The following is a 55,639-nucleotide window of genomic DNA, read 5'->3' on the forward strand; positions in this document are numbered from 1 at the left end:
GAGGACAGGCCGGAGGTGTTCTTCTGCCAGCCGAGGACGCAGCCCTCGAACGTCCCCGCAGGAGCCCCGTTCCATTCGCTGGAAGGAACTCCCTTTTGACCTTGCTCCGGGTGGGGTTTACCTAGCTGCCCAGGTCACCCTGGGCACTGGTGGTCTCTTACACCACCGTTTCACCCTTACCGAGGACCGAGGTCCCCGGCGGTCTGTTTTCTGTGGCACTGTCCCGCGAGTCACCTCGGGTGGCCGTTAGCCACCACCCTGCCCTGTGGAGCCCGGACGTTCCTCGGGAAGCCCCCTAGGGGGACTCCACGCGGCCGTCCGCCCGGCTCGTCTGCCGTGTCGACCATGGTACCGGGCGACCCGCACGGGCCGGACCAGATGCCGGACCAGAGACCATCCCCGACGCCGGACCATCTGCCACCCCCGACGCCGAACCAGAGGCCGTCCCCGTCCTCGCGTCTTCGCCCCCCGCCCCCGCCCCCGTAGCCAGCACCGACCCCGCCAGGATCAGCGCGAACGCCGCCCCCACCCCCGCCGTCAGTTCCTCCCCCAGGAACACCGCCCCCGCCGCCACCGCGACCGCCGGATTGACGTAGGTGAAGACGGTTGCCCGGGTGGGGCCGATCTCCTTGATCAGTTCCAGGAAGGCCACGAAGGCGAGGGCCGTGCAGATGACGCCCAGGACTGCCAGCGCCCCGAGCACCGACGCCGACGGCCACTGCGAGGGCCGGGCCAGCGTCGCCGCCGGCGCGTACACCAGCGCTGCCAGCGTCAGGCACGGCGCTGTCAGCTGCAGGGTTCCCACGTCCTTGAGCCAGCGGGTCGCGATCAGCGGTGCCGTCGCGTAGCCGATCACCGTCAGCAGTACCTCGCCCAGTGAGCGTGCGTCGCCGCCCGTCAGGTGCGGGATCGTCAGGACCGCTACGCCCGCCAGACCCAGCCCCAGGCCTGTCGCCCGCCGTACCGCCAGCCTCTCCGTGTTCCCGAAGAAGCGCGCCAGCACAACCCCCACGATCGGCACCCCCGCGATCAGCAGGCCCGCCGTCGAGCTCGACAGATGCCGTTCCGCGTCCGTCAGCGTGAACCACGGGCCGATGATCTCTATGCACGCGAACGCCAGCATCGGGAGCCAGTGTCGGCGGACGGTCCGGAGCAGGCCACCCTGCCGTATCGCGAAGGGGAGCAGCAGGGCCGCGCCCAGGGCACAGCGCGTGAACACCACCACCGACGGGGACAGCGGGGCGTCCACCGCCACCTTGATCATCAGATAGGGGATGCCCCACACCACTCCCATCAGGGAGAACAGGAACCAGCCGCGTGCAGTCATACGGCCATCCAAGGGCCACGGCCCGTCAGACGTCTTGAACGCTGTTGCGGTACGCCGCCGGGGTCACCCCCACCACCCGGCGGAACCAGCGGGTCAGATGCGCCTGGTCCGCGAAGCCGACCAGGGTCGCCGCCTCGGCCGGGCGCAGGCCCGACGCCAGCAGGGAGCGCGCCCGGTTCACCCGGTACTGGGCCAGCCAGGCGTACGGCGGTATGCCCATCGTCGTACGGAACGCCCGCAGGAGCTGGTAGCGGGACAGGCCCAGGTCTTCCGCCAGGTCGGAGAGCGACGGCGGGTCCAGGAGTTCGTCCGCCAGACGGTCTCGTACGACTACCGCTATGCGGTCCGCTCCGGGGATCGCGTCCGGCGTCGGGCGTGCCGTCGAGTGGCGGCGTGCCAGGGCCGTCAGCAGCCAGGGGAGGCGGGACTCGGCCTCCAGGGGGTCGGGGCAGGCGTGCAGCTCGGTGTGGGCGAGGCGGAGGGCCCGCGCCAGTTCGGGGTCGTCTATCAGGGGTTCCGGGAAGTGCGGGAGGCCGCCGAGCGTGCCGTCCGTGAGGAGGTCGGGGGTGGGGTACAGGGCGCGGTAGGCGTAGCCGTCGGTGGTGGTGGCCGGGCCGCCCGTGTGCATGTCGCCGGGGGCCAGTACGACGATCGAGCCGGGTCCGGGGCGCACATGGCCGCCTCGGTAGGCGATGACCTCGGAGCCGGCGACACAGATGCCGACCGAGTACTCGTCGTGGGTGTGAGGCGCGTACACATGCTTCACGAAGCGGGCCGCCAGGAGGTCGAGGGGTGGGCCGCCGCGGCCCAGGCGGGCCCTGGCCCATGTCGCCCGTTCGGTCATACGGCACCTCCTCGTCCACGCCCGCATCCAGGTCCGCGGCCGCGTCCATATCCACCGCCGCGTCCATATCCACCGCCGCGTCCATATCCACCGCCGCGTACACGTCCGCGTACACGTCCACCCGGTGCAACGCCCCCGAGCCCTCAGAACATCCGCTCCAGCGCGTCGAAAGCCGCCCCCACCCTCGCCCGGTGTTCCTCCGCCACCGCCTCCACCCGCTCCCCCTCCATCAGCCGCCGTGCCGTGCTCATGTACACCGAGCGGTACGCGGCGATCGTCAGCGCCGCGAGCAGGTCGGGGTCGGGCACTTCCGGGGCCGTCTCGCGCAGGGTCTGCGCCAGTGCCGACTCCACCTCCTCCACGCCTTCCCGGGCACGGGCGCGCAGGGCCGGTGAGTCGACGACCACCTGCCAGAAGGTGGGGAAGTCCGCGCCGACCGCCGACAACGGGCGCCCCTGGTCGGGGAGTTGGAGCACCAGGCGGCGCAGGGCGGTGAGCGGGGGTTCGCCGGGGGCGCGGTGCCGTACCGCTCCCTCGAACATCTCGACGGCCTCCGGGATGCGGTCGAGGAACAGGTCCTCCTTGCGCGGGAAGTAGTTGAAGACCGTCATCGCCGAGACCTCCGCGGCGCGGGCGACCTCCGCGACGGTCACCTGGTCGAAACCGCGCTTTCTCCTGGTGACAGCGCCGTGACAGGCGTGTGGCAGGGAGCGTGTCAGGGCGGTGACAGGGCCGTGTCAGCGCCGGCCGGGACCGTGGGGGCATGAAGAGTTCGGCGATCGCAGTTTCCGGGCTGCGCAAGGCATATGGGGACAAGGTCGTGCTCGACGGCATCGACCTCGAAGTCGCGGCGGGGACGGTCTTCTCCCTGCTCGGGCCCAACGGGGCCGGCAAGACGACGGCGGTGAACGTGCTGGCGACACTGCTGAGGCCCGACGCGGGCACGGTGTACGTCGGCGGGCACGACGTGGTGACGGCGACCAGGGAGGTGCGTGCGGTCATCGGTGTGACCGGGCAGTTCGCGGCGGTGGACGAGTTGCTGTCCGGGCGGGAGAACCTGCGGATGATGGCCGATCTGAGGCGGGTGCGGGACGGTGGCCGGGTGGTCGCCGGGCTGCTGGAGCGGTTCCAACTGGTGGAGTCCGCCGACAAGTTGGTGTCGACGTACTCCGGCGGTATGCGCCGGAAGCTGGACCTGGCGATGACGCTGGTCGGCAGGCCGCGGATCATCTTCCTGGACGAGCCGACGACCGGTCTCGACCCGCGTAGCCGGCGCACCATGTGGGAGATCGTCCGTGAGCTGGTGGCCGACGGCACCACCATCTTCCTGACCACGCAGTACCTCGACGAGGCAGACCAGCTCGCCGACCGGATCGCGGTGCTCGACCGGGGCCGGCTGGTGGCCGAGGGCACCCCGGAGGAGCTCAAGCGCCAGGTGCCGGGCGGGCATGTCCGCCTTCAGTTCAACGACGTCAGGCAGTTGGACGCCGCCGAGCACCGTCTCGCGCTCAGCACGGTGACCCGCGACGACGAGGCGCTCGTCCTGCAGATCCCGAGCGACGGCAGCATTCCCGCGCTCCGAGCCGTGCTCGACGTACTCGAAGGCTCCGGCATCCAGGCCGAGGCGCTGACGATGCACACCCCCGACCTGGACGACGTCTTCCTCGCGCTCACCGGGCGCACCGACGCGGAGGTGATCTCCAAGTGAGCAGTGTGTCCACGGCGTTGGGCGACTCGGCGATCATGCTGCGCCGCAACTTCAAGCACTCGGTGCGCAATTCGGTGACGCTGTTCAACTCGGTGCTGTTTCCGGTCGTGTTGATGGTCATGTTCGTCTATGTCTTCGGCGGCGCCTTCAAGGTCCGGGGCAAGTACGTCGACTACGCGCTGCCGGGCCTGCTCGTGATGACCATCAGCTACGGGCTGGGCGCGACCGCCGCGTCCGTGAACGACGACATGACGAAGGGCGTGATCAACCGGTTCAAGACCATGGACGTCTCCCGGGGCGCCGTGCTGACCGGCCATGTCGTCGCGACGACGGTGCGCTGTCTGATCGGCGACGCGGTCGTCATCGGCGTCGGGTTCGCGATGGGATTCCGCTCGGACGCCGGCCTCCTCGACTGGCTCGGCGCGATCGGCGTCCTGCTGCTGCTCGCCTTCGGGGCGAGTTGGCTCACGGTCGCCCTCGGGCTGGCCGCGAAGAGTGTGGAGTCGGCGAGCTTCGGCGTGATCCCGCTGATCATGCTGCCGTTCCTGAGCAGCGCGTTCGTGCCCGCGGACACCATGGGGACCGGGGTGCGGCAGTTCGCGGAGTACCAGCCCTTCACCCCGATCATCGAGACCCTGCGCGGGCTGCTGTCGGACGGCCATCCGTCCACCGGCCATCTGATCGCGGCCTTCGCCTGGAGCGCCGGGTTCGCGGTCGTCGGGTACGTGTGGGCGGTCACGACCTTCAAGAAGCGGGCGTGACCCTCAACTCTCAGTAAGCGAGCGTGACTTCGACCAGCTGGGTCCAGCTGGTCCGCGCGCCCTCCGCAGCCGCCTCCGCGAACCGCGTGTCGCCGAGGCGGCCGCGTGCCGTCCGCTCGATGCGGGCCGCGTCCGGATGGGAGCGGTCCTCCAGGCCCCGTACGGCCGCGCTCGCGGCGAGCAGGCGTGCGGCCTGCTCGAACTCCTGCTGCCGCAGGGCCAGTTCGGCGACCCCGACGAGCACCTGGGCGATCGCCAGCGGGTATCCCGACTCGACCGCCGCGTCACAGGCCGCCGCACGGTGCGCCCGGGCCTCGTCGAGGTCGTCGGTGAGATAGCCGAGCAGGTCGTGGCGGATCGCGCGCATATGGGCGAACTCCGCTTCCTCGCCCAACAGGGCCATCGCGGCGTCGAGTTGCTCGCGCGCCTCCTCTGCGTCGCCGTCCCGGCGGGCGAGTGCGGCGCGCACGAAGGCCAGTTCGGCCAGCGCGTCCGGCCAGGTGACCCGCCCCGCGTACCGCTCCGCCTCGGCCAGTGCGGTGGCGCAGGCGTCGTCGTCGCCCAACAGCCGGTACAGCCAGGCCTGTTGCGACCGCAGCCGGATGACGTCCTCGGTGGCGCCGATCTCGGTGACGACCGCGACCGCCTCCTCGTAGTACGCGCACGCCTCCGCGAACTCGCCGCGCACGGCTGTCCGGGCCGCCAGCTCGCTCAGCGCGAACATGATCCCGAACCGCTCGCCGATCGCCCGGAACTCGGCGAGCGCCTTCTCCAGATGCGCGTCCGCGTCCCGCCCGCCGTGGCCCAGCACGATCCGCATCTTGCCCAGCTGCAGCTGGGCCAGGGCGCGCACCCAGGGGTCCTCGCTGTCGAGGAGCGGTTCGAACGCGGCCGGGCCGGGTTGCCTCAGCAGCTGCTCCATCGCGTCCACGAGCCCGAACAACGGCGGCCGGTGCCGGACCCGCCTGCTGAACCGGTACGTCTCACGGATCCACTCCGCGGCCTGCTGTTCACCGCCCCGCCCATCCGTCACGAACAGCACGATCAGCGCGTACACCATGGCCCGGACCTCGTCGGTCACCTCGCCCGGCACCCTGGAGGCCGCGGTGAGCAGTTCGAAGCCCTCGGCCCGGTGTCCGCCGAGCCACCAGTACGTGCCGGCGCCCGCCGCGAGCCGCATCGCCGCCTGCGCCTCCCCGGCAGCGAGCGCGCCGCGCAGCGCGGCACCGATGTTGTCGTGCTCGGCCGCGAGCACGGCCAGCCACTCCAGCTGCTCGGCCCGGCGCAGATGCGGCTCGGCCGCCTCGGCGAGCCCGGTGAAGTGGGCCAGGTGCGCGTGGCGCGCCGACTCCGTCTCCCCCGCCTCCGCGAGCCGTTGCCCGGCGTACTCCTTGAGGGTGCCGAGCATGCGGTAGCGCGGGGCGCCGGTGCCCTCGGCGACCAGCAGTGACTTCTCGGTCAGCGCGGTGAGCAGTTCGAGGATCTGCTCCGGCTCGGCCTCGGGGCCCGCGCAGACCCGTTCCGCCGCCTCCAGGCTCGCCCCGCCGGTGAACACCGAGAGCCTGCGCAGCACGGTCCGCTCCGCGTCGGTGAGCAGCTCCCAGCTCCAGTCGACGACCGCGCGCAGCGTCCGGTGGCGGGGCAGCGCGGTGCGGCTGCCACCGGTCAGCAGGTGGAAACGGTCGTCGAGCCGGGCCGCGAGCTGGTCCACGGACATGGTGCGCAGGCGGGCCGCGGCCAGCTCGATCGCCAGCGGCATCCCGTCCAGCGCCCGGCAGACACGCCCCATCGTCGCGAGGGTGCGGGGGTCGGCGGCGAGATCGCGGCGTACGGCCCCGGCCCGGTCCCGCAGCAGCCGTACGGCCGGTGCGGACCCGATCTCGTCCGGGTCCGCGTCCGGTTCCGGCAGGGCGAGCGGCTCGATCTGCCAGAGCGCCTCGCCGGTGATGCCGAGCGGTTCCCGGCTCGTCGCCAGGATGCGCAGCCGCCGGCACTCGCCGAGGACCCGGTGGGCGAAGACGGCCGCGGGCTCGATCAGATGTTCGCAGTTGTCGAGGATCAGCAGCGCCTCCCGGTCCCGGATCGCCGCGACGAGACGGTCCACCGGCCCGGCGTTCGGGGCCCCGCCGAGGAGGGCGTCCCGCAGCCCCAGCGCGGCGAACGCCGCCTGGGCGACATCGCCGTCCGCGTCGATGGCCGCCAGCTCCACCAGCCAGGATCCGTCGGGCAGTTCGGCGGCCATCGTGCGCGCGGTCTCGGTGGCCAGCCGGGTCTTCCCCGCACCTCCCGGCCCGATGACGGTGGTCAGCCGATGCGCGGCGAGGAGCTCGCGCACCGCGGTGACATCACCGTCCCGGCCGACGAAACTGCTCAGCTCCGCACGGAGGTTGGTCTTGCGGCCCTCCTCGCGTCGTCCCAACTCACCGCGCAGCACGGCGACATGGAGGGAGGCCAGCTCCGGCGAGGGGTCGACGCCCAACGCGTCGGCGAGCGCCGCGCGTGTGCGCTCGTACACCAGGAGCGCCTCGCTGTCCCGGCCCGCCGCGGCCAGGGCGCGGATCAGCGCGGCGACGAGCCGTTCCCGCAGCGGGTGTTCGGCGACGAGATCGGTCAGCTCGGTGATCAGCTCCGCACCGCGGCCGACGGCGACCTCCGCGTCGGCCCGCTCCTCGACGGCGGTCAGCCGCAGCGCGTCGAGCCGTGCGGCCGCGGCGTCCAACGCGGCGCTGTCCTGCAGCCCGACGTCCTGGAAGGCGGCCCCACGCCACAGTCCGAGAGCCTCACCCAGCAGCCGCACCCGCCCCGAGACGTCCTCGGCACCGGTACCGGCCCGCGCCGCACCGACAAGACGTTCGAACCGCACCGCATCGACGCCCTCGGCCTCCACCACCAGCCGATAACCGTCCGCCCGCCCCTCGATCTCGCCCGCCGGCAGCGCCTTGCGCAGCCGGGATACCAGGCGCTGCAAGGCGTTCGTCGCGTCGGCGGGCGGCTGCTCACCCCAGATCCAGTCGACGAGCGAGGCCCTCGGGACCACCTGACCGGGCTTGAGCGCGAGGGCGATCAGCAGGCCGCGCAACCGCGCACCCGGGATCTCGAGCGGGCGACCGTCGTCCGAGCGCACCTCCAACGGACCCAGCATCCCGATCTGCACGGACCGATTTTGTCATGCGCGTGGTGCGTCTCGTCATGCGCGTGGTGCGTCCCGCCGGGCGCGTGCCGCGGACTTGCGGCCCCGTACGCTGTCGGGGAGCTCAACCGAAGGAGATCACCCGTGCTCGTCCTGCTGCCTCCCTCAGAAGGCAAGGCGTCCTCCGGCCGTGGCGCCCCCCTGAAGCCGGAGTCCCTGTCCCTGCCCGGACTGGCCACCGCCCGCGCGGCCGTACTCGACGAACTGGTCGAACTCTGCGCCGCGGACGAGGACAAGGCACGCGAGGTGCTCGGACTGAGCGAGGGCCTGCGCGGCGAGATCGCCAAGAACGCCGAACTGCGCACCGCGGGAACCCGCCCCGCCGGGGAGATCTACACCGGTGTCCTCTACGACGCCCTCGACCTCGCCTCCCTGGACGCGCCGGCGAAGCGGCGGGCGGCCCGCTCGCTCCTCGTCTTCTCCGGTCTGTGGGGCGCGGTCGCGATCACCGACCGCATCCCCTCCTACCGCTGCTCGATGGGCGTGAAGCTGCCCGGACTCGGGGCGTTGGGCGCGCACTGGCGGGCTCCGATGGCCGAGGTCCTGCCCGAGGCGGCCGGCAAGGGCCTCGTCCTCGACCTGCGGTCCTCCGCCTACGCGGCCGCCTGGAAGCCGAAGGGCGAGCTCGCGGGGCGCACGGCGAGCGTACGGGTGCTGCACGCGCCGACCCGCAAGGTCGTCAGCCACTTCAACAAGGCCACGAAGGGCCGGATCGTACGAAGCCTGCTGGCCTCCGGGACCGCCCCGCAGGGTCCGGCAGAGCTGGTGGAGGCGCTGCGGGAGCTGGGGTACGTGGTGGAGGTGGAGGCGCCCGAGGGGGCGGGGAAGGTGTGGACGCTGGATGTACTGGTGGACGAGGTCCACGGGTGAGCCGGGCGTGAGGCCCCGAGGGAGCGAGGCACCGTCGCGGCGAAAGCCGTCCGCGGGACGCCCGCCCGTAACCCTGATCTTCATCCGGGTGCCCGAGGGCAAGACCGTCAAGAACCGGCTTCACCTCGACGTGGGCCAGGGCCCGGACCGGAACTGGTGGTCATGGCCGACCCCGAGGGCAACGAGTTCGACGTGGTGCGGACCTTGGCACCGCAGGACCAGGTCCTCCTTCCCCAGCGCGCCATTGCACATGTCGCAACGCTCTTTGCGCACAGTGCACTGCTCGGCGAGGATGGCGGCATGCCCTCCTCGCCGCCCTCCGTGCTGGATCTCGCCCCCGTCGTCCCGGTCGTCGTCATCGAGGACGTCGCCGATGCCGTGCCGCTCGCTCGGGCGCTGGTCGGCGGTGGGCTGCCCGCGATCGAGGTGACGCTGCGGACGGCCGCCGCGCTCGGTTCGATCCGGGCGATCGCCGCCGAGGTGCCGGGGGCCGTGGTCGGTGCCGGGACCGTCATCACGCCGGACCAGGTGAAGGAGACGGTGGCGGCCGGGGCGCGCTTCCTGGTCAGCCCGGGGTGGACGGACGTACTCCTCGGGGCCATGCGGGCGTCCGGGGTGCCGTTCCTGCCGGGGGTGTCGACCGCGTCGGAGGTCGTGGCGCTGCTGGAGCGCGGGGTGCGGGAGATGAAGTTCTTCCCGGCGGAGGCGGCGGGCGGTACGGCGTATCTGAGGTCCCTTGCCGGGCCGTTGCCGCAGGCGCGGTTCTGTCCGACCGGGGGGATCGGTCCCGGCAACGCGGCCGGGTATCTGGCTCTCCCCAACGTCGGCTGTGTGGGCGGGACCTGGATGCTGCCCGCCGATGCGATCGCCGCGCGGGACTGGGACCGGGTGGAGTCGCTGGCCCGCGCGGCGGCCGGGCTACGGCCTCAGGTGTGAGGTGTCGTTGAAGAGTCGTACGCTCGCGTTGCCGTCCGCGTAGTAGGCCACGGCGGAGAGGGAGGCCGCCGAGAGTTCCATGCGGAACAGGGACTCGGGGGGTGCGCCCAGGGCCAGCCGTACGAAGGTCTTGATCGGTGTGACGTGGGAGACCAGCAGGACCGTGCGGCCCGCGTACGCCGCCACCAGCTTGTCGCGGGCCGCGGCGATGCGGGTCGCGGTCGCCGCGAAGCTCTCGCCGCCGCCGGAGGGACGGGCCTCGGGGTCGGCGAGCCAGGCGTTCATGTCGTCCGGGTAGCGCTCGCGGACCTCGCCGAAGGTCAGGCCCTCCCAGGCGCCGAAGTCGGTCTCCCGGATCCCGTCGTCGACGCTCACCTCCAGGCCGAGGTGGCGGGCGACGATGCCCGCGGTCTCGCGGGTCCGGGCGAGGGGCGAGGCGACGATCGCCTCGATGGTGCCGCGGCGGGCGAGGGCGGCTCCGGCGCGCTCGGCCTGGTCCCGGCCGACGTCGGACAGGGAGGGGTTGGTGCCGCCGCTCCCGGAGAACCGTTTCTGGGGCGTCAGCGGAGTCTCACCGTGCCGCAGCAGCACGAAGGTCGCGGGGGCGCCCATGTCGGCCGGAGCCCACCCGGGAGACGCGATCGCGGTGGCGGCCCGGACATCGGCGTCGGCCTTGGCGACGGCGACCCGGGCGGCACCCGCGGCGCCGCCTTGCCCGGCGCTCGCCGCGGAGGCCGGCGCGGAAGCCGCGGACCCGGCGGTGTTCAGTTCGGCTGTCGAAGCCGACGCGGACCACTGTTCGCCCCGGCCGCCGGCGTCCATCGCCTCGTTGGCGAGGCGGTCGGCGTGCTTGTTGCGCTCGCGGGGGATCCACTCGTACGTCACCCGGTCCGCCGGGAAGACCCGCGCCGCCTCCATCGCCAGCGGCTTCATGTCCGGGTGCTTGATCTTCCAGCGGCCCGACATCTGCTCGACGACCAGCTTGGAGTCCATCCGGACATGGACCGTGGCGGCGGGGTCGAGCCGATGGGCGGCCCGCAGGCCGGCCAGCAGGCCCCGGTACTCGGCGACGTTGTTCGTGGCGACGCCGATGTACTCGGCCGCCTCCACCAGGGTCTCCCCCGTCACCGCGTCCAGCACGACCGCTCCGTAGCCGGCCGGCCCCGGGTTGCCCCGCGACCCGCCGTCCGCCTCGACGATGAACTCCCGCACAGCACAGGCCCCTTACGGCTCTTACAGACCGGACTCGGCCGTGCGCACCAGGATGCGGCGGCAGTTCTCGCAGCGCACCACGGTGTCGGGGGCGGCCGCGCGGACGTCGTTGAAGTCGGTGATGGACAGCTCCTGGCGGCAGCCCTGGCAGGTGCGCTGGTACAGCTTGGCCGCGCCGATGCCGCCCTGCTGCTCGCGCAGCTTGTCGTAGAGCTTCAGGAGGTCGCCCGGGATGGTCCCGGCGATCACCTCGCGCTCCTTGGTGACCGTGGCGACCTCGCCGTCGATCTCCTCGAAGGCCGCGTCCCGGCGCGCGGTCGCGTCGTCGATCTTCGACTGCACGGAGGAGACCCGCTCGGTCAGCTCGCGCAGTCGCTCCTGCACGGACTCGATGCGCTCCATGACCTCCAGGACGACGTCCTCGAGGTCGCCCTGCCGCTTGGCGAGGGAGGCGATCTCGCGCTGGAGGTTCTCCAGGTCCTTCGGGGAGGTGACCGCGCCGGAGTCGAGGCGCTGCTGGTCGCGGGCGGCGCGCTGGCGCACCTGGTCCACGTCCTGCTCGGCCTTGGCCTGCTCGCGGGCGGTGTCGCTCTCCTCGGTCTGCGCGGCCACGAGCAGGTCGCGCAGCTGGGTGTGGTCCTTGGTCAGCGACTCGATCTCGGCGTGCTCGGGCAGCGACTTCCGCTTGTGTGCGAGCTGCTGCAGGCGTACGTCGAGTCCCTGGACGTCGAGGAGTCGGATCTGGTCGGCGGGCGCGGCGTTCAGTTGGGGGCTCCTGCGGTCGGGTCGGAGGAGGCCGCGTGGGCCGTCCAGGGGTCGGTGACCGTCTTGGACACGTGGACGCGCAGGTCCCATCCATGCCGGTCGGAGATCTCGTCGAGCTGGGTGGCGGCCAGCTCGCACCAGGGCCACTCGGTGGCCCAGTGCGCCGCGTCGAGCAGCGCGAGGGGGCTGTGGGCCACCGCCTCGGAGGCGGGGTGGTGGCGCAGGTCCGCGGTGAGGAAGGCGTCGACGCCGGCCGCGCGGACCTGGTCGAAGAGGCTGTCGCCGGAGCCGCCGCTGACGGCGACGGTGCGGATCGCCGCCCCGGGGTCGCCGGCGACGCGGATGCCCTGCGCGGTGGCGGGGAGCCGTGCGGCGGCCCGGGCCGCGAACTCGCGGAGGGTGAGCGGGTGGTCGAGCTCGCAGACACGGCCGAGGCCCCGGCGCCCCCGCGGGTCGGCCGGGTCGGGCACGAGGGGTCGTACGACGCGAAGGTCCAGGGCGCCGGCCAGCGCGTCGCTCACGCCCGGGTCGGCGGTGTCGGCGTTGGTGTGGGCGACGTGGAGCGCGATGTCGTTCTTGATGAGGGTGTGGACGACGCGGCCCTTGAAGTGGGTGGCCGCGACCGTCGTCGTACCGCGGAGGTAGAGGGGGTGGTGGGTGACCAGCAGGTCGGCGTCCAGCTTCACGGCCTCGTCGACGATCTCCTGGACCGGGTCGACGGCGAACAGGACCCGGGAGACCTCCTGGTCGGGGTCGCCCACGACGGTGCCGACCGCGTCCCAGGACTCGGCCCGCTCGGCGGGCCACAGGGTCTCCAGCGCGGCGATGACTTCAGACAGACGGGGCACGGATGAAAGGCTACCTGGCTGATCCGGGCGGCTGAACCGTAGCCGACGGGTACCGGCGAGCGAGGCTGATGTGGAGGGGTCGGCCGGGGCGGTGGGGAGGGGTCGGTCGGGCCGGTGGGGAGGGAGGGCATGTCGGCCCCGGGCGGGCTCGCCCAGCACACCCGCCCCCGTTCCCTCAGGCGAATCGTTCCGCTGCCACCCTTATGTGTGAAGCAGGAGCCTCGTGGTGCCACGTGTGTGCGTGCGAAAACTAGCGTCGTGGCCGGAGGTGACCAGACGATGACGGCCTGTGCGATGGAGCCCGAGACCGCCCCCGAGGACGGTGTCCCGCGGGCAGGCTGCACCATCACCGCGGACGGTGCCTATGCCGCCCGCCTGACGCTGGACGGCGACTCCTGGTACCCGGAGCGCTGGACGCTGGACGGCCCGGAGCCGTACGCCGTCCCGCTGCCCGGCAACCAGCCCGAGGAGCCCGGCACCGAGGTGCAGCCGATGAGCGACGGACGGGTGCTGATCCGGCGGACGACGGAGGGACGGCATGTCTTCTCCCTTCTCTACCCGACCGGTCCCGGCACCGGCGAAGTACTGATCGGCGCGGTCGAGTGCCCGGACGAGGGCACCCGTCTGTCGCTGCTGTCCCCCGCGCCGTGCGGCGAGAAGGCGTACGCCCTCGCGGTCGGCCGGCGTTCCAGCACGCTGTGGCTGGTGGCGGGCGGGGCGTTCGGTCCCGAGCAGCTGACGGAGATCCCCGGCCGCTGCTCGGGCGGGGTGTGGCTGGACCACACTGGCCGGATGCTCGCCCTGGACCGGGAGGTCGGCGGGCGGACCAAGACGATCGTGGTCGATCTGGAGCGGGGTTGCGAGGTCTCCCCGTTCCTCCAGATCGCCGACGGCAGTGACGACCGGCTGCTGCTGGCCGACCCGGACAGCGGTCTGCTCCTCATCCGCTCCGACGCGCCGTCACCGGGCGAGGACCGGCTGGGCTGGGGTGTGCTGGGCAGCACCCTGCCGGTCCGCTTCCCCGAGTGCCTGCGGGTGCCGGACTGCGCGGTCACGCCGTTCGCGATCCAGCCGGGCCTGGTGCTGATGCCGGAGAGCTGTGCGGTGGCGCTCCGGGTGGACGGCCCGATGGGCTGCTGGGTGGGGCTGTGGCGGCCGGACCGCCGGCAGGTGCTCCATCTCCCGGCGCCGGAGGGGTGGTTGGCGGGCGCGGGGCTGTGGACCAGTGACGGGGTGCTGCATCTGCCGTACGCGACGGCCGAGGTGCCGTGCGGCGTGGCGCGGATGGCTGCGCCTTCGGGGGAAAGCGGGGGGCCGGGGGGAGCAGGGGGGCCGGGGGGATCGGGGGAAACGGGGGGATCGGGGGACGGGGGGCCGGAGGATCCGGTGGGTGTCGATACGGCCGGCACAGCCGATACGGCCGTACGGGCGGCGTCGGGGGCGACGTCCGAGTCGGCATCATCGCAACCGGATCCTCCGGAGCCCGCCGCACCCCGTCCGGTGCCCTTGCGAGAGGCCCCTCTGGCCCGTCTTGTAACGAACTAGTGCCGATGGGCGTGCCCGCCTGGATTCGGGTACACGTGTGCTGGTTACACTCGCCGGGCTGTAAGAAAGATCATGTTGACGGGGTGAATCCTTCCGATGAGCGACGTAAGCACCATGCAGCCGCTGTCCGCCGACGCCCAGGAGGACGCCGGTCACGGCCGTCACCGGGGCCAGGGTTCGGTCCAGGACGGTGACGCGGCCCCTCGTGGCCGCCACCGCAAGCCGACCGAGGACACCGAGGCAGCTGCCTGAGGTACACACGTGGGGCCCGCACATCACCGACGATGTGCGGGCCCTTCCGTGCGCCCGCCCGTTGCCCGTTGCCTGTTGCGCGTTGCCGCGTGCCTAGGTCCGCTTGAGGCCGAGGACCTCGGCCGCCGCGAACGTCTCCCCCTCCGGCCGCTGCGCGTAGTGCGGACCGAGTACGGCGTCCAACTCGTCGTAGGTGAAGGTGTCCTGCTTGCTGTCGAACTTGGCCCGCACCCTCGGCCGGTCCACCACCGCCACCATGCCGCCGTGCACCACGAACAGCTGGCCGTTGGCGCGGGAGGCGGCGGGCGAGGCCAGATAGCCGACGAGCGGGGCGACATGCTCGGGGGCGAGCGGGTCGAGGCCCTCGACCGGCTGCTCAAAGCCAGCGAAGACGTCCTCGGTCATCCGGGTCCGGGCGCGCGGGCAGATGGCGTTGGCGGTGACGCCGTACTTGGCGAGGGCGAGGGCGGTGGAGGTGGTCAGGCCGACGATCCCGCCTTTCGCGGCCGCGTAGTTGGGCTGCCCCGCCGAGCCCGCCAGGAAGGCCTCGGACGAGGTGTTGACGATACGGCCGTACACCGGACCGCCCGCCGCCTTGGACCGCTCCCTCCAGTGCGCGGCCGCGAAGTGGGTCGTGTTGAAGTGGCCCTTGAGGTGGACCCGGATCACCGAGTCCCATTCGCCCTCGGTCATGGAGAAGACCATGCGGTCGCGCAGGATGCCGGCGTTGTTGACGAGGATGTCCAGCTTGCCGAACTCCGCCACCGCCAACTCGACCAATTCACGGGCCTGTTGGAAGTCGGCGACGTCCCCGGTGTGGGCGACGGCGCGGCCGCCGGCCTCGCGGATCGCGGCGGCGACCTCCTCGGCGGGGCCGGTGGAGGCCTCACCGGAGCCGTCCCGGCCGGGCTGACCGTAGTCGTTGACGACGACGGCCGCGCCGAGCCGGGCGAGTTCGAGCGCCTCGGCCCGGCCCAGGCCCCGGCCCGCGCCGGTGACGACGGCCGACAGTCCTTCGAGGGGCAGTGTCATCGAGAACCTTTCTCGGAGCGGGGGTGCGGACCTCGGGGAGCGCTCAGATCTCGATGCACGTCCGCAGCGCCGAGCCCGTCCGCATCTGGTCCAGGGCCTCGTTGATCTCGCTCAGTGGCACCCGGTGCGTGATCAGGCCCTCCAGGTCGACGCGGCCTGCCCGCCACAGGGCGATGGTGCGTTCGTAGGAGCGCAGCACGTCGCCGCCGCCGTACATCGACGGCAGGATCCGCTTCTCGTCGAAGAACAGCTCGAACATGTTGAGCTGGAGGAAGTCGTCCATGGCGCCCGCGCCGACGACGACGAGGGTGCCGCCGCGCCGGGTGTTCTCGTAGGCCGTGCGGGCGGTGGCCGACCTGCCGACGACCTCGAAGACGTAGTCGAAGCCCTCGCCACCGGTGACCTCCTGTTTGGCGCCGGGCAGGTCGTCCGGCGAAACGGCCCTCGTCGCGCCGAACTTGAGCGCGGACTCCCGGCGCGAGGCGACCGGGTCGACGGCGACGATCTCCGCCGCGCCCTTGAGCCGCGCACCCTGGATCGCGGAGATGCCCACGCCCCCGCACCCGATGACGGCGACCGACGAACCGGCCTCCACATCGGCGGTGTTGAGGGCGGCGCCGAGCCCGGTGGTCACGCCGCAGCCGATCAACGCGGCGATGTCGAAGGGCACGTCGTCGGGTATCGGCACCGCGCACCCGGCGTCGACGACGACCTCCTCGGCGAAGGTGCCGGTCCCGGCGAAGCCGAACACGTCGGAACCGGCGCCGGAGCGGCGGAAGTTGGGGGTACCGGCGTTCATGAATCCGGCCAGGCACAGCTCGGTCTGGCCGCGCTTGCAGGCGGGACACACGCCGCAGGCCGGCAGCCAGCACACGACGACCCGGTCCCCCGGCTTCAAGTGGCCGACGCCTTCGCCGACTTCGAGGATCTCGCCCGCGCCCTCGTGGCCGGGCACGAACGGCGCCGGCTGGGGCAGCACTCCGCTCATCGCGGACAGGTCCGAGTGGCACAGCCCCGTGGCCCGCACCCGTATCCGCACCCGCCCGGGCCCGAAGCCCACCGCCTCGACGTCGTCGAGGACCTCCAGCTTGTCCTGCCCGATCTCGTTCAGTACGGCTGCTCGCATGGTGCGGCTCCCCTCGGGACGGCGTGTGGGATCAAGGCCTTTACGGCTCAGGAGTGTTCGACGACCGTGTCGGCGAGGACGGGCGCGTCGTCCCGTTCGACCGCGCTCACCCCGACCCGGGTGACCTCCGGCCCGTGCCACATCCGGATGCGCAGCGTCTCCCCCGGATACACGACCCCCGCGAACCGGGTGCCGTAGGACCGCACCCGGCTGACGTCCCCGCCGAGCAGGGTGTCGACGACGGCCTTGAGCGTCATGCCGTAGGTGCACAGCCCGTGCAGGATGGGCCGTTCGAAGCCGGCGCGCTTGGCGAAGTCGGGGTCGGCGTGCAGCGGGTTCCAGTCGCCGGAGAGGCGGTAGAGCAGGGCCTGGTCCTCGCGGACGGCGCGTTCGACCGTCCGGTCGGGCTGGCCGGCGGGCGGTTCGAGGCCGGTGGATGGGCCACGGTCGCCGCCCCAGCCGCCTTCTCCGCGTACGAAGATCTGGGCGTCGTTGGTCCACAGCGGGCCGTCCGCGTCGGCGACCTCGGTGCGCATGACCAGGACGGCCGCCTTGCCCTTGTCGTACACGGCGGCGATCCGGCCGGTCGCGGTCGCGGTGCCCTCGACCGGGATGGGGCGGTGCAGGGTGAGCGACTGGCCGCCGTGCAGGACCTTCGCGAGGTCGACGTCGATGCCCGGCATGGCCAGGCCGCTGATCACTCCGGGCGAGCCGGATCCCGCGACGGTGGCGAAGCTCGGCAGGACGTGCAGCCGGGACTCCAGGGTGTAGCGCAGCTCGTCGGGGTCGGTCGCCGGGCGGCCCGCGCCGACGCCGAGGTGGTAGAGCTGGACGTCCTTGCGGTCCCAGGTGATCTCGCCGGACCGGGGCTCGGCGGCGAGGGCCTTGGCTGCGTCGATGGGCATACGGCTCCTGGTGGTTCGGATGGCTCAAGACCCCGGCGCGGCCGTCCGCACCGTCGGCCGCACCGAGGTCGTCACGATGGCCGGTCTAGAACGCGTTCCAGTCCGGCGCCCTCTGTATAGCCCAGTGGTCCGTACTTGTGAAGGCTCCTGACGCCGTGTCAGTTCCGCCGCTTCGGGTCACCCGTGACATTTGTCCTGCCCGAGTCCGTACAAGCGCATCTGCCGGTCCGGGCGCGGGCTTCGTAGCGTCGTAGACATGACGAAGACGACGGGGACGACGGGGACGACGGGGACAACGAGGACGGCGAGGACGGCGGCGGGGATCGCGACGGGGGCGACGCCGGCCGTGTCCTTCGCGGGGGCGGTCAAGAGTTTCGGTGCCGTGCGTGCCCTCCGGGGCGTGGATCTGCGTATCTCGCGGGGCGAGACGGTGGCTCTGCTCGGCCGCAACGGCGCCGGGAAGTCCACCACGATCTCGCTGCTGCTGGGGCTGACCGAACCCGACGAGGGCCGTGTCGAGCTGTTCGGCGGTCCGCCGTTCGCCTCGGTGCGGGCGGGGCGGGTCGGCGCAATGCTCCAGGAGGGCCGTGCGGTGCCCCGGGTGACCGTGCGGGAGCTGGTCACCTTCGTGGCCGGCCGCTATCCGGCGCCGATGCCGGTCGCGCGGGCCCTGGAGCTGGCCGGGATCGCCGATCTCGCGGGGCGCCGGGTGGACCGGCTGTCCGGCGGCCAGACGCAGCGGGTCCGGTTCGCCGTCGCCCTCGCCGGGAACCCCGCGCTGATCGTGCTGGACGAGCCGACGGCCGCGCTGGACGTGGAGGCGCGGCACGCCTTCTGGGCGTCGATGCGGTCCTACGCCCGCCTCGGCCACACGGTGCTGTTCTCCACCCACCACCTGGAGGAGGCCGACGCGTACGCCGACCGCATCCTCGTCATCGACGGCGGCCAGATCGTCGCCGACGGTACGGGAGAACAGCTGAAGCGGGCGGTCGGCGGCAGCCTGGTCGCCCTCGACCTGGCGGGGCGCGGGGCCGAGGGGCTGGAACTGCTGCCGGGCGTACGGTCGGTGGAAGTGCGCGGCGACCGGGCGCGGCTGCGGACCGACGACCCGGACGCGACGGTGATCGCCCTGGCCGGGCTGGGGGCGATTCGGGGTCTGGAGGTCGCGCCGGCGTCCCTGGACGAGGCGTTCCTGGCGCTGACGGCACGCGAGGGGCGGGCGGCCTGATGCTGGACTATCTGCGGCTCGAGGTGCGCCGGACCCTCCGTGACGCCGGCTTTGTCGTCGGCGGGATCGCGATGCCCGTGCTGATGTATCTCCTGTTCACCAACCTGGGTGCGGACGACGGGAGTTGGAAGACCGGGGCGATGGTCGGGATGGCCGGGTACGGTGCCGTCGGCTCCGCGCTGAACACCGGCGGCGGGGTCGCCGAGGACCGGGCGATCGGATGGCTGCGGCAGCTGAGGGTGACCCCGATGACACCGCGGCAGGTGGTGATCGGGCGGACGCTGACCGGGTCGGTGACCGTGCTGCCGGCGATCGTGGCCGTGCTGGCCGCCGGCGGGCTGCTCAACGGCGTACGGCTGGACGCCTGGCAGTGGGCGGCGATCGCGGTGCTGCTGTGGCTGGGCTCGGTACCGTTCACCCTGTTGGGCCTGGGCAACGGCTACCGGCTGACCGGGCAGACCACCGGCGTGGCGAACATGGCCTGCAACCTCGGACTGGCCGTCCTGGGCGGCCTGTGGTTCCCCGTCACCCTCTTCCCCGACTGGCTGCGCACCCTCTCCGGATACACGCCGACCTACCGCTTCGCCCAACTGGGCACGTCGGTCGCGGCCGGCCACGCCCCCGCCCTCGGCGCGCTCGCGGTACTGACCCTGTGGCTCCTGGCCTTCGGTTCGTACGCTGTGCTGTCGTATCGGCGCAGCACGGAGAACCCCTGAGCGAGGAACAAGAACACCCGACCGAGGAACATCCGACCGAGGAATGTCTGACCGGGGGACATGAGATGGACTGTGACATCACATGGCGGCGGAGGGTGCTGGACCAGCTGGTGGTCTGGCAGGCGTCACGGGCGCTGTGGAAGAACGACATGGAGCGCTTCAAACAGCAGCAGAAGACGGCCCGCAAGGGCGGGAAGGTGCCCGACAGCATGGGTCCGCCGCCCACCGGCTTCGCCCTGCTGCCCTGGCTGCTGATGGGGATGGGCTCCTTCTCCAACCTGCTCCAGGGCAAGACCCCCAGCCCGTGGATCGGCGGCATCGGCCTGTTGGCCTTCAACTCCCTGTACATCTATGTCACGTTCCGCTCCTTCGTGAAGGAGAAGCGCGAGGAGAGGTCCACCCGCGTCGCCCTGTTGCTGATGGCTCTGCTGACCACCGGTCTGGCCATCGGCTACGGGGGCAACTGGCTGATGTTCTTCCCGCTGCTCGGCCTCGCCACCGGCGCCGTCCTGCGTGGACCGTGGCTCGGCAGGACGGGGCTCGCGCTGGCCGCCTTCGCCGCCGGCGTCGCCGTCCTGCGCGACGGGGCGGACGCGGTGACCATCGGTTACGGCACCTTCCTGTCGACCATGGTGACCGCCGCGATCCTCTCCCTGTCCGAGGCCGTACGGGAACTGCAGGCCGCCCGCGAGAAGCTGGCCCTGCAGGCGGTCGAGAAGGAGCGGCTGCGGTTCTCCCGCGATCTGCACGACCTGCTCGGGCACACCATGTCGGTGATCGTGGTGAAGTCGGAGGCGGCCCGCCGCCTGGCGACCCGGGACCTGGACGCGGCGCTCGCCCAGATCACCGACATCGAGTCCGTCGGCCGTCAGGCGCTCACCGAGATCCGCGAGGCGGTCACCGGTTACCGCGAGGGCAGCCTCGGCACCGAACTCGACCGGGCCCGCTCGGCACTGGACGCGGCCGGCGTGGAGCCGACGGTGCGCCGCTCGGGCGCGCCCCTCGCCCCGCAGACCGAGGCGCTGCTCGCCTGGGTGGTGCGGGAGGCGGTCACCAACGTCGTACGGCACGCCGACGCGACCCGCTGCGAGATCACCGTGACCAGCGCCCACGAACGCGTCCGCCTCACCATCACCGACAACGGCCCGGCCGGCGGCGACCTTGGCGGCGGCGGCATCGGCACCGCCAACCCCCCGGACGGCGGTCCGGCCAACGGTCACGGCGAGGGCGAGTCGTCGTCCCCCTCGCTTCCGGGCATCGGCGGCACCGGTCTGAAGGGTCTGACGGAGCGCCTCGCGGCGGCCGGGGGCTCCTTGCGGGCCGGTCCGTCGCCGCGCGGCGGTTTCGCGGTCACCGCCGAACTCCCGCTGGAACCCGGCGATGCCGTGCTCGACCCCGAGCCGGTCGCGGCGCCCGGGCCACGCTGACCGCCCAGCGCACGTCGTCCGTCCACGAGGTGGCGTTGTCCCCCAGGAGGTGACGCCGTCCCGGGCGTCGGAGCCGCCGCCATGGGGGCCCGGCCCACCCGCGCCCTACCCTTGGGCCGTGGACGAGATGCCCCGGGACCATCGCCCGGCGAAGAGCGTGCGGGTTCTGCTCGCCGAGGACCAGGGAATGATGCGGGGCGCGCTCGCCCTGCTGCTCGGTCTGGAGGAGGACCTGGAGGTCGTCGCCCAGGTCGCGGCGGGCGACGCCATCGTGGACGCGGCCCTCACCCACCGCCCTGACGTCGCCCTGCTCGACATCGAACTGCCGGGCATGAGCGGTCTGGACGCGGCGGCGGAGCTGCGCGAGCAGGCGCCCGACTGCCGGGTGCTGATCCTGACCACCTTCGGGCGGCCCGGCTATCTGCGCCGTGCCATGGAGGCCGGGGCCGCCGGCTTCCTGGTGAAGGACGGTCCCGTGGAGGAGCTGGCCGCGGCGATCCGCCGGGTGCTGACCGGGGAGACCGTGATCGACCCCGCGCTGGCGGCCGCCGCGCTCAGCGCCGGGCCGAACCCGCTGACCGCCCGCGAGTGCGATGTCCTCAAGGCGTCCGTGGACGGCGCGACGGTCGCCGACATCGCGGCCCGGCTGCATCTGTCCGAGTCCACGGTCCGCAACTACCTCTCCTCCGCGATCGGCAAGACCGGCACCCGCAACCGCATGGAGGCGATGCGGGAGGCCCGGCAGCAGGGCTGGCTCTGACGCCGCTTCACCCGGCCGCCGGGACTGCCCACCTGGTCGCCCCCGCCCGCTCAGTCGCCCCCGCCCGCTCAGTCGCACCCGCCTACCTGGTCGCGCCCGCCTACCTGGTCACCTCCACCGACTTGTAGGCGGTGTCCTTCGGCGCGAGGCAGACGAACCAGTTGACCGGGCTGCCGTCGGCCGGCCGGATGGTCATGTCCCCCATGTTGACGGAGCCGGGGTCGGTGGTGAGGCGGACGACCGTGCTGGTGCCGTCCTTCCACCGGCAGGTGACCTCGCGGGCCGTCTTCGCGACCTGGCCGATGACAAGGCGCTGCGGTCCGGTGTTGCCCGTCAGCGGGACCGCCCCGGCCTCGATGTCCTTGCCCGCCATGGCGTCCCAGTGCCTGACCGTGTCGAACAGGACCGTCTTCGGTTTGTCCGCGTCCCCGTAGATGCGGCTGACGAAGTACGAGGTCCTGCCGATCAGGTCGGACGCCTGGGAGGCGTCGGCCGGCGACAGCCCGAACAGCGCCATCGCCGCGTACTGGGCCTCGGCCTCCGTCCTGTTGCGGGGGGCGTCCCACACCTGGAGGTCGACCTCCCACTGCTTGTCGTGTTCGGTGCCGAGGGCGAGGGTGCTGGTCCACGGCTGGTTCACATGGCGTGGCTTGGGCGCCGGGGGCCGGGTCGCCACCTGTGCCGGGCCGCGCCCGTCGCCGTGTGTCAGGCCCGCCGCGGCCAGGGTCCCCGTCGACCCGGCGAGAGCCAGCGCCACGGCCGCGCCGATCGCCCACCGCCGCGTCCGGCGCCTACGGCCGCCCCGGATCACCGCCTGCGTGGGGGCTATACCGATCTCCACCCCGTCCGCCGCCTCGGCCAGCAGGAGGGCGATGTCCCTGTCCGTCATGTCGTGGCTCGCTTCCCGGTCCGCGCTCATCACTTACGCCCTCCCTGCGTCACCATGTCGGGCAGTCCCGGTATGGCGCGGAGTTTCGCGATGCCCTTGGCCGCGTTGCTCTTCACCGCGCCGACGGAGCAGCCCATCGCCTCCGCCGCCTGGGTCTCCGTCAGGTCCTCCCAGTAGCGCAGGACCACGGCCTGCCGCTGCCTGGGCGGCAGTTGGGCCAGCGCCTTCAGCAGGACGCCCCGGTCTTCCGCCTGCGCGATGCGGTCGCCGGTGTCGGCGATCTCGCGGACCAGGCCCGAGTCGTCCTTCGGCGCCAGGAACTCCCGCAGTCTTCTGCGGTGTTTGCGCGCGTGGGCGTTGATCATCACACGCCGTACGTACGCCTCCGGGTCGTCCGCCGAGCCGACCCGGCGCCAGGCCACGAAGACCTGCTCGAGTGTCGACTGGACCAGGTCCTCAGCGGCGTGCTGCTCCCCCGTGAGGAGAAATGCCGTCCTCATCAGCCGCGGCCAGCGGCCGATGACAAAGCTCTGGAACTCCTTGTCCCGAGCCTCCCTGCGATCCCCCATGGGCACCTCCTAGATGTCTGAAGGAGTCCATGAGCCGCCCGGACCGTTGCCTCCCCCGAGCAAGAATCTTCCCCGCCGCACGGGGGCACCGCCGACAGCCCCGCGTCGCGGCCCCCTCACCGCCGGACGGCCCCTCACCGCCGGACGGCCCCTCACCGCCGGACGGCCTCACCGCCCGGACGGCCTCCGCGGCAGCCACACCAGCATCAGCGCGACCCCCGCCAGCAGCACCCCCGTCCCCGTCCGGAACACCAGCGCGTACCCCTCGGTCAGGGCCGCCGGGCCGTCTCTGCCCGCCGTCCGGGCCGCCGCGATCGTCGACATCACCGCGAGCCCGAGTGAACCGCCCATCGTCCGCGAGGTGTTGACCAGCCCCGACACCAGCCCGGCCTCCCCGGGCGCCGCGCCGGAGGTGGCGAGGGACGCGAGCGGGGTCGCCGTGAGGCCCGCCCCCAGCATCATCAGGATCCCCGGGAACATGATCTCGGTCAGATAGTTCCCCTCGGTCGTCATCAGCGACTGCCAGCCGAAGCCGGCCGCCGCGACGACCGTCCCGAGCGCGGCCACGTTGCGCGCGCCCAGCAGCGGCATGAAGCGGGGCGCGGACTTCGAGCCCACGAGCACCGCCAGCGAGCTGGGCACCAGCGCCAGACCGGCGTCCAGCGGCGAGTAGCCGAGCACGTTCTGGGCGTACAGCGTCATGAAGTACCACATGCAGAACATCGCGGACCCGCTGAGGAACATCGCCGCGTTCGCCGAGGACACCGCCCGCGCCCGGAACAGCCCCAGCGGCATCAGCGGAGCCGCCGTACGCGCCTCGACCAGCAGGAACGAGGCCATCAGCGCCGCTCCCACGGCCAGCGGCACCAGCGTCGCGGCGGCCGTCCACCCCTCGGCCTCGGTCTGTGAGATGCCGTAGGCGAGCGTCCCGAGCCCCGCCGTCACCAGTACCGCGCCCGGGAGGTCGAGCCGCCGCCCGTCGCCGTTGCGACTCTCCGCCAGCCACTTCACGGACGCGGCCAGTACGACCGCCCCGATCGGCACGTTGATCAGCAGCACCCATCGCCACGACAGCCAGTCCACCAGCGCCCCGCCGACCAGACCGCCGGCCGCGCCACCCCCGGCGCCCACCGCCGTCCAGGTCGCGATGGCACGCGCCCGCGCCGCCCCCTCCGGCACGGCGGACGTGAGAATCGTCAGCGTCGAGGGCGCGAGCACCGCCGCCCCCAGTCCCTGCACGGCCCGTGCGACCAGCAGCTGGCCGCCCTCATGCGCGAGTCCGCCGCCCAGCGAGGCGAGGGTGAACAGCCCCAGCCCGACCAGGAACATCCGCTTGCGCCCGTACAGGTCCCCGGCCCGCCCGCCGAGCAGCATGAACCCGGCGAAGGCGATCGCGTACGCGTTGACCACCCATTGCAGCCCCTGCGCGCTCAGGCCCAGGTCGGCCCGCATCGACGGCAGCGCCACATTGACGACGGACACGTCCAGCACGACCAGGAACTGCCCGGCACAGGCGAGCGCCACCACCAGCCACATGGGAGGCGCGATACGAGGGGACGAACTCCGGGTGACGTCAGCGGCTTCCAACATGCCTGTCATGTTCCCAACCCGGTTACGCCCCTTGCATCAGGATTTCGCCCCAGCCGGCCCTCGGTCGCCGGACCTAGGCCCGGGCTCGCCCGGCGCCGTCCCGGCCCTTGCGGCGTATCGCGTCGAGGGTCTGCCAGGCCATGAGGAGACAGGCGACGAGGGCGAAGGGCCAGATCCACGGCGGAGCGTCGGCGACGCAGAAGGGCGTGAGTGCCGACAGGGCCGCCAGGGCGCTCCAGAGCAGGAGTCGGGCGACGAGCAGGGCCCACGGGTTGGTGGGACGGGCGAGGACGAGGTGCCCGCGCACCGAGTCCGGAGGGATGGCCATGTCTGTCTCCGCCTCTTTCCCGCCCGGCGAGTGCGCCCCGCCGCATGCGTTGCCGTCGAGCACCTGTATGCGCCCGCAGCATCGCATGCGGCGGTTGCCGCAGCAGGCCCCCCTCCTAAGACACCGCCCGTACCAGCGTCACCACCGCCGCCCCGCCCAGCCCGATGTTGTGCGCGAGGCCCACCCGTGCTCCCGGTACCTGCCGCGCAGCCGCCTCGCCCCTCAGCTGCCACACCAGCTCGGCCACTTGGGCGATCCCCGTCGCCCCCAGCGGATGCCCCTTGGAGATCAGCCCACCGGACGGGTTCACCACCCACCGGCCGCCGTATGTCGTCGCCCCGGACTCCACGAGCTTCCCCGACTCCCCCGGCCCGCACATCCCGAGTGCCTCGTACGTCAGCAGTTCGTTGACCGAGAAGCAGTCGTGCAGCTCGACGACGTCCACGTCGTCGATCCCGAGCCCGGACCGCTCGTAGACCTGCCGCGCCGCCTCCCGGGACATCGGCTGCCCGACGACGTCGACGCACGACCCGGACGCGAAGGACTCCTCGGTGTCCGTGGTCATGGCCTGGGCGACGATCTCGACGAGGCCGGTGAGCCCGCGCCGCTCGGCGAACCGTTCCGACACCACCACGGCCGCGGCCGCCCCGTCGGACGTCGGCGAGCACTGGAGCTTGGTCAGGGGGCGGTGGACGGTACGGGCGGCGAGGATGTCGTCGACCTCGTACACGTCCCGGAACTGGGCGTTCGGGTTGTGCCGCGAGTGCCGGTGGTTCTTGGCGGCGACGGCGGCGAGCTGTGCCTCCGTGGTGCCGTACCGCTCCATGTGTTCGCGGGCCGCGTCGCCGAAGATCTGGGCGGTGGGCGGGGTCATCTCGAAGCCGTGCCGGGCGGCCATGATCCCGTAGTGCCGGGCGACGGGAGAGGTGGCGAAGTCCCCGCCGTCGGCCCCTCCCCCGAGCGCGCCCCGCTTCATCTTCTCGAAGCCCAGCGCCAGTACGCAGTCGGCCGCTCCGCCCTCCACCAGCTGCCGGGCGAGCATCAGCGCGGTCGATCCGGTGGCGCAGTTGTTGTTGACGTTGTACACGGGGACGCCGGTGAGACCCAGCTCATAGGCGGCGCGCTGGCCGGCCGTGGAGGGCTGGAAGCAGTAGCCGACGGGCACCTGCTCGACCTCGTCGTACGTGACCCCGGCGTCCGCGAGCGCCGCGCCGCCCGCCTCCCGCACCATGTCCCAGTACTGCCAGTCCCGCGTCTCGGGCTTCTCGAACCTGGTCATCCCGACCCCGGCCACAAATGCCCGCATGACTCTCCTCCAGGCTGCCCTCCGGGCGGCGCTCACGGCTGCCCTCATGGCGCGCGAGACTAGAACACGTTCCACAAACCCACCAGATCCATGACGGCCAGTCAGATGTCCAAGGCCCGGTCAAGAAATGGTTAGAGGCTCGAAGCAACGGAATAGTTGCCTGTGCATACGAGGTTTACCCAGCACTTATCTCACTGGAGGCCTCACTCAATGACGCACACGACGACCGAACAGCCCGCCCGGAGAGCGAGCGGGGCCCTGGTCCCGGTGCTCGCCTTCGCGGGCATCGTTGTCGCGGTGATGCAGACCCTGCTCGTCCCGGTCATCAAGGACCTGCCGCAGCTGCTGGACACCGCACCCAGCAACGCCACCTGGGTCCTGACCTCGACGCTGCTCTCGGGCGCCGTCGCCACCCCGATCATGGGCCGCCTCGGCGACCTCTACGGCAAGCGGCGGATGCTGATCCTGAGCCTCGGGGTGATGGTCGTCGGCGCGCTGGTCAGCGCGCTCACCAGCGACCTGCTCACCATGATCGCCGGCCGTACGCTCCAGGGCTTCGCGATGGGCGCCATCCCGCTCGGCATCGGCCTGATGCGCGACATGCTGCCCCGCGAGAAGCTCGGCTCGGCGATGGCCCTGATGAGCTCCTCGATCGGCGTCGGCGGCGGACTCGCGCTGCCGCTCGCGGCCCTGGTCGCCCAGCACGCCGACTGGCACGCCCTCTTCTACGGCGCCGCCGGCCTCGGCGCTCTCTCGATCCTCCTCACCCTCCTCGTCGTCCCCGAGTCGCCGATGCGCGCCGAGGGCTCCTTCGACGTCCTGGGCGCGGCGGGCCTCTCCGCGGGTCTGGTCCTCTTCCTGCTGCCCATCACCAAGGGCAGCGACTGGGGCTGGACCTCCGGCACCACGCTGGGCCTGTTCGCCGCGTCGGCCGTCGTCCTGCTCCTGTGGGGCGTGTTCGAACTGCGCGTCCAGGCCCCGCTGGTCGACCTGCGCACCACGGCCCGCCCGGCCGTCCTCTTCACCAACCTGGCGTCGATCATGGTCGGTGTCAGCTTCTACGTCGTCTCGCTCGTCCTTCCCCAGCTGCTCCAGCTCCCGAAGGCGACCGGCTACGGCCTCGGCCAGTCGATGGTCGTCGCCGGTCTGCTGGTGGCGCCGCTGGGCCTGACGATGATGGTCACGGCCCCGGTCTACGCCCGGCTCTCCGCCAAGTACGGCCCGAAGGTCACCCTGATCCTGGGCATGCTGATCATCGCGATCGGCTACGGCGCCGGCCTCGGCCTGATGAGCGCGGCCTGGCAGAGCCTGGTCATCGCCGTCCTCCTGGGCGCGGGCATCGGTCTCGCCTACTCCTCCCTGCCGGCCCTGATCGTCGGCGCGGTCCCGGCCTCGGAGACCGGCGCGGCCAACGGTCTGAACACCCTGATGCGTTCGATCGGTACATCGGTGTCCAGCGCCGTGATCGGCATGGTGCTCGCCAACACCGCGAACACCGTGAACGGCGTCGAGATCCCGACCATGCACGGTTTCCGGGTCTCCTTCCTGATCGCGACCGGCGCGGTCGCCGTCGGTCTGCTGATGGCCCTGTTCCTGCCGAAGCCGAACCGCGCCCCGCAGCTGCGCGCCAGCAGCGAGGAGGACGCGAACATCGAGCGCGCCGAGGAGGTCCTGCGCGGCTTCCGCGGCCGTGTCCTGGACGCCGAGGGCGCCCCGGTCTCCCGCGCCAAGGTCACCCTGATCGACCGGCGGGGCCGCCAGGCGGGCGCGACGCTCTCCGAGGAGGACGGCAGCTACGTCCTCGCGGTGCCGGGCGAGGGCGCGTACGTCGTCGCCGCCCGGGCCGTCGGACACGGTCCGCTGGCCTCGTCGGCGACGCACGGCGGCGAGGAGCGGCCGGTCGACCTGGACCTCTCCCTCCCGGGCGAGCAGGTCGCCGCGCACTGAGCCACGCCCGCACGGCCCTCTCCCCTCGGCCCCGAGGGGAGAGGGCCGTTCCCCTGTCCGTGCGAAAATGACGCCGCGCACAAGGGGGAGGGGCCGGGAAAGGGGCGGGGACATGATCGGAACGGTGTTCCGCAGCGAGGACATACCCGCCGAGGACAGATTCGACCTGTGGCGCGACCTGCTCGCCCGCACCCGCTCCCCCAGCGACATCAGCAGCGTCCACGCCGGCGACTTCTGGGCCGAGCACCGCCTGATGGAACTCGGTCCGGTGACCGTCGGCTCGACGTCCTTCCTGCCCACCCGCTACCGCCGCGGCCCGCGCCGGGTCCGCCAGTCCGACCCCGAGCTCTACCATCTGACGCTCCTCCTCGACGGCGGCCTCGCCCTCGACCACGCGGACCGCACCGGCACCTTCGGCCCGCGGGACCTGCATCTGGCGGACAGCTCACGGCCGTACGACCTCAGAGCGCGGGACGAGGACGGGCGGGACCCCGTCCGGGGTGTGGCCGTCGACTTCCCCAAGGTGCTGCTCCCCCTCCCGCCGGACCGGGTCCGGGAGTTGCTGGGCCGGGGCCTGCCCGCCCGGGACGGGATCGGCGCACTGCTGGCCGACTTCCTGACCGGCCTGGAACGCCAGGCCGACACCCTCGGCCCGGCCGACGCCCCCCGCCTCGGCACGGTCGTACTCGACCTGGTGACCGCCCTCTTCGCACAGCTGCTGGAGGCGCGGTCCGCGCTGGAGCCGGAGTCCCGCGCGCGGGTCACCGCCGAACAGGTACAGGCGTTCATCCGCCGCAATCTGCACGACCCGGAGCTGACCCCGCGCACGATCGCCGCCGCGCACTACATCTCCCTCTCCTATCTCCACCGCGTCTTCCAGCAGCACGCGCGGGGCGAGACGGTCGCCGCCCGGATCCGCGCCCAGCGCCTGGACTCGGCCCGGCGCGACCTCGCCGACCCCGCCCAGAGCGCCGTCCCGATCCATACGATCGCGGCCCGCTGGGGCATGCCCCGCGCCTCGGACTTCACGCGCGCGTTCCGGACGGCGTACGGGGTCTCCCCGAGGGAGTACCGGGCGGAGGCGTCGGCCGGGCGGCCGTAGCGGCGCACCCTCGCTCGCCCGTCTACCGGCGAGTAGGGCAGCATGGTCACCCGGACAGACACCGCGACACTCACCCGGCCACTCACCCGGACACACGTCCGCTGCGCCCCGTCGGAAAGGCAGGCCCCATGACCGCGGCACCCAAGCCGGAGATCCTGGCCGCGTTCGAGGCCGCGAAGGGGTTCATGCCCACGGGCGAGGGCCTCGCCCTGTACGCGGCGGCCGTGGAGGCGGGCGCGCTCGGGCTGCCCCTGCTGGAGGTCGGCACCTACTGCGGCCGCTCCACGATCCTGCTCGCCGACGCGGCCCGTGAGGCCGCCGTCACCGCCCTCACCCTCGACCACCACCGCGGCAGCGAGGAGCAGCAGCCCGGCTGGGACTACCACGACCCGGAGACGGTCGACCCGGAGATCGGCCTGATGGACACGCTGCCCACCTTCCGGCGGACGCTGTACCGCGCCGGTCTGGAGGAGCACGTCGTCGCCGTCGTCGGCCGCTCCCCCCAGGTCGCGAAGTTCTGGGGCACTCCCCTGGGCCTGGTCTTCATCGACGGCGGCCACACCGACGAACACGCGACCGCCGACTACGAGGGCTGGGCCCCCCATGTCGCCGAAGGCGGTCTCCTGCTCATCCACGACGTCTTCCCCGAGCCCGAGGACGAGTTCACCGGCCAGGCCCCGTACCGCGTCTACCTCCGCGCCCTCGCCTCCGGCGCCTTCACGGAGGTCTCGGCCACCGACTCGCTGCGGGTGCTGCGGAGAACGGGAGCAGGGATCTGACGGCGCCGCTAGAGTCGCAGACGTGTCGTACCTAGGCCCGGAGTTCGATCCGCCCCAGCCCCGCCGCCCCCGCCGCGGCCCCCTGACCGTGGCCGTGGCCGCGCTCGTGCCGGGGGCCCTGCTCGGATGGCTCGTGTACGAGGTGGTCGGGGGGTCGGGCGACGGAGGCGGGTCGGCACAGGCGACGGTGCGGACGTCGACGTCGGCATCGGCATCGGCCCCGTCGGACAGCGCCGCCGATTCACCCGCCGGTTCATCCGCAGGTTCATCCGCAGGTTCATCCGCAGGTTCATCCGCCGGTTCATCCGTCGACGACGGCAAGCAGCCCGGCACCGCGACCCCGACGCTCACCGCCCCGACCGGTTCGGCGCCCGCCGCCTCCGGCCCCCTCAGGGGCAAGGTCATCGTCATCGACCCGGGCCACAACCCCGGCAACTTCCGGCACACGGCCGAGATCAACCGCAAGGTGAACATCGGCACCAACTGGAAGGAGTGCGACACCACGGGCACCTCCACCAACGCGGGCTACACGGAAGCCCAGTTCACCCTGGACGTCTCCCACCGGCTCAAGGCGCTGCTGGAGAAGCTGGGCGCGACGGTGAAGCTCACCCACGACAACGGCTCGCCCGCCTGGGGCCCGTGCGTCGACCAGCGCGCCCGCATCGGCAACAACGCCCACGCCGACGCGGCGATCTCCATCCACGCCGACGGCTCGGCGGCCGGCAACCGCGGCTTCCATGTGATCATGCCGGGCGCCGTCCACGCGGGCGCCGCCGACACCCGCGCCATCGTCGGCCCCTCCGCCGCCCTCGGCCTGCGCGTCGCGGCCAACTTCGTACGTGTCACGGGTGAACCCGCGTCCAACTACGTCGGCAAGGGCACCGGTCTCGTCACCCGCACCGATCTCGGCGGTCTCAATCTGTCAACGGTTCCCAAGGTGTTCATCGAGTGCGGCAACATGCGCGATAGCAAGGACGCGGCACTGCTCACCAGCGGCGCCTGGCGGCAGAAGGCGGCACAGGGGATCTCTGAAGGAATCGTGAGTTTCCTGCGCTCTTCGTGATCGCCGGTCGGATCCCTGCGGACACCCAGGTCGGGTGGGCGATAGGGTCTACCGACGACGAGACGACCTACGAAGGACCTTTGAAGTGAACATCCGCTCGCTCACTCGAGGCGACGGTGCGGTGATCGGGGCAGCGGTGTTGCTCTTCATCGCGTCGTTCCTCAAGTTCTATTCCGTCGACGGGTACAACCTGGACTCGAACGCGTGGGACAGCCTGGGCACCGGCCTCGGCCTCTACATGGGCGGAGTCATCGGCGCCGCTCTGATCGTCGTGAACCGCATCCTGCCCGAGCCGCGCAAGGTCGCGGGCCTGGACCTCGGCACGGTGGGCACCGCGTTCACGGTCCTCGTCGCATGGGCCATCTTCTGGACCCTGGTGGACGTACCGACCGGGGGCAGCGCGGCGGCCGGCCTGATCCTCGGCTTCATCGCCGCTCTCGTCCTGGCCGGTGCCGCCATCGCCACGCCTCTCGTCCCCGCCCTCCAGGCCGCCCTGATCCCGGCCCCCAAGCCCCAGGCCCCGCAGCCCTACGGCGCCCAGCCCCCCGGTGGCTACGGCTACCCGGGCGCCCAGCAGCCGCCGTACGGCGGTCAGCCGCAGCCGGGTCAGCCCTACGGCGCGCAGCCGCAGCCCGCGCAGGCGCAGCCCCAGCCGCCGGCGCCGGCCGGGGACTTCTCGCCGTTCTGGTTCGCCGTTCCGGTGCCGCGTCCGCTGTTCGCGGAGGACGGCTCGCCGACGCCGATCGCCGAACTGGCGCCGGGCACCTGGTACCTGGCCGTCGAGCAGCGCGGTCCCGGTCTGGTCGCCCAGACGCAGGACGGCCGCCGTGGCGTACTGCAGGACACGTCCGGCATCCAGCGCGGCTGACCGGACCGGCCGTACCCGGGCCCACCGGCCCCTCGCCCTTCCGGGCGGGGGGCCGTTGTCGTACAGTCACTGCCCGCGGACCCATAACTGACGGCTCGTCAGAAATCGGCAACCGGAGGCGGCATGCGACTCGGTCTCTCCCTCGGCTACTGGGGTCGCGGCCCCTCCGCCGACCATGTCCCGCTCGCGCAGGAGGCCGAGCGGCTCGGGTACGACTCCGTGTGGACGGCCGAGTCCTGGGGTTCGGACGTCTTCACCCCGCTCACCTGGATCGCGGCACACACCTCCAGGATCGGACTGGGTACGGCCGTCGCGCAGATGGCCGCCCGGTCGCCGACCACCACCGCCATGCACGCGCTCACCCTCGACCATCTCTCCGGCGGGCGGGTGCTGCTGGGGCTCGGACTGTCGGGGCCGCAGGTGGTGGAGGGGTGGTACGGGCGGCCGTTCCCCAAGTCGCCGCTGACCGCGACCCGGGAGTACGTGGACGTCGTACGGCAGGTGCTGCGGCGGGAGGCACCCGTGGTGCTGGAGGGGCGCTTCCACTCGCATCCGTACCGCGGGGAGGACGGCAGCGGGCTCGGCAAGGCACTGAAGTCCATCACCCATCCCCTGCGGGCCGAACTGCCGGTCCTGCTCGGCGCGGAGGGGCCGAAGAACGTCGAGCAGACCACCCGGATCGCGGACGGCTGGCTGCCGTTGTACTGGTCGCCGACCCGGCCCGACGTGTACGGGCCCGCGGTGCGGCACCTCCCTCCCGGGTTCCTCGTCGCCCCCATGGCCCAGGTGCGGGTCTGTGACGACGTGTCCGAAGGGCTGCTGCCCGTGAAGACCATGCTCGGCTTCTACATCGGCGGCATGGGCCACGCGGCACGCAACTTCCACGCCGATCTGATGGCGCGGATGGGGTACGAGGAGGAGGCGCGGCGGATCCAGCGGCTGTTCCTCGAAGGGCGCCGGGAGGAGGCCGTGCTGGCCGTGCCCGACGCCTTCGCGGACGAGATCTCGCTCGTCGGGCCGCGTGAACGCATCGCCGAGCGGCTGGAGTTGTGGCGGAAGGGGCCGGTGACGGACCTGCTGGCACTGGCCCCCGACCGCGCGACGCTCCGGGTGCTCGCCGAACTCAACTCCTAGGATCCGCCGGTCAGTTCACCGGCGGACGGCACCTTGTCGGTGACCTCGGCGCCCGCGCTCTTCCCGGCGTCCTTCACCTTGTTGATGATGTCGTCGAAGGAACTCACCGTGGAGTCGGTCGACTCGCCCTTGCGGAGCCTGGACGGCAGGTCCTTGAGAGCGGCGATCCCGGCGCCGAGCGGGGCGAGGGCCTTGGAGAGGGCGGGGTCGCCCTGGGCGTTGCGGGTGGCGGCCTTCAGTCTGTTGTACGCGAACGCGCCCGCGAGGCCCGCCTTGACCAGCGCGAACCTCCGCCCGTGCGCACCCTTCTTGAACTTGCCGGCCTTCCAGGGCTTCACGATCCACTGGTACGTCGCCCCGGCCGCGAGGCCGGCGTTCGCGACGAAGCGGGTCTTGGCGAACTTCTGCCGTTCGGCGGAGGTGCTGGGGCTGGGGGTGGCGGCGGCGACGGCCACGACGGCCGCCGTGTCCTGGGCGGTGCCGGCGCCGCGGGAGCAGGCGGTGGTGCCGGCGAGAAGGGCGCAGCAGAGGGTGAGCGCCGCGATCAGGCGCCGTGCGGGCACGGCTGTCGGTACGGGCACGGGTCCTCCCGGGTGTGCTCCCCGAGCGGGTCTTCCTCCGGCAGCCTGCCTCCGCGCGGCGCGGCGCGCCACTCGGGACGCCCGCGGGGCCCTCAGACGCGGGCGAGGGCCGTGTCCGGGGCCGTGACCTGCACCGCGTCCAGGAGGCCCGGGAAGCGGGTGTCGATGTCGTCGCGGCGGAGGGTGATGACCCGGGTGGTGCCGCGGACCTCGGTGTGCATGACGCCGGACTCGCGCAGCACCTTGAGATGGTGGGAGAGCGTGGACTTCGCGATGGGGTAGTCCAGTTGTCCGCAGACCCGCGAGCCCTCCTCGTGGAGCACCCGGGCGATGTCCCTGCGGATCGGATCGCTCAGTGCGTGCAGTACCCGGTCCAGAGAGATCTCGTCCCGGTCGGGGTGGAAGAGTCCGGCGCGCATACCCGCCCTCCTCGTCTCGCTCGTCGGTGTCCGTCCTGTCCCCCGATGCACCCTCTTTCAAGGTTCTACGATCATAGAACACGGGGCGGGGCGCCGGAAGCGATCTCCCGGCGCCCCGCGCGGTCAGCCGTGCAGCGCCGTCCGCAGCACGGTGATCCGTTCCTCCGCCCGCCGGAGCGACACCTTCGCCGCCGGGATCAGGTAGGCCAGGTGGTACGCCCCGGAGAAGACGTGCGTCTCGACCGGCACCCCGGCCGCGAAGAGGCTCTCCGCGTAGGCCACGGCCTCGTCCCGGCAGGGGTCGTACTCCAGGGCCGTCACATACGCCGGCGGCAGGTCCGACAGGTCCTCGGCCCGGCCGGGGGCCGCGTAGACCGGCACGTCGTCGCCGCCCGCCCGGTCACCGAGGTAGTGGTGCCAGCTGATCTCGGCGTTCGGTGTGTTCCAGCCGGGGGTGTCGGTGAACCGGGCCATGCTCAGGGTGGTCCGCCGGTCGTCGAGTTCGGGCAGGTCCAGATACTGGAAGGCGAGCTTCGGCCCGCCCCGGTCACGGGCCAGCAGGGCCACCGCCGCCGCGAGTCCGCCGCCGGCGCTGATGCCGTGCACCGCGATCCGGTCCGCGTCCACGCGCAGTTCCCCGGCCCGGGCCGCGAGCCATTCCAGGACCGCGTAGCAGTCCTTCAGGCCCGCCGGGTAGGGGTGTTCGGGGGCGAGCCGGTAGCCGACCGAGACGACGACGGCGCCGGCCCGGCGGGCGATGTCCAGGCAGGTGTCGTCGTCGACCTCGATCCGGCCGATGACGAATCCGCCGCCGTGGATGTTGAGGACCGCCGGCAGGTCGCCCGTCGTGCCGGCGGGCCGGTAGACCCGTACCGGCACCCGGGGGTTGTCCTGCGGGCCGGGGACCTCCAGGTCGGTCACCTCGACGCCGCTGGTGTCGGGAGCGGGCCGCGCGGCACCGGCCGCGATCAGCGTGGCGCGGGTCCTGGGGGGTTCGGTGAGGTCGAAGACCCCGAAGTTCCCGGCGGCCTCGGCGAGGTCGGCGTCATAGCGATAGGTCATGGTGCGTGTCCTGTTCGGGGGTGGGGGGACGGTCCCGGTCAGGCGTCCTGTCGAGGGGTGGGCGCGGCCTGTCCGGGAGTGGGGGGAACGAGCACGATCTTGCCGCCGAGCCCGCCCTTCTCCCCCAGCGCGAGGGCCTCGGCGGCGCGGGAGAGGGGAAGGCGTGCGGCGATGGGGAGTTCGAAGGGGCTGTGGCCGATCAGATCGAGGGTGGAGGCCAGTTCGAGGGGGACGTGCTCCAGGTAGGGCACGCCGAGCGCCTGTACGGCGGGGTCGGCGACGATGGTGACGCGCCGGGCCGTCTCGCTCACCAGCCGTACGGCGGTCCCGGCGGGCCCGAGGCCGCCCGCGCAGTCGATGCTCGCGTCGAACGGGCCCAGTTCCGCGAGCCGTTCGGCCTCCTGGCCGCCGTACTCGACGGGCACGGCGCCCAGTCGGCGCAGCAGGTCGTGGTGGCGGGCGGAGCCGGTGCCGACGACCCGCGCGGCTCCGGTGAGCAGGGCGAGCTGGACGGTGGCGAGGCCCACTCCGCCGGACGCGCCGTGCACCAGGAGGCGTTCGCCCGCGCGCAGACCCACCTGGCGCAGTGCGGAGTAGGCGGTGCCGGCGGCGACGGGCAGCACCGCGGCCTGCTCGGCGTCGAACCGGTCGGGCCAGGCGGTGAGTTCGTCGGCCTCCTGGGCGGCCGGGACGGCCTCGTGGAGCCGGTAGGTGCCGGGCCGGCCGTGCCGGACGACCCGGTCGCCGACCCGGAACCGCCGTACGCCGGCGCCGACTTCGACGACCACGCCGGCCGCCTCGACACCCAGGCAGGCGCCGGGCAGGTCCAGCGGGAGGTGGGCCCTCAGATCACCGCGCAGGATCTTCCAGTCGATCGGGTTGACGCCGATCGCGAGGTAGCGGACCACGACCTCGCCGGGGCCCGCGGAGGGCACCGGGAGGTCGGTGGCGTACAGCTCGTCCGGTGTGCCGTACCGGTCGAACAGGACGGCCGTGCTCATACGGCGGCGGCCTCCTGACGCCGGAACGCCCCGGCCGCCGTGTAGACGCCCAGGGAGACCAGATAGGCGGCGACGGTGAAGCCGGCGACACCCCAGAAGCCGTGGCCCTTGGCGAGCAGGACACCGCCGACCGCGCCGCCGATGGTCGTACCGACGTACATGGCGGCGTTGGCGAGGGAGGAGACGGTGCCGCGGGCGGTCTCGGTCTGCTGCTGGAGGATGCTCATGAACACCGGGAAGACGAACCCGGCGACCATCATCACCAGGGCCAGCAGGACGAGCGCGGTGGCGAGGTTCGGGGAGAGCGGCACCAGGCAGTACAGGGCGCCCATGACGAGGACGGCGAGGAGCAGCGACCGGTACAGGCCGAGGCGCGCGACGAACCGGCTGCCGAAGAGCGAGCCGATGACGTTGCCCGCGCCGACCGCCATCATCGCCGTGCCGACGGAGCCCACGCTCAGCCCGAAGTCCGCGGTGAACCAGGAGCCGTAGAACGAGATCGCCTCGAAGTTGCCGGTCTGGAAGACCAGGTAGCCGAGGAGGTACCAGCGCAGCCGGCCGGAGCCGAGGACGGTGGCGTAGGTGCGCAGGATGTGCCGGGGGCCCGCGCCCGCGGCGCCGGGGCGGCCGGGGACGGACGGGAAGTAGCGGGCCAGCAGCAGCCACAGCAGGACCGAGACACCGCCGATCGTCCAGAACGGCAGGTGCCAGGAGACGGCCGCGAGCCAGCTGCCGAGCGGGATTCCGGCGAACTGGGCGATGGACAGACCGGCGGTGGCGAAGCCCATGGTGCGCACGATCAGCTCGGGCCGGACCAGGACCGGGATGGAGGCCCAGATCTGCGGGGAGACGAACGCGGCGCTCACACCGGCCAGGAACCGGAAGAGGATCATCGTCCAGAAGCCCTGGGCGAAGCCGCACAGCGCCGTTGTCACGATGAATCCGACGAGCCCGCCGAGCAGTACCCGGCGGCGGTCCCGGCCGTCCGAGAGGGGCCCGGCGATCAGGGCGAACAGGGCGTAGCCGAGGGCGTAGGCGCTGACCATCCAGCCGGAGACGTCGCCGGAGACGTCGAAGGTGTGGGACAGGGTCGGCAGCAGCGGGGCGACGAGGAAGGTGTCCGTGCCGATCACGAACATGGTGGCGAAGGCCAGCAGGGACACGGTCCTCGGCGCGGGGCCGGTGGTCTCGGCGACGGGGGCCGAGGTGGAGGAGACACTGGTCATGTCATCATCACCGCCCAGGAGCGGTTGAGTTTCCCTTCGAGCATGTGAAGGGCCTGGACCGCGATGAACCCTTCGTCGGTGGTTTCGGACGGCCCGCCGGGTGTCCGGGAGAAGCCGCCGTCGGCGCTCTGCCGGACCGCGATCCACCGCACGCAGGCGTCGGTGTCGGCGGGGCCTGAATGGAGGGCGCCCAGCATGTAGAGCGCCCCGATGGCGTGGTAGGAGCCGACAAAGCTCTCCACCGAGCCGTCCCGGTAGCGGAAGCCGCCTGCCTCGGTCTGGAGGCCGTGCAGCCAGGCCGCGGTCCGCTCGGCGTGCGGCGGGCGCAGTCCGAGCGCGATCAGCGCGCCCACCACCCGGAAGGTGGCGAACGTGTCGGAGGGCGAGCCGGGCAGATTGCCGTAGCCCCCGTCGGGGTTCTGGCAGGCCAGGAGGAACGCCACGAGGTCGTCGGGGCATTCGGGCCGGGCGTCGAGCGCGACCAGGGTGAGGGTCGCGAGGTGGGAGTGCCAGGCGTCGGCGGGGAATCCGGGCGCGTTGCCGAATCCGCCCTCGGGGCGCTGGCAGTCCCTGAGGAACCGCACACAGGCGTCGCGGTCGAAGTCGGGGTGGTCGCCGCCGCCCAGGACGACGGCGGTGAGGACGGCGCAGTAGGTGGTGAACGTCTCGGAGGGCACGGAGGGTTGCTCGCCGAAGCCCCCGTCGGGGTTCTGGGTGGCGAAGACCCCGCGGAGGATGCCGGGCACGTCCGGGACCTCTTCGCCGAGGGCCAGCAGGTCGGAGACGACGTGCAGTACGGAGAAGGTCTGCGCGGTGCGGTCCGAGCGCAGGCCGAGGGGTGCGCGGTAGGGCGTGAGGCCGTAGCCGAGGCCGGAACGGGTGGACCTGAGCCAGCGCAGATAGGCCGCGAAGTCGACCAGTCCGTCGGTGACGGGCGCGCTGGTGACATGGCCGAGGTCGTTGTCGAAGGGGTCCGGTTCGGGTGGCTCGGTGAGCGCGGGCGCGGCCGGTGCGGTGGGCACCCGGTCGCCGAGGGCCCACAGGGCGAGCAGCTGGGTGTGGGCGTGCTTGCCGTGGAAGGGGACGTAGGTGGTGTTGCCGACGGCGAACGAGCCGGTGCTGCGCGGCGGGACCAGGACGTGCCGGGCCAGCGGGACGGTGGGGTCGACCGGGGTGGAGAACCAGCTGCCCTGCCCCTGGAAGACCCCGCCGGCCCGGACGTCGGTGTACCGCTCGACCTCGGCGGCGGCGTCCTCGGCCAGCGCCTTGAGGCGTACGGCGGTGTCGTCGTCGTGGGGGAGGCCGGAGTCGTCGCCGGTCGTGAGGGCGGCGGTGCGGCGGGCGGCCAGCGCCAGCAGGGCGTGGTCGGCGACGAGTTTGGCGGGGAAGGGCGAGTCGGGCCTGCCGTGCAGGGCGGCGACCGGGTCGACGCGGACGACGGAGTCGGCGCCGCTGCGGTCCCAGTAGCCTCGGGCGCCGGTGTGGCCGTGGTGGGCCTGGATGTGCAGCAGGGCCCGGCGGGCCCGGTCGGCGGCGGCGCTGTGGCCGCGCCGGTGCAGTGCGGTCCAGGCGAGGGCGGCCAGGGCGCTCGCCCGGGTGCGGTGGCCGTGGAGGGTGTCCGGTTCGCCGCGCGGGGTGAGGGCGGCCCAGACGCCGTCGCCGTGGGCGTACCGGTCCAGGTGGTGCGCGGCGGTGTCGAGGAACGGCGCGTCGGAGGTGGTGACGGCGTCGGCGGCGAGGACGAGGAGCGCGGTGTCCTCCAGGGGGCTCGCCCCGTCCAGGACGGTGCTCCAGGAGCGGTCGAGGCGGGCGGGCCAGTCGTGGCGCAGGACGGCCCCGGTGACCCGGTCCAGCCGCTCGCGGGCTTCGGCGGTGAGGGCGGCGTCGTAGAGCAGGACGCCCGCCCGGTGCAGGGCCCAGGCGGCGAGGGCCTGGGTGGCGGGGGTGCGGACGTCACCGACCGGGTGTGCGGCGCCGGTGACGTCCAGGAGTTCGCGGAAGCCCGGCTGCTCGGGGTCCGTGAACTCCCGCAGGGCGGCGAGGAGTCGGGCGGTGAGGTCCGAGTCGTCGGGGCCGGGCAGGACCAGCAGGGCGAGGGACGCGTCGCGCAGGGTGCGGTCGGGGGTGATCACGTCGGCGGCGTCACGGCCGAGGACTGCGGGGAGGCGGGCGTCGGCGTCCAGGAACTGTTCCAGGACGAAGGTGCGCAAGGAGGGAGGGGCGCTCAAGAGGGGACTCCTCGTCGTCGCACGGCATCTTCGTTGTTCGTGAAACATCGAATAAGCCGGGATCGTAGCAGGGCGGAAGCCGGGTGGCCAGGGAGCGTTCAGCCGGTACGGGGCAGCGGGCCGTCCCGCACCGCGTCCGGCAGCGGACGGACGCGGTCGGGGCTGAACCGCTCGTGGACGTAGAGCCGTACACCGTCGTCGCAGGTGATGACGTACTCCTTGTACGCGCAAGGACGCACGCGCCCGCCCTCCGGCCACTCGCCGGTGCCCGACGAGAGGATCTCCCGGTGCTGCCGGGTACGCCCCTGCCGCAGCCGCAGGCCCAGCGGGGCCGGATCCTCCGCGGAACCCGACCAGGCGGCCGGCGGCGCGGTGAAGACCACGGTGTTGCGGCTGACCGCCCGCCCCTCCGGGGTGCGCAGGACCGAACTGCGCCGTACCGCCGTACCGTCGGCGGGGAGGCCGAGCGCACGGACGGCCGCGGCGCTCAACTCCCGGACGGCAACGCGCTCCTGACGTTCGACGTGCACGGTGAGCGGGGTGTCCAGCAGGGCTTCGAGGAGCAGGGTGGTCGAGCCGTCCCCGGCGAGCAGCATCCGGGTGGCCGAGGCGATCAGGGAGACGTCGCCGTACGGGGGTTCGCTCACCGCAGGGCCCCCTCGACCGGCCGCGATCCGGAGCGGGCCGTGCGGGCCGCGTCGGCGAGCAGTGCGGCGGCGCGGGCGGTGCCCCGCCCCTCGGGGGCGATGGCGAGGTGCGCGGAGGACGGGACGCCGCTCCGGGCTCCGATGAACGGCCGTACCGCGTCGGCGAGTTGGTCGGCCGCGGGCGCGATCAGGGACGGGAAGCCGAGCCGGCCGAGCCGGTCGGAGGCCTCCACCTCGTGGTACTCCGCCAGGCTGCTGAGCACGAACACCGTGGGCACGCGCAGCGCGGCCACCTCGGTCACGGTGATCCAGCCGGGCGCCGACAGCAGGACGTCGGCCTCCTGGAGCAGCGGCATCCAGTCGGGCAGATAGGTGAGGACCACCACGTCATCCGGTGCCTCCACCCACTCCCGGCCCAGCAGCACGAGCTGGAGGTCGGGGTGGAGGCGCTTCAGACGCCGGTGGGCGAGGATGTACGACTCGATGACGCGCTGCTTGTTCTCCCAGAACATGCTGGTGCCGCCGACCGATCCGACCATCAGGGGGCCGGGGCCGAGGCCCAGGGAGGCGCGCACCGCACTGCCGTCGGACCGCTCGGGTATCTCGCGGATCATGGGGCCGGTGAAGACGGCCCGGCCGGTGGCCAGGGCGGCGGCGACCGAGGTGCCGGCGTCGAGCTCGGGGACGTACGGCTTGTCGGTGAGCACGATCTCGGCGGTGGAGACGATCCAGTCGAAGACCGTGTGCAGGGAGTTGCGGCCGCGCCGCAGGTCCTCGCGGTCGACGTGGAATCCGGCCGCCTCCAGGGTGGGGTCGTCGATCTGGAGCAGCGTGAAGTCGTACCGTTCGGTGACCAGGGCGTGCGGCACCCCGGCGATGGCGGCGGCCATGCTCGCGGAGATGTTGTAGTCGCTCACCACCAGGTCGGGCGCGAGGTCCTGGTAGTGGGACAGATAGCCGAGCACCCGCTCGCCGTTGACGAAGGCCGGGGCGACATAGCCCTTGATGTAGCTCTGCCAGTCCAGCTCACGGGTGAGGTTGGAGCTGGTGGCGTGGTCGACGAGACCGCCCGCGATGTCGACGGTCTTGACGCCGGCCGCCTCGAAGAGCGGCCCGAAGGTGGGTTGCAGGGAGCCGAGCAGGACGGTGAGCTCGGCGTCCGGTGACTGGCGGCGCAGCTCGCGCGCGAGGGCGAGGGAGCGCATGTTGTGGCCCGAGCCGGTCGGCGCGGGCGCGAAGACGATCCTCATGACGGGTTCCTCTCCAGGACTCCGGAGGTGGTGTGCCGGGCGGGGACGTTCCCGACGACGACGGCACCCGCGGTCACCTCGGCGCCGTCGCCGAGGGCACAGGGGCCGACGAGGGTGGCGTCCGCGCCGATGCGCACGCCCGCCCCGATGGAGACCGGCCCGCCCTGCCAGGGCAGGGAGCGCCGGGTGAGGTCGTGACCGCTGGAGACGACCAAGACGCCCGGGCCGAGTTCGGCACCGGCGCCGATGTCGATGCCGTCGGACGCCTCCAGGACGGCCAGGTCGCCGATCCGTACGCCGGGGCCGCAGCGCAGTCCGCCGCGCGGCGAGGGGCCGTCGGCCCGGCCCATGGTGATCACCCCGGCCCCCAGGCGGACTTCGGGCCCGCCGGAGAGGTCGGCGTCGAGGACTCCGCCGCCGTCCGAGGTCCAACCGGCGGGCAGCGGCCTGCGGTTGGAGTCGAGGCGGGCGCGGACCCGGCCGAGGATGGCACCGAACTCGGGCGGGCCGTCCTCGGTCACCTCGCGCCGGCGCAGCACCCGGGCCGGCCGCCCCACGACGACGGTGTCCGCCGGCACGTCCGCGGTGACGTGCGCGCCCGCGGCGACGACCGCGCCGGGGCCGATCCGGACGCCGGGCTCGACCACGGCCCGGGCACCGATCCAGGCGGCGGCCTCGACCAGCACGGGTGCGGCACCGGGCCGGCCGATGCGGGCCATGGAGGCGATCTGGGTGCCGGAGACGATCCGCGCACGGCCGATCCGGCAGCGGAATCCCACGAACACCCCGCCCTCGACCACACAGCCGTGCAGGGCCGTGCCGTGCCGGATCCAGGCACCGGGCCCGACGGCCGAACCGGCGCCCACCTCGGTGCCGGCCTCGACAAGGGCGGCGGGATCGACGGTTAAGGAATGCTCCATGGCAATGGAAACTAAGACCATTCAACTCCCCGACGCAAGCACTTAAAAAAAACTCACCGACACGGCCACGGGGAATCGGATCCGTAACAAATAATTCACATGTGACACCCCTTCATCGGAATCAAATACTCCGCTTAGCGGGCTGAAGTGCAGAGCTTTAGAAGCTCATTACCAACGAGTATGTTTCCGACGACCACCCCTCCGGCAGCCGACCGCGCGCCTTCATGATCACGCCGTTGCGCAGGCATGTTCGATGTTCTACGATGCTTCAACCAATCGGAGGTCTTTCTGCCATGCACGTTTTAGTGACAGGCGGCGCCGGATTTATCGGCAGTAATTACGTACGCCGCCTCCTGAACGGCCGGTCCGACGTCAAAGCCGATAAGGTCACCGTTCTCGACAAGCTCACCTACGCGGGAAACACCGCGAATCTCGACCCTGTTCTTGGAGATCCGGCACTGCGCTTTGTCCAGGGCGACATCGGCGACCCGGACCTGGTGCCGGAACTGCTCAGCGGGGTCGACGCGGTCGTCAACTTCGCCGCCGAGACCCATGTCGACCGCTCGATCCAGAACTCCGCCGAGTTCGTCACCACCAATGTCCTCGGCACCCAGAACCTTCTCCAGGCCGCCCTGCACACCGGCGTCGGCCGGTTCCTGCACGTCTCCACGGACGAGGTGTACGGCTCCATCGAGTCGGGTTCCTGGACCGAGGAGTGGCCGCTGGCCCCCAACTCCCCCTACGCCGCCGCCAAGGCGGGCGCCGACCTGCTGGTGCGCTCCTACGCGCGCACCCACGGCCTGAACGTCGGCATCACCCGGTGCAGCAACAACTACGGCCCCTACCAGTACCCCGAGAAGCTGGTCCCCCATTTCGTGACCACCCTCGCCCGCGGCGGCACCGTCCCGCTGTACGGCGACGGACTCAACGTCCGCGACTGGCTGCACGTCGACGACCACTGCCGCGGTATCGACCTGGTGCTCACCGAGGGCGCGCCCGGCGAGGTCTACAACATCGGCGGCGGCACCGAGTTGACGAACCATCAGCTCACCGGACTGATCCTGGAGGCCTGCGGCGCCGACTGGTCGTCGGTGCGCCGGGTTCCCGACCGCAAGGGCCACGACCGCCGCTACTCCCTCGACGACTCCAAGCTGCGTGCCCTCGGCTACCGGCCCCGGGTCGAGTTCGCCCGGGGGCTGGCGGCCACGATCGCCTGGTACCGGGAGAACCCGGCCTGGTGGGAGCCCCTGACGACGATGGCCGCCTGAGCCCGAGCGCACACCCACGCCCCCAAGGCCCGGAAGGACATCCCATGCGCGGCATCATCCTCGCCGGCGGTTCCGGAACCCGGCTGCGCCCGCTGACCAGCGTGCACTCCAAGCAGTTGCTGCCCGTCTACGACAAACCGATGATCTACTACCCGCTCTCCGTGCTGATGCACACCGGCATCCGCGAGATCCTCCTCATCTCCGGCCCCGAGCACCTCGACACCTACCGCTCGCTCCTCGGCGACGGCAGCCGCCTCGGCATCCAACTGCGCTACGCCGTACAGGAAGAACCCCGCGGCATCGCCGAAGCCCTCGTCCTCGGCGGCTCCTTCACCCGCGGGGAACCCGTCTGCCTCATCCTCGGCGACAACATCTTCTACGGCCACCGGCTGCCCGAACTGCTGCGCCGCGAGGCCGGACACCTCGACGGCTGCACCCTGTTCGGCTACCCGGTCAGCGACCCCGAGCGCTACGGCGTGGCCACGGTCGACGACACCGGCACCGTCGTCGGCCTCACCGAGAAACCGGCCCGCCCCGCCTCCAACCTGGCCGTCACCGGCCTCTACATGTACGACGGCACCGCCACCGAACGCGCCGCCGCCCTCGCCCCGTCCGACCGCGGCGAGCTGGAGATCACCGACCTCAACCTCGGCTATGTGCGGGAGGGCCGGGCCCGCCTGGTCAACCTGGGCCGCGGCTCCGCCTGGTTCGACACCGGCACGCACGACAGTCTGCTGGAGGCCGCGATGTTCGTGCAGGTGCTGGAGAAGCGCCAGGGCATCCGCATCTCCTGCCTGGAGGAGATCGCCTACCGCATGGGATACGTCGACAAGGAACGGCTCGCCCTGCTCGGCAAGGAGCTCTCGGCGTCCTCCGGCTACGGCCGGTACGTGATGGAACTGGCCGCGACCTGAGACATGGACTCCCCCGCGCACAACCCCACTTCCCCCCACCTGCGGACGACGGTGTCCGGCCAGGCGGCCCATCCCGGGCAGACCGCCCGAACCAGTCAGTCAGGAGAGGTCGTGGACACCCTTCTTCCCGGCACTTCGCCCTCCGCCGCGCCACCCGGCACCTGGCGCACCAGGCCGGCGGCCCAGCAACCCCCGTGGCCGGACCGGACCAGCCTCGACGACGTCACCGGCCGGCTCGCCGCGCTGCCTCCCCTGGTCCTGTGGGACGAGTGCGCGCGGCTGCGCGACCGCTTGGCCGACGTGGCCCGCGGCGAGGCGTTCCTCCTCCAGGGCGGCGACTGCGCCGAGACCCTGGCGGACGTCACCGCGGACGCCGTCCGGGCCAAGCTGAACACCCTGCTCCAGATGTCCGCGGTGCTGACCTACGCGGCCGCCCTGCCGGTCGTGAAGATGGGCCGGATCGCGGGCCAGTACGCCAAGCCGCGCTCCCGGCCCACCGAGACCCGCGACGGCGTCACCCTCCCCGTGTACCGCGGCGACGCCGTCAACGACTTCGCCTTCACCCCCGCGTCCCGCACCCCGAACCCCGAACGCCTGCTGCGGGTGTACCAGTCGTCCGCCAACACCCTCAACCTGGTCCGGGCGTTCATGGCGGGCGGCTACGCCGGCCTCGACCAGGTGCACGAGTGGAACAGGGACTTCGTCGCGGGCTCACCCCGGCGGTCCACCTACGAGCACCTCGCCGAACGCATCGACCACGCACTCGACTTCATGCGCGCCATCGGCGGCCGGCCCGAGGACTTCGACAGCGCCGAGTTCTTCGTCTCCCACGAAGGGCTCCTGCTCGACTACGAGTCCGCCCTGACCCGCGAGGACGAGCGCACCGGCCTCCCCTACGCCGCCTCCGGCCACCTGCTGTGGATCGGCGAGCGCACCCGCGACCTCGACGGCGCCCATGTCGAGTACTTCTCCGGCATCGCCAACCCGATCGCCGTGAAACTGGGCCCCACCACGACCGCCGACACCGCGCTGCGGCTGATCGACCGCCTCGATCCCGAACGCGTCCCCGGCCGGCTGACGTTCATCACCCGCATGGGCAGGGACCGGGTGCGCGAGGCACTGCCGCCGCTCGTGGAGAAGGTCACCGCCTCCGGTGCCCAGGTGGCCTGGATCTGCGATCCCATGCACGGCAACACCATCGAGGCCCCCTCCGGCCACAAGACCCGCCGCTTCGACGACGTCCTGGAGGAGGTCAGGGGCTTCTTCGAGGTCCACCACGAGCTCGGCACCCACCCCGGCGGCATCCATGTGGAGCTGACCGGCACCGATGTCACCGAGTGCGTCGGCGGTGGCCACGAGGTCGCCTTCACGGACCTCTCCTCCCGCTACGAGTCCACCTGCGATCCTCGCCTCAACCGCCGGCAGTCCCTCGATCTGGCCTTCCTGGCAGCCGAGTTCCTCACCAGGACCGTCCGCCAACGGGGTCGCGGATGAGCGCGTTGCGCTGGCTGACCGCGGGGGAGTCCCATGGTCCCGCACTGGTGGCGACGCTGGAGGGTCTTCCGGCGGGTGTGCCGGTCACCACGGAGATGGTGGCGGACCATCTGGCCCGGCGTCGGCTCGGCTATGGGCGCGGTGCGCGGATGAAGTTCGAGCGGGACGAGGTCACGTTCCTGGGGGGTGTCCGTCATGGGCTGACGCTCGGTTCGCCGGTGGCGGTGATGGTGGGCAACACCGAGTGGCCGAAGTGGGAGCAGGTGATGGCCGCCGATCCGGTGGATCCGGAGATTTTGGCGGGGCTGGCGCGTCATGCCCCGCTGACCCGGCCCCGTCCCGGGCACGCGGATCTGGCGGGGATGCAGAAGTACGGCTTCGACGAGGCGCGGCCGATCCTGGAGCGGGCCTCGGCGCGGGAGACCGCGGCGCGGGTGGCGCTGGGTGCGGTGGCGCGGTCGTATCTGAAGGAGACGGCCGGTATCGAGATCGTCTCGCATGTCGTGGAGTTGTGTGCGGTGAAGGCGCCGGCCGGGGTGTATCCGACGCCGGCCGATGTGGAGCGGCTGGACGCGGATCCGCTGCGCTGCCTGGACGCGGACGCGTCGAAGGCGATGGTGGCGGAGGTCGACCAGGCCCACAAGGACGGCGACACCCTCGGTGGTGTGGTCGAGATCCTGGCCTACGGCGTCCCGGTCGGCCTGGGCTCGCATGTGCACTGGGACCGCCGGCTGGACGCCCGTCTGGCGGGGGCACTGATGGGCATCCAGGCCATCAAGGGCGTGGAGGTCGGGGACGGGTTCGGGCTGGCCCGGGTGCCGGGTTCGAAGGCGCATGACGAGATCGTGGGCACGCCCGAGGGCATCCGCCGTGTCTCGGGCCGCTCGGGCGGCACGGAGGGCGGCCTGTCCACGGGTGAGCTGTTGCGGGTGCGGGCGGCGATGAAGCCGATCGCGACGGTGCCGCGGGCCCTGCGGACGGTCGACGTGAGCACGGGTGAGGCCACGCAGGCCCATCACCAGCGCTCGGACGTCTCGGCGGTCCCGGCGGCGGGGATCGTGGCGGAGGCGATGGTGGCCCTCGTCCTGGCGGACGCGGTGGCGGAGAAGTTCGGCGGTGACAGTGTGTCCGAGACGCGCCGTAACGTGCGTTCCTACCTCGATCATCTGGCCATCCGGTGAGTGGGCCGCTGGTCGTGCTTGTCGGTCCGATGGGGGTGGGCAAGTCGACGGTGGGGCAGTTGCTCGCCGGGCGGCTGGGGGTGGGGTACCGGGACACGGATGACGACATCGTGGCCGGGCAGGGCCGCACCGTCGCGGAGATCTTCGTGGACGAGGGTGAGACGGTCTTCCGGGCGATGGAGAAGGCCGCCGTGGCCGGGGCGCTGGGTGAGCATGCGGGGGTGCTGGCGCTGGGCGGCGGTGCGGTCCTGGACGCGCGGACGCGGGCGCTGCTGGCCGGGCGGCGGGTGGTCTACCTCTCGATGGACGTCGAGGAGGCCGTCCAGCGCACCGGGTTGAACCAGGCCCGTCCCCTCCTCGCCGTCAACCCGCGCAAACAGTGGCGCGAGCTGATGGAGGCCCGGCGCTCCCTGTACGAGGAGGTCGCCACGGCCGTCGTCCCGACCGACGGGCGCACACCCGAAGAGGTCACCCGAGCCGTCCTCGACGCCGTGGGTTTCACTCAGGGTTCGGCGGCAATCCGCAAGGTATGTCTCGATACAGCAGCGGCAATCGGGCCGGGGCGGTCATAGCGATCGTCGCCGACATCATGGCCCTCATCCTGGGCCTGTGGATACTGATGTACCTGCTGGACGCCAACCGGGCCAACGACCTGGTGCAGTTCGTCCACAACGCGGCCAACTGGCTGGCCGGCTGGTCACGTGATCTCTTCACCTTCGACAAGGCCTGGGCACGCGTGATCGCCGGCTACGGCCTCGCAGCGGTCGTCTACCTGTTCATCGGCCACGCCATCGCAGGCCGCATGCAACGCCACTGAGCGCTCCGCGCCCCTGGAGGGAGGGGCGCGGTCAGGTGCAGCAGTCTGGGGACAGGCCCCGGGGCAGGTGTTCGCCGGCGAAGACCGCGCAGGTCGCCTCGTGGCCGCCGAGGGCCGCGACCGCGAGGAGCAGGGAGCCGGCCGTCCACGTGGTCAGCTCCTGGGGCCAGATGGCCTCGTCCTCGAAGACGAAGCCCGTCCAGTAGAGACCGGTCTCGGAGTCCCGCAGGTGCTGGATCGCCTGGAGGATCGCCAGCGCCCGGTCGGACTCGCCCATCGCCCAGAGGGTGAGGGCGAGTTCGGCCGACTCGCCGCCGGTGACCCACGGGTTGGGGACGACGCACCGCACGCCGAGGTGCGGGACGACGAAGCGCTCCCAGCCCTCCTCGATACGGGACTTGGCCTCCGTACCCGTCAACGCGCCGCCCAGCACCGGGTAGTACCAGTCCATCGAGTAGCGGTCCTTGTCGAGGAACCGCTCGGGGTGCCGGCGGATCGCGTGCCGCAGCGCGCCGACCGCCAACTCCCAGTCCGGCTGCGGCTCTTCACGCTGCTCGGCGATGGCGAGCGCACAGCGCAGGGCGTGGTGGACGGAGGACGAGCCGGTGAGGAGCGCGTCGGCGGTGGAGGTGCCGTCGTCCTCGCCCTTCCAGCCGATCTGCCCACCGGGCTGCTGAAGCACCAGCACGTACTCGATCGCCCCTCGCACCACCGGCCACATGCGGTCGAGGAAGGTGTCGTCACCCGTGGACAGGTAGTGGTGCCAGACGCCCACGGCTATGTAGGCGACGAAGTTGGTCTCCCGCCCCCGGTCGGTGACCTGCGTGAAGTCCCCGTCCTGGTACGCCGCGTACCAGGACCCGTCCTCGTTCTGGTGCCGGGCGAGCCACTCGTAGGCCCGCTCGGCGGCCTCGTGCTCCCCCGCCGCGTCCAGCGCCATCGCGGCCTCGGTGTGGTCCCAGGGGTCCAGGTGGTGGCCCCGGAACCAGGGGATCGCGCCGTCCTCCCGCTGCTGGGCGAGGATGCCGGCGACGGTCGCGGCGGCCTGCCCGGCGGTGAGGACCCCGGGCAGGACGAGGTGTTCTGTCCGGGGAGTGGTCACTTGGCGTCCACCGCCGGAAGGTGCGGCTTGGTCGCGTACGCCACGAAGCTCTTGCCGATCAACGGGTTCAGCGCCTGCTCGGCGACCCGGGTGGCCAGCGGTTTCTTCATGATGTCCCAGACCAGCAGCTTGTGGTACGCCTTCACCGGCAGCGCCTTGTCGTTGTCGACGCCGAACGCGCACTTCAGCCACCAGTAGGGGCTGTGCAGCGCGTGGGCGTGGTGCGTGCCGTACGGCTTGAGGCCGGCTTCCTCGATCCTGGCGATCAGCTCGTCCGCCTTGTAGATGCGGATGTGGCCGCCCTCGACCTCGTGGTAGGCGTCGGACAGGGCCCAGCAGACCTTCTCGGGGCCGTAGCGCGGGACGGTGATGGCGATCCGGCCGCCGGGCTTCAACACCCGTACCATCTCGGCGAGTACGCCCTTGTCGTCCGGGATGTGCTCCATCACCTCGGAGATGATGACGACGTCGAAGGACTCGTCGGGGAAGGGCAGCGCGAGGGCGTCGCCCTCCATGGCGGTGGCGGTGGCTCCCTCCGGCGCCTCGCCGGCCTCCTCCATCGCCGCGAACCACTTCGCGACCTCGCGGATCTCCTCGCCGTTCTGGTCGAGCGCCACGACCTGGGCACCGCGCCGGTAGCACTCGAACGCGTGCCGGCCGGCTCCGCATCCGAGGTCCAGTACGCGGTCGCCCGGGGCGAGCGGGAACCGGGAGAAGTCGACGGTCAGCACGTGGCCCTGCTTTCGGAATAGACGCCGTTGTCACTGGACGGGGTGGCGGTCCCGACACCCTGTGGAGCCGCGGAACGGCCGGGGGGCTCGGCGGCGACGGGGACGACGGGTGCGGCGGAAGTGGCGCCCCCGCGCGAGCTCTTCGGGGCGTGGCGGCCGGCGATGGCCTCGCGGTACCGGGCCACCGTGCCCTCGGCGGCCCGCGCCCAGGTGAAGTGCCGTAGCACCCGCTCACGGCCGGCCCGGCCGAGCCGCGCTCTCAGCTCCGGGTCCCCCAGCAGCCTGCTCAGCCCCGCCGCCAGCGCCCCCGGGTCCCCCGGCGGCACCGCGAGACAGGTCTCCCCGTCGGCTCCGGCCACCTCGGGAATCGCCCCGCCGGTCGTGGCGAGCAGCGGAGTCGCCGTGGCCATGGCCTCCGCGGCCGGCAGGGAGAAGCCCTCGTAGAGCGACGGCACGCACGCGACCTCCGCCGAGCGGACCAGGTCGACCAGTTCGGCGTCCGAGATGCCCTTGACGAACTCGACGGCGCCTTCGAGGCCGTAGCGCTCCATGGTCTGGGCGACCGGCCCCTCCGCGGGCCGCTTGCCGACGACGACGAGGTGGGCGTCGGGGTGCTCGGTGCGCACCTTCGCGAGCGCCTCGACCAGGAACACCAGGCCCTTGAGCGGGACGTCCGCACTGGACGTCGTGACGATCCTGCCCGGGACCAAGGGGACCGACGGATCCGGCGAGAATAGATCGGTGTCCGCGCCGATGTGGACGACGTGGATACGGTCGTCCCGCACCCCCAGCTGGTCGACGATCTCGGCGCGGGAGGTGCCGGAGACGGTCAGGACGGAGGGCAGCCGGCGCGCGACCCGCCGCTGCATGCGGGTGAAGGCGTACCAGCGCCGCTTGGACATCCGCTGCTGCCAGTTGTCGGCGGCGTCCAGCTCCAACTGCCGGTCCACGGTGATGGGATGGTGGATGGTGGTGACCAGGGGCGCGCCCACATCCCCCAACAGGCCGTACCCGAGTGTCTGGTTGTCGTGCACGACGTCGAACTCGCCGCGCCGGGACCGGAGATGGCGGCGGGCGCGGAGGGAGAAGGTGAGGGGCTCCGGGAAGCCGCCGGTCCACATGGTCGCGACTTCCAGCGCGTCGATCCAGTCGCGGTACTCGTCGCGCCCGGGCGTGCGGAAAGGGTCGGGCGAGCGGTAGAGGTCGAGGCTGGGCAGCTCGGTCAGGCTCAGCCGGGCCGCGTACTGCGCGCCTTCGTCGAGGACGGGATACGGCTGGCTGCCGATGACCTCGACGCGATGGCCGAGGCGGGCCAGCTCGCGGGAGAGATGGCGGACGTAGACACCCTGGCCGCCGCAGAACGGGTTCCCTTTATAGGTGAGGAGCGCGATGTGGAGCGGTCGCTCGCCGTCGGCGGCGAGGTCCTCCTGGAGACCCGCCTGACTGGCCTCAGCGGTCACTCTGGGCCCCCTTCTGCATACATTGTCCCGCGAGATTACGCCGGGACGCTAATCTAGAACAAGTTACAGACTTGATCGTCCAGGAGGCTCTGAATCTACCGGCTGGTAGGGACACGGTGAGCAGTGGATCAGGTGATTCGCGCCACGGCCGACGCCCCTGCCATGCTCGGTCGATCACCAGGGCCCGCCCTGGCCCTCACCGACTGTCACGGAACGGGACCCATGCCTGCGGAAGCCAAGCTCGACGCCACCGCTCGGACGTCCTCACCGCCCCTCACGGAGCGGCAGGAGGCGCGCCGCCGCCGCATCCTGCACGCGAGCGCGCAGCTGGCCAGCCGGGGCGGTTTCGACGCGGTGCAGATGCGGGAGGTCGCCGAGTCCTCGCAGGTGGCGCTGGGCACGCTCTACCGCTACTTCCCGTCCAAGGTGCATCTGCTGGTCGCCACCATGCAGGACCAGTTGGAGCACATGCACGGCACGCTCCGCAAGAAGCCCCCACAGGGCGAGACGGCGGCGGAGCGGGTCGCGGAGACCCTGATGCGGGCCTTCCGCGCCCTGCAGCGCGAGCCGCACCTGGCCGACGCGATGGTCCGCGCCCTCACCTTCGCCGACCGCAGTGTCTCGCCCGAGGTCGACCAGGTCTCGCGCCAGACGACGGTGATCATCCTGGACGCGATGGGCCTGGCCGACCCGACGCCCGACCAGCTCTCCGCGGTCCGCGTCATCGAACACACCTGGCACTCGGCCCTCATCACCTGGCTCTCGGGCCGCGCCTCCATCGCCCAGGTGAAGATCGACATCGAAACGGTGTGCCGCCTGATCGACCTGACGGACCCGAAGACGCCGTAGCCGGGAAGCCGGTTGCTCCCCTTGCTCCTCCGGTCGCTCCCGTCGCTCCGGTCGCTCCGGTCACTCCTCCGGCGGGAACACCGGCTCGCCGCTTCCCAGCAGGGTGATCATGATTGCCTCGACCGGGCAGTTCTCCGCCGCGTCGAGGACCTTCTCGTTGGCGTCCGTCTCGGGCTCGACGGGGTGGGACTGCATGGCGGAGTCGAGGCGGAAGGCGCCGGTGGCGCGGTGGACGCACTGGGCCGAGCCGATGCAGACGGAGCGGTCGACCTCGACGTGCCAGCGGTCACCCATGGCCGCTCAGCCCTCCCAGCCGGCCGGGAGATGGATCATCTTGTGTTCGAGGTACTCGCCGTACCCCTCGGGCCCGAACTCCCGCCCCAGGCCTGAGTTCTTGTAGCCGCCGAACGGTCCCAGCATGTCGAGGCTGAAGGTGTTGACGTTGTACGTCCCCGTACGGACCCGCTTCGCGAACTCGACGCCGTGCGCCACGTCCGCCGTCCACACACTCCCGCTCAGCCCGTAGTCGGAGTCGTTCGCGATCTTCAGCGCCTCGGACTCGTCGCCGTAGGGAAGCAGGCAGATGACCGGTCCGAAGATCTCCTCCCGCGCGATCCGCATGGAGTTGTCGACGTCGCCGAAGAGGGTCGGCTCGACGTACCAGCCCTTGTCCAGGCCCGGTGGACGCCCGCCTCCCGTCAGGATCTTCGCGCCCTCCTCCTGACCGATGCGGATGTAGTCGAGGTTGCGTCGCTGCTGGCGCCGCGCGACCAGGGGGCCGACCTGGGTCGCCGGGTCCAGCGGGTCGCCGACGACCAGCGCGCCCGCCGCGGCCGCGAAGGCCTCGGCGAACTCGTCGTAGCGGGCGCGTGGCAGCAGGATGCGGGTCTGGGCCACACAGGCCTGCCCGTTGTTCATCCAGGCGGCGGGGACGATCCCGGCGACCGAGGTGGCGACATCGGCGTCCGGCAGTACGACGGCGGCCGACTTCCCGCCCAACTCCAGCGTGACGCGCGTGAGATTGCGCGACGCCACCTCCATGACCCTCTTGCCCGCGGCGACGGAGCCCGTGAAGGCGACCTTGTCGACACCGGGATGCCCGACCAGGTACTCACTCACCTCCCGGTCGGCCGGCAGGATCGACAGCACCCCTTCCGGCAGGCCCGCCTCGCGGGTGATGTCGGCCAGGATGTAGGCGTCCAGCGGCGACTCGGGGGACGGCTTCAGGATCACCGTGCAGCCGGTGAGCAGCGCGGGGGCCAGTTTCGCGGCGGCGACGAACTGCGGCACGTTCCACGGCACCACGGCCGCGACGACCCCGACGGGCTCCCGCCGCACGAGGATCTTCCCGAGCACGCCGTCGCGTGTCTCCTCGTAGGTGAAGTTCCGTGCGACCGTGATCGCCGCGTCCCACACCATCATCGCGCCGAGCGCCTGCGCCAGGACGCTCCAGGAGTACGGCGATCCGTTCTCGGACGAGATCACGCGGGCGATCTCCTCGTGCCGTACGGCGATCGCGTCCTTGATCCGGGAGACCACCTCGATCCGCTCGTCGAGGGACATCCTCGGCCAGGGGCCCTCGTCGAACGCCCGCCGCGCGACCCCCACCGCCCGGTCGACGTCGTCCCGCGAGGCATGCGGCACCCGCCCGATGACCTCCTCGGTGTGCGGCGAGATCACCTCGATGACGTCTGCGCCCAGGGGGTCCACCAGTTCCCCGCCGATGAACAACTGTCCGTGTTCCACGAGCTCGGCCATCACCACTGCCTCGTTTCTGACGGTGTTTCAGAAACTGATACCAGCTCCAGCCGAACTAGACCAGAGCGTTCCTTACTCGTAGCGGTACTTCAGGGAGTCCGCCTCTGCCTGTTCGATGTCGGCGATCGTCAGGTCCGGCATGCGCAGCTGGGCCAGTGTCACCTCGGCCGAGGTGGGCTGGGCGTCCGCCTGCAGCCACTGGTCCGGCTGCCAGGCACCGCTTCTCAGCAGCGACTTGGGGCAGTGCGGGTAGACCTCCTCGATGCCCACCACCAGCGCGCTGGCCGGCGGCTTGCCCACGGCGGTCAGCTGGGACAGCAGCTCCGGGCTGGTGGAGACGCAGGCCCGGCCGTTCACCCGGAGGGTGGTGGTGCGCCCGGGTATGACGAACAGCAGCCCGGCCCGACCGGTGGCGATCACGTTCTGGAGACTGTCCAGCCGCTTGTTGCCGGTCGCGTCCGGTATCGCCACCGTCCGCGCGTCCAGGACGGAGACGAACCCGGCGGGGCCACCGCGCGGGGAGACGTCGCAGTTGCCCTCGGCATCCACGCTGGCGACCAGGACCAGTGAGGCGCAGCCGATCAACCGGCGCGTCTGCTCGGTGAGTTCGTTCATCTGCTTGCGCACGGCCGCCGCACCGGGAAGGGCGTAGACCCGGCGCAGCGCGTCCTGGTCGGTCACGGCGTCGAGGCGGAGCAGGTCGAAGGCACTGCCGGCAAGGGAAGGCGTCATGTCCCCGACCTTAATGGGCCACTACCCCGCCGAATCCCTGTAAGCGATGTGAAACGGGTTCTAGTTATAGTGGGCCATGGCCTTGGAGCGGAGGACAGATGACGAAGGTGTTCGATCATGGCGGGGGCGTACGGTCCTTGCGGGTCCCCATTCCTGACAATCCCCTCGGCCACACGCTGGTGTATGTCGTCGACACCGACCGTGGGCCCGTCCTGGTCGACACGGGATGGGACGACCCCGGTTCCTGGACCGAGCTGACCGAGGGGCTGGCCGCCTGCGGGATCTCCGTCGCCGAGGTGCACGGTGTCGTCATCACCCACCATCACCCCGATCACCACGGCCTGTCGGGCAGGGTCCGCGAGGCCTCCGGGGCATGGATCGCGATGCATGCCGCCGACACGGCGATCGTGCGGCGGACCCGGGAGACCAGGCCCGGGCGCTGGTTCGCGTACATGACCGCCAAACTCACCGCCGCAGGGGCTCCGGAGGAGCATGTGGCGCCCCTGCGCGACGCCGCTCCCCGCACCACCCTGCCGGGCTTCTCCCCCGCCCTGCCCGACCGTGAGATCGTCCCCGGTGAACTCCTCGACCTCCCGGGGCGGCGGCTGCGCGCGATCTGGACGCCGGGACACACGCCCGGGCATGTGTGTCTGCACCTGGAGGAGGCGCACCCGGGCCAACTGCCGGGCCATGGACGCCTGTTCAGCGGCGATCATCTGCTCCCCGAGATCACTCCGCACATCGGGCTGTACGAGGACCCCGACGACGCCACCGTCACCGACCCCCTCGGCGACTACCTCGACTCCCTCGAACGCGTCGGCCGCCTCACCCCCGCCGAGGTCCTCCCCGCCCACCAGTACGCGTTCACCGACGCGGCCGAGCGCGTCCGGGAGTTGCTCACGCATCACGAGGAACGGCTCACGGGACTGCGGGAGTTGCTGGTCGAGCCCCTGACCCCCTGGCAACTCGCCG

At 72.1% G+C, this 55,639-nt stretch carries 53 protein-coding genes, 1 other RNA gene and 2 pseudogenes (1 of these 56 cut by a window edge); 25 read left to right on the top strand and 31 right to left on the bottom strand.

Annotated features, from left to right (window positions below; translation table 11 throughout):
• Nucleotides 1–18 precede the first annotated feature (18 nt).
• The 4 genes and pseudogenes from rnpB to ABZT17_RS00020 all read right to left on the bottom strand — a co-directional run bounded on the left by rnpB (nt 19) and on the right by ABZT17_RS00020 (nt 2,890).
• An RNA gene (rnpB, locus tag ABZT17_RS00005) (RNase P RNA component class A) lies at nt 19–311 on the bottom strand.
• A 233-nt stretch (nt 312–544) separates the two neighbouring features.
• Nucleotides 545–1,327, bottom strand: a pseudogene (locus ABZT17_RS00010) (DMT family transporter); the annotation flags it as partial.
• A gap of 25 nt (nt 1,328–1,352) precedes the next feature.
• The gene (locus ABZT17_RS00015) at nt 1,353–2,171 is read right to left on the bottom strand and encodes an AraC family transcriptional regulator (protein ID WP_356341648.1); all 819 of its coding nucleotides are present in this window, start codon (nt 2,169–2,171) and stop codon (nt 1,353–1,355) included.
• 143 nt (nt 2,172–2,314) lie between these two features.
• Nucleotides 2,315–2,890 (bottom strand): TetR/AcrR family transcriptional regulator, encoded by a 576-nt coding sequence (locus ABZT17_RS00020; RefSeq protein ID WP_356342216.1) that lies wholly within the window; start codon nt 2,888–2,890, stop codon nt 2,315–2,317.
• A gap of 44 nt (nt 2,891–2,934) precedes the next feature.
• Between ABZT17_RS00020 and ABZT17_RS00025 the strand changes: the two genes are divergently transcribed.
• Nucleotides 2,935–3,879, top strand: coding sequence for an ATP-binding cassette domain-containing protein (locus ABZT17_RS00025; protein ID WP_356341650.1), 945 nt, complete (start codon nt 2,935–2,937; stop codon nt 3,877–3,879).
• Nucleotides 3,876–4,640, top strand: coding sequence for an ABC transporter permease (locus tag ABZT17_RS00030; RefSeq protein ID WP_356341654.1), 765 nt, complete (start codon nt 3,876–3,878; stop codon nt 4,638–4,640). Before ABZT17_RS00025 ends, ABZT17_RS00030 begins: the two co-directional genes overlap by 4 nt.
• Nucleotides 4,641–4,650: 10 nt before the next feature.
• Here ABZT17_RS00030 and ABZT17_RS00035 read toward each other — a convergent pair whose 3' ends face one another.
• On the bottom strand, nt 4,651–7,794 hold the full coding sequence (locus ABZT17_RS00035) for a BTAD domain-containing putative transcriptional regulator (RefSeq protein WP_356341656.1): 3,144 nt from the start codon (nt 7,792–7,794) through the stop codon (nt 4,651–4,653).
• Between the two features lie 120 nt (nt 7,795–7,914).
• Here ABZT17_RS00035 and yaaA point away from each other — a divergent pair, with 120 nt between their 5' ends.
• The 3 genes and pseudogenes from yaaA to eda all read left to right on the top strand — a co-directional run bounded on the left by yaaA (nt 7,915) and on the right by eda (nt 9,636).
• On the top strand, nt 7,915–8,700 hold the full coding sequence (gene yaaA, locus ABZT17_RS00040) for a peroxide stress protein YaaA (RefSeq protein WP_356341658.1): 786 nt from the start codon (nt 7,915–7,917) through the stop codon (nt 8,698–8,700).
• A 52-nt stretch (nt 8,701–8,752) separates the two neighbouring features.
• Nucleotides 8,753–8,913: pseudogene (locus ABZT17_RS00045) on the top strand (VOC family protein); the annotation flags it as partial.
• A gap of 87 nt (nt 8,914–9,000) precedes the next feature.
• Nucleotides 9,001–9,636 (top strand): bifunctional 4-hydroxy-2-oxoglutarate aldolase/2-dehydro-3-deoxy-phosphogluconate aldolase, encoded by a 636-nt coding sequence (eda, locus tag ABZT17_RS00050; protein ID WP_356342218.1) that lies wholly within the window; start codon nt 9,001–9,003, stop codon nt 9,634–9,636.
• On the opposite strand, the gene ABZT17_RS00055 is transcribed toward eda, so the two are convergent.
• The 3 genes from ABZT17_RS00055 to ABZT17_RS00065 are packed head-to-tail and all read right to left on the bottom strand — an operon-like array spanning nt 9,619 to nt 12,461.
• Nucleotides 9,619–10,848: a bifunctional RNase H/acid phosphatase gene (locus ABZT17_RS00055; protein ID WP_356341661.1), complete on the bottom strand. Its 1,230-nt coding sequence runs from the start codon at nt 10,846–10,848 to the stop codon at nt 9,619–9,621. The two genes, eda and ABZT17_RS00055, sit on opposite strands and share 18 nt — an antisense overlap.
• Nucleotides 10,849–10,869: 21 nt before the next feature.
• Nucleotides 10,870–11,613 (bottom strand): C4-type zinc ribbon domain-containing protein, encoded by a 744-nt coding sequence (locus ABZT17_RS00060; RefSeq protein WP_356342220.1) that lies wholly within the window; start codon nt 11,611–11,613, stop codon nt 10,870–10,872.
• Entirely contained in the window at nt 11,610–12,461 is an 852-nt protein-coding gene (locus ABZT17_RS00065; RefSeq protein ID WP_356341663.1) for a Nif3-like dinuclear metal center hexameric protein, read from the bottom strand. Before ABZT17_RS00065 ends, ABZT17_RS00060 begins: the two co-directional genes overlap by 4 nt.
• A 279-nt stretch (nt 12,462–12,740) precedes the next feature.
• Here ABZT17_RS00065 and ABZT17_RS00070 point away from each other — a divergent pair, with 279 nt between their 5' ends.
• Both ABZT17_RS00070 and ABZT17_RS00075 read left to right on the top strand, forming a co-directional pair.
• Nucleotides 12,741–14,006 (top strand): hypothetical protein, encoded by a 1,266-nt coding sequence (locus tag ABZT17_RS00070; protein ID WP_356342222.1) that lies wholly within the window; start codon nt 12,741–12,743, stop codon nt 14,004–14,006.
• A gap of 96 nt (nt 14,007–14,102) precedes the next feature.
• The gene (locus ABZT17_RS00075; protein ID WP_356341667.1) at nt 14,103–14,258 is read left to right on the top strand and encodes a hypothetical protein; all 156 of its coding nucleotides are present in this window, start codon (nt 14,103–14,105) and stop codon (nt 14,256–14,258) included.
• A gap of 93 nt (nt 14,259–14,351) precedes the next feature.
• On the opposite strand, the gene ABZT17_RS00080 is transcribed toward ABZT17_RS00075, so the two are convergent.
• The 3 genes from ABZT17_RS00080 to ABZT17_RS00090 are packed head-to-tail and all read right to left on the bottom strand — an operon-like array spanning nt 14,352 to nt 17,321.
• Nucleotides 14,352–15,290 (bottom strand): 3-oxoacyl-ACP reductase, encoded by a 939-nt coding sequence (locus ABZT17_RS00080; protein WP_356341669.1) that lies wholly within the window; start codon nt 15,288–15,290, stop codon nt 14,352–14,354.
• 43 nt (nt 15,291–15,333) lie between these two features.
• Entirely contained in the window at nt 15,334–16,416 is a 1,083-nt protein-coding gene (locus ABZT17_RS00085; RefSeq protein WP_356341672.1) for a Zn-dependent alcohol dehydrogenase, read from the bottom strand.
• A 47-nt stretch (nt 16,417–16,463) separates the two neighbouring features.
• Nucleotides 16,464–17,321 (bottom strand): MaoC/PaaZ C-terminal domain-containing protein, encoded by an 858-nt coding sequence (locus tag ABZT17_RS00090; RefSeq protein ID WP_356341674.1) that lies wholly within the window; start codon nt 17,319–17,321, stop codon nt 16,464–16,466.
• Between the two features lie 346 nt (nt 17,322–17,667).
• Here ABZT17_RS00090 and ABZT17_RS00095 point away from each other — a divergent pair, with 346 nt between their 5' ends.
• The 4 genes from ABZT17_RS00095 (at nt 17,668) to ABZT17_RS00110 (ending at nt 21,452) form a co-directional block, all read left to right on the top strand.
• A complete protein-coding gene (locus tag ABZT17_RS00095) occupies nt 17,668–18,549 on the top strand; it encodes an ABC transporter ATP-binding protein (RefSeq protein WP_356342224.1) in 882 nt (293 codons plus the stop codon).
• Nucleotides 18,549–19,265, top strand: coding sequence for an ABC transporter permease (locus ABZT17_RS00100; protein ID WP_356341677.1), 717 nt, complete (start codon nt 18,549–18,551; stop codon nt 19,263–19,265). The genes ABZT17_RS00095 and ABZT17_RS00100 overlap by 1 nt, the downstream gene beginning before the upstream one ends.
• 65 nt (nt 19,266–19,330) lie before the next feature.
• Entirely contained in the window at nt 19,331–20,692 is a 1,362-nt protein-coding gene (locus ABZT17_RS00105) for a sensor histidine kinase (RefSeq protein ID WP_356341680.1), read from the top strand.
• Nucleotides 20,693–20,819: 127 nt separating this feature from the next.
• Nucleotides 20,820–21,452: a response regulator transcription factor gene (locus ABZT17_RS00110; RefSeq protein WP_356342226.1), complete on the top strand. Its 633-nt coding sequence runs from the start codon at nt 20,820–20,822 to the stop codon at nt 21,450–21,452.
• 100 nt (nt 21,453–21,552) lie between these two features.
• Here the strand turns inward: ABZT17_RS00110 and ABZT17_RS00115 are convergent, their stop codons facing one another.
• From ABZT17_RS00115 to ABZT17_RS00135, 5 genes are all read right to left on the bottom strand, one after another.
• Nucleotides 21,553–22,371 carry a hypothetical protein gene (locus ABZT17_RS00115; protein ID WP_356341682.1) on the bottom strand — a complete coding sequence of 273 codons (819 nt, stop codon included), beginning with the start codon at nt 22,369–22,371 and terminating at the stop codon, nt 21,553–21,555.
• A complete protein-coding gene (locus ABZT17_RS00120) occupies nt 22,371–22,910 on the bottom strand; it encodes a SigE family RNA polymerase sigma factor (RefSeq protein WP_356341684.1) in 540 nt (179 codons plus the stop codon). The genes ABZT17_RS00115 and ABZT17_RS00120 overlap by 1 nt, the downstream gene beginning before the upstream one ends.
• 168 nt (nt 22,911–23,078) lie before the next feature.
• Nucleotides 23,079–24,509 carry a DHA2 family efflux MFS transporter permease subunit gene (locus ABZT17_RS00125; RefSeq protein WP_356341687.1) on the bottom strand — a complete coding sequence of 477 codons (1,431 nt, stop codon included), beginning with the start codon at nt 24,507–24,509 and terminating at the stop codon, nt 23,079–23,081.
• 64 nt (nt 24,510–24,573) lie between these two features.
• Nucleotides 24,574–24,828 (bottom strand): hypothetical protein, encoded by a 255-nt coding sequence (locus ABZT17_RS00130; RefSeq protein ID WP_356341689.1) that lies wholly within the window; start codon nt 24,826–24,828, stop codon nt 24,574–24,576.
• Nucleotides 24,829–24,943: 115 nt separating this feature from the next.
• Complete coding sequence (locus ABZT17_RS00135; RefSeq protein ID WP_356341692.1) at nt 24,944–26,134, bottom strand: lipid-transfer protein; 1,191 nt, start codon at nt 26,132–26,134, stop codon at nt 24,944–24,946.
• A gap of 210 nt (nt 26,135–26,344) precedes the next feature.
• Between ABZT17_RS00135 and ABZT17_RS00140 the strand changes: the two genes are divergently transcribed.
• From ABZT17_RS00140 to ABZT17_RS00165, 6 genes are all read left to right on the top strand, one after another.
• Nucleotides 26,345–28,081 carry an MFS transporter gene (locus tag ABZT17_RS00140; RefSeq protein ID WP_356341694.1) on the top strand — a complete coding sequence of 579 codons (1,737 nt, stop codon included), beginning with the start codon at nt 26,345–26,347 and terminating at the stop codon, nt 28,079–28,081.
• A 112-nt stretch (nt 28,082–28,193) separates the two neighbouring features.
• Nucleotides 28,194–29,183: an AraC family transcriptional regulator gene (locus ABZT17_RS00145; protein WP_356341697.1), complete on the top strand. Its 990-nt coding sequence runs from the start codon at nt 28,194–28,196 to the stop codon at nt 29,181–29,183.
• Between the two features lie 128 nt (nt 29,184–29,311).
• Entirely contained in the window at nt 29,312–29,962 is a 651-nt protein-coding gene (locus tag ABZT17_RS00150; protein ID WP_356341699.1) for a class I SAM-dependent methyltransferase, read from the top strand.
• Between the two features lie 22 nt (nt 29,963–29,984).
• The gene (locus ABZT17_RS00155; protein WP_356341702.1) at nt 29,985–31,025 is read left to right on the top strand and encodes an N-acetylmuramoyl-L-alanine amidase; all 1,041 of its coding nucleotides are present in this window, start codon (nt 29,985–29,987) and stop codon (nt 31,023–31,025) included.
• An 85-nt stretch (nt 31,026–31,110) separates the two neighbouring features.
• Entirely contained in the window at nt 31,111–31,893 is a 783-nt protein-coding gene (locus ABZT17_RS00160) for a DUF5336 domain-containing protein (protein ID WP_356341704.1), read from the top strand.
• 123 nt (nt 31,894–32,016) lie between these two features.
• Complete coding sequence (locus ABZT17_RS00165) at nt 32,017–33,027, top strand: LLM class F420-dependent oxidoreductase (RefSeq protein WP_356341706.1); 1,011 nt, start codon at nt 32,017–32,019, stop codon at nt 33,025–33,027.
• On the opposite strand, the gene ABZT17_RS00170 is transcribed toward ABZT17_RS00165, so the two are convergent.
• The 9 genes from ABZT17_RS00170 to ABZT17_RS00210 form a co-directional block, all read right to left on the bottom strand.
• Complete coding sequence (locus ABZT17_RS00170) at nt 33,024–33,608, bottom strand: hypothetical protein (RefSeq protein ID WP_356341710.1); 585 nt, start codon at nt 33,606–33,608, stop codon at nt 33,024–33,026. The two genes, ABZT17_RS00165 and ABZT17_RS00170, sit on opposite strands and share 4 nt — an antisense overlap.
• A gap of 92 nt (nt 33,609–33,700) precedes the next feature.
• Complete coding sequence (locus tag ABZT17_RS00175; RefSeq protein ID WP_030932095.1) at nt 33,701–34,027, bottom strand: helix-turn-helix domain-containing protein; 327 nt, start codon at nt 34,025–34,027, stop codon at nt 33,701–33,703.
• 123 nt (nt 34,028–34,150) lie between these two features.
• Complete coding sequence (locus ABZT17_RS00180) at nt 34,151–35,089, bottom strand: alpha/beta hydrolase (protein ID WP_356341712.1); 939 nt, start codon at nt 35,087–35,089, stop codon at nt 34,151–34,153.
• Nucleotides 35,090–35,127: 38 nt separating this feature from the next.
• On the bottom strand, nt 35,128–36,090 hold the full coding sequence (locus tag ABZT17_RS00185; RefSeq protein ID WP_356341715.1) for an NADP-dependent oxidoreductase: 963 nt from the start codon (nt 36,088–36,090) through the stop codon (nt 35,128–35,130).
• A complete protein-coding gene (locus ABZT17_RS00190; RefSeq protein ID WP_356341717.1) occupies nt 36,087–37,316 on the bottom strand; it encodes an MFS transporter in 1,230 nt (409 codons plus the stop codon). Before ABZT17_RS00190 ends, ABZT17_RS00185 begins: the two co-directional genes overlap by 4 nt.
• Nucleotides 37,313–39,544, bottom strand: coding sequence for a prenyltransferase/squalene oxidase repeat-containing protein (locus ABZT17_RS00195; RefSeq protein ID WP_356341719.1), 2,232 nt, complete (start codon nt 39,542–39,544; stop codon nt 37,313–37,315). Before ABZT17_RS00195 ends, ABZT17_RS00190 begins: the two co-directional genes overlap by 4 nt.
• Before the next feature lie 98 nt (nt 39,545–39,642).
• A complete protein-coding gene (locus tag ABZT17_RS00200; protein ID WP_356341722.1) occupies nt 39,643–40,191 on the bottom strand; it encodes a hypothetical protein in 549 nt (182 codons plus the stop codon).
• Nucleotides 40,188–41,441 (bottom strand): hypothetical protein, encoded by a 1,254-nt coding sequence (locus tag ABZT17_RS00205; RefSeq protein ID WP_356341724.1) that lies wholly within the window; start codon nt 41,439–41,441, stop codon nt 40,188–40,190. Before ABZT17_RS00205 ends, ABZT17_RS00200 begins: the two co-directional genes overlap by 4 nt.
• The gene (locus ABZT17_RS00210) at nt 41,438–42,361 is read right to left on the bottom strand and encodes a DapH/DapD/GlmU-related protein (RefSeq protein ID WP_356341726.1); all 924 of its coding nucleotides are present in this window, start codon (nt 42,359–42,361) and stop codon (nt 41,438–41,440) included. Before ABZT17_RS00210 ends, ABZT17_RS00205 begins: the two co-directional genes overlap by 4 nt.
• Before the next feature lie 293 nt (nt 42,362–42,654).
• On the opposite strand from ABZT17_RS00210, the gene rfbB reads away from it, so the two are divergent.
• The 6 genes from rfbB to ABZT17_RS00240 all read left to right on the top strand — a co-directional run bounded on the left by rfbB (nt 42,655) and on the right by ABZT17_RS00240 (nt 48,035).
• Nucleotides 42,655–43,629, top strand: a complete 975-nt coding sequence (gene rfbB / locus ABZT17_RS00215; protein WP_356341728.1) for a dTDP-glucose 4,6-dehydratase — start codon at nt 42,655–42,657, stop codon at nt 43,627–43,629.
• 44 nt (nt 43,630–43,673) lie between these two features.
• On the top strand, nt 43,674–44,543 hold the full coding sequence (gene rfbA, locus ABZT17_RS00220; RefSeq protein WP_356341730.1) for a glucose-1-phosphate thymidylyltransferase RfbA: 870 nt from the start codon (nt 43,674–43,676) through the stop codon (nt 44,541–44,543).
• Nucleotides 44,544–44,654: 111 nt separating this feature from the next.
• Nucleotides 44,655–46,037, top strand: a complete 1,383-nt coding sequence (locus tag ABZT17_RS00225; RefSeq protein ID WP_356341733.1) for a class II 3-deoxy-7-phosphoheptulonate synthase — start codon at nt 44,655–44,657, stop codon at nt 46,035–46,037.
• A complete protein-coding gene (aroC, locus tag ABZT17_RS00230; RefSeq protein WP_356341735.1) occupies nt 46,034–47,218 on the top strand; it encodes a chorismate synthase in 1,185 nt (394 codons plus the stop codon). Before ABZT17_RS00225 ends, aroC begins: the two co-directional genes overlap by 4 nt.
• Complete coding sequence (locus ABZT17_RS00235) at nt 47,215–47,790, top strand: shikimate kinase (RefSeq protein ID WP_356341738.1); 576 nt, start codon at nt 47,215–47,217, stop codon at nt 47,788–47,790. Before aroC ends, ABZT17_RS00235 begins: the two co-directional genes overlap by 4 nt.
• Nucleotides 47,748–48,035 (top strand): hypothetical protein, encoded by a 288-nt coding sequence (locus ABZT17_RS00240; RefSeq protein ID WP_240868263.1) that lies wholly within the window; start codon nt 47,748–47,750, stop codon nt 48,033–48,035. The genes ABZT17_RS00235 and ABZT17_RS00240 overlap by 43 nt, the downstream gene beginning before the upstream one ends.
• Before the next feature lie 31 nt (nt 48,036–48,066).
• On the opposite strand, the gene ABZT17_RS00245 is transcribed toward ABZT17_RS00240, so the two are convergent.
• The 3 genes from ABZT17_RS00245 to ABZT17_RS00255 are packed head-to-tail and all read right to left on the bottom strand — an operon-like array spanning nt 48,067 to nt 51,328.
• On the bottom strand, nt 48,067–49,137 hold the full coding sequence (locus ABZT17_RS00245) for a prenyltransferase/squalene oxidase repeat-containing protein (RefSeq protein WP_356341740.1): 1,071 nt from the start codon (nt 49,135–49,137) through the stop codon (nt 48,067–48,069).
• Nucleotides 49,134–49,868, bottom strand: coding sequence for a class I SAM-dependent methyltransferase (locus ABZT17_RS00250; RefSeq protein ID WP_356341742.1), 735 nt, complete (start codon nt 49,866–49,868; stop codon nt 49,134–49,136). Before ABZT17_RS00250 ends, ABZT17_RS00245 begins: the two co-directional genes overlap by 4 nt.
• On the bottom strand, nt 49,862–51,328 hold the full coding sequence (locus tag ABZT17_RS00255; RefSeq protein ID WP_356341744.1) for a glycosyltransferase family 4 protein: 1,467 nt from the start codon (nt 51,326–51,328) through the stop codon (nt 49,862–49,864). The genes ABZT17_RS00250 and ABZT17_RS00255 overlap by 7 nt, the downstream gene beginning before the upstream one ends.
• A 222-nt stretch (nt 51,329–51,550) precedes the next feature.
• Between ABZT17_RS00255 and ABZT17_RS00260 the strand changes: the two genes are divergently transcribed.
• Nucleotides 51,551–52,177, top strand: coding sequence for a TetR family transcriptional regulator (locus tag ABZT17_RS00260; protein ID WP_356341746.1), 627 nt, complete (start codon nt 51,551–51,553; stop codon nt 52,175–52,177).
• A 60-nt stretch (nt 52,178–52,237) separates the two neighbouring features.
• Here the strand turns inward: ABZT17_RS00260 and ABZT17_RS00265 are convergent, their stop codons facing one another.
• The 3 genes from ABZT17_RS00265 to ABZT17_RS00275 form a co-directional block, all read right to left on the bottom strand.
• The gene (locus ABZT17_RS00265) at nt 52,238–52,471 is read right to left on the bottom strand and encodes a ferredoxin (RefSeq protein WP_356341748.1); all 234 of its coding nucleotides are present in this window, start codon (nt 52,469–52,471) and stop codon (nt 52,238–52,240) included.
• Between the two features lie 6 nt (nt 52,472–52,477).
• The gene (locus ABZT17_RS00270) at nt 52,478–53,935 is read right to left on the bottom strand and encodes an aldehyde dehydrogenase (RefSeq protein WP_356341750.1); all 1,458 of its coding nucleotides are present in this window, start codon (nt 53,933–53,935) and stop codon (nt 52,478–52,480) included.
• A 72-nt stretch (nt 53,936–54,007) separates the two neighbouring features.
• Nucleotides 54,008–54,667 carry an MSMEG_1061 family FMN-dependent PPOX-type flavoprotein gene (locus ABZT17_RS00275; protein WP_356341753.1) on the bottom strand — a complete coding sequence of 220 codons (660 nt, stop codon included), beginning with the start codon at nt 54,665–54,667 and terminating at the stop codon, nt 54,008–54,010.
• Between the two features lie 98 nt (nt 54,668–54,765).
• Here ABZT17_RS00275 and ABZT17_RS00280 point away from each other — a divergent pair, with 98 nt between their 5' ends.
• Nucleotides 54,766–55,639 carry the 5' portion of an MBL fold metallo-hydrolase gene (locus tag ABZT17_RS00280; protein ID WP_356341755.1) on the top strand. It continues 155 nt past the right edge of the window, so the window shows 874 of its 1,029 coding nt (coding positions 1–874); its start codon is at nt 54,766–54,768; its stop codon lies beyond the right edge, outside the window.

It is taken from the genome of Streptomyces sp. NPDC005648 (genome assembly GCF_040605395.1).
Classification (GTDB): Bacteria; Actinomycetota; Actinomycetes; order Streptomycetales; family Streptomycetaceae; genus Streptomyces.

What these genes read in the sequence shown, in the direction of transcription:
- ABZT17_RS00015 (WP_356341648.1), bottom strand. Translation starts at nt 2,171, where the DNA reads ATGACCGAACGGGCGACATGGGCCAGGGCCCGCCTGGGCCGCGGCGGC.
- ABZT17_RS00025 (WP_356341650.1), top strand. Translation starts at nt 2,935, where the DNA reads ATGAAGAGTTCGGCGATCGCAGTTTCCGGGCTGCGCAAGGCATATGGG.
- eda (WP_356342218.1), top strand. Translation starts at nt 9,001, where the DNA reads ATGCCCTCCTCGCCGCCCTCCGTGCTGGATCTCGCCCCCGTCGTCCCG.
- ABZT17_RS00070 (WP_356342222.1), top strand. Translation starts at nt 12,741, where the DNA reads ATGACGGCCTGTGCGATGGAGCCCGAGACCGCCCCCGAGGACGGTGTC.
- ABZT17_RS00075 (WP_356341667.1), top strand. Translation starts at nt 14,103, where the DNA reads ATGAGCGACGTAAGCACCATGCAGCCGCTGTCCGCCGACGCCCAGGAG.
- ABZT17_RS00080 (WP_356341669.1), bottom strand. Translation starts at nt 15,290, where the DNA reads ATGACACTGCCCCTCGAAGGACTGTCGGCCGTCGTCACCGGCGCGGGC.
- ABZT17_RS00085 (WP_356341672.1), bottom strand. Translation starts at nt 16,416, where the DNA reads ATGCGAGCAGCCGTACTGAACGAGATCGGGCAGGACAAGCTGGAGGTC.
- ABZT17_RS00090 (WP_356341674.1), bottom strand. Translation starts at nt 17,321, where the DNA reads ATGCCCATCGACGCAGCCAAGGCCCTCGCCGCCGAGCCCCGGTCCGGC.
- ABZT17_RS00100 (WP_356341677.1), top strand. Translation starts at nt 18,549, where the DNA reads ATGCTGGACTATCTGCGGCTCGAGGTGCGCCGGACCCTCCGTGACGCC.
- ABZT17_RS00105 (WP_356341680.1), top strand. Translation starts at nt 19,331, where the DNA reads ATGGACTGTGACATCACATGGCGGCGGAGGGTGCTGGACCAGCTGGTG.
- ABZT17_RS00110 (WP_356342226.1), top strand. Translation starts at nt 20,820, where the DNA reads ATGCCCCGGGACCATCGCCCGGCGAAGAGCGTGCGGGTTCTGCTCGCC.
- ABZT17_RS00115 (WP_356341682.1), bottom strand. Translation starts at nt 22,371, where the DNA reads ATGAGCGCGGACCGGGAAGCGAGCCACGACATGACGGACAGGGACATC.
- ABZT17_RS00120 (WP_356341684.1), bottom strand. Translation starts at nt 22,910, where the DNA reads ATGGGGGATCGCAGGGAGGCTCGGGACAAGGAGTTCCAGAGCTTTGTC.
- ABZT17_RS00125 (WP_356341687.1), bottom strand. Translation starts at nt 24,509, where the DNA reads ATGACAGGCATGTTGGAAGCCGCTGACGTCACCCGGAGTTCGTCCCCT.
- ABZT17_RS00130 (WP_356341689.1), bottom strand. Translation starts at nt 24,828, where the DNA reads ATGGCCATCCCTCCGGACTCGGTGCGCGGGCACCTCGTCCTCGCCCGT.
- ABZT17_RS00135 (WP_356341692.1), bottom strand. Translation starts at nt 26,134, where the DNA reads ATGCGGGCATTTGTGGCCGGGGTCGGGATGACCAGGTTCGAGAAGCCC.
- ABZT17_RS00140 (WP_356341694.1), top strand. Translation starts at nt 26,345, where the DNA reads ATGACGCACACGACGACCGAACAGCCCGCCCGGAGAGCGAGCGGGGCC.
- ABZT17_RS00145 (WP_356341697.1), top strand. Translation starts at nt 28,194, where the DNA reads ATGATCGGAACGGTGTTCCGCAGCGAGGACATACCCGCCGAGGACAGA.
- ABZT17_RS00150 (WP_356341699.1), top strand. Translation starts at nt 29,312, where the DNA reads ATGACCGCGGCACCCAAGCCGGAGATCCTGGCCGCGTTCGAGGCCGCG.
- ABZT17_RS00165 (WP_356341706.1), top strand. Translation starts at nt 32,017, where the DNA reads ATGCGACTCGGTCTCTCCCTCGGCTACTGGGGTCGCGGCCCCTCCGCC.
- ABZT17_RS00175 (WP_030932095.1), bottom strand. Translation starts at nt 34,027, where the DNA reads ATGCGCGCCGGACTCTTCCACCCCGACCGGGACGAGATCTCTCTGGAC.
- ABZT17_RS00180 (WP_356341712.1), bottom strand. Translation starts at nt 35,089, where the DNA reads ATGACCTATCGCTATGACGCCGACCTCGCCGAGGCCGCCGGGAACTTC.
- ABZT17_RS00185 (WP_356341715.1), bottom strand. Translation starts at nt 36,090, where the DNA reads ATGAGCACGGCCGTCCTGTTCGACCGGTACGGCACACCGGACGAGCTG.
- ABZT17_RS00190 (WP_356341717.1), bottom strand. Translation starts at nt 37,316, where the DNA reads ATGACCAGTGTCTCCTCCACCTCGGCCCCCGTCGCCGAGACCACCGGC.
- ABZT17_RS00205 (WP_356341724.1), bottom strand. Translation starts at nt 41,441, where the DNA reads ATGAGGATCGTCTTCGCGCCCGCGCCGACCGGCTCGGGCCACAACATG.
- ABZT17_RS00210 (WP_356341726.1), bottom strand. Translation starts at nt 42,361, where the DNA reads ATGGAGCATTCCTTAACCGTCGATCCCGCCGCCCTTGTCGAGGCCGGC.
- rfbB (WP_356341728.1), top strand. Translation starts at nt 42,655, where the DNA reads ATGCACGTTTTAGTGACAGGCGGCGCCGGATTTATCGGCAGTAATTAC.
- rfbA (WP_356341730.1), top strand. Translation starts at nt 43,674, where the DNA reads ATGCGCGGCATCATCCTCGCCGGCGGTTCCGGAACCCGGCTGCGCCCG.
- aroC (WP_356341735.1), top strand. Translation starts at nt 46,034, where the DNA reads ATGAGCGCGTTGCGCTGGCTGACCGCGGGGGAGTCCCATGGTCCCGCA.
- ABZT17_RS00240 (WP_240868263.1), top strand. Translation starts at nt 47,748, where the DNA reads ATGTCTCGATACAGCAGCGGCAATCGGGCCGGGGCGGTCATAGCGATC.
- ABZT17_RS00260 (WP_356341746.1), top strand. Translation starts at nt 51,551, where the DNA reads ATGCCTGCGGAAGCCAAGCTCGACGCCACCGCTCGGACGTCCTCACCG.
- ABZT17_RS00265 (WP_356341748.1), bottom strand. Translation starts at nt 52,471, where the DNA reads ATGGGTGACCGCTGGCACGTCGAGGTCGACCGCTCCGTCTGCATCGGC.
- ABZT17_RS00270 (WP_356341750.1), bottom strand. Translation starts at nt 53,935, where the DNA reads ATGGCCGAGCTCGTGGAACACGGACAGTTGTTCATCGGCGGGGAACTG.
- ABZT17_RS00275 (WP_356341753.1), bottom strand. Translation starts at nt 54,667, where the DNA reads ATGACGCCTTCCCTTGCCGGCAGTGCCTTCGACCTGCTCCGCCTCGAC.